We start from the raw sequence: 57,671 nt of genomic DNA on the forward strand, positions 1-57,671 counted from the left end.
GACCGAAACGTGCGCCATAATCTGCCCCTTTTTGAAGTAACGTTTTAAAGTCTTTCACGCCACCTATACGTTGACCAATATTCGCGTAATCTAAATGACCAGAGTCGTGGCCTTCACTGTTATAACCTTTTAATAAAATGGATTGCCCTAAACCATCTGTATTGAGATAGAATTTTTTCACACCATCTAACGTCTTTAAAAATGGGTTTTGCGCTTGAGAACCAAAGTTCATCGCGATACGGTACCCAACAAGGTCAGGTACTTCTTCGGCACCATATGGATTGTTCATAATGCTACGATAAGCAATTGCACCGTCTTGCCAGTTAATTTCACCATCTTGATTTTCATCTTCCGCAATTGCAACTTTGACATGTGGGAGTAGTCCTTGATTTTTCGCATCTGGATGTGCAGTGTCTTTTTGGATAAACCATGGCATTGAGCCTAAACCGACAGCGACCCCGTTATCTGTTTGTGTAGACTGTGCGTAGACACGTAAGAAGTCTTGTTCACCAATACCGACGCCAATTTGTGCGTTACTCCACAATCCTGCACTGTAATCATCATTTGACACGAAACCGTACATCATAAAGTCGTTGAAGTCGTTTTTGAAATTTTCATCGATATGATATGATTTATCGCCGCTTTTCATTGTATTTGTAGACAGTTTCGATGTTTGCAGTTTGGCATTTTTCTGTTGATTGTTTACAGATACGAGCGATTGACTTACAAAGCTAAAGTTGCGAATGACGTTTTGTGGCTCTGTGTTGTTGTTCGTGTAATCTGTCATTTGTAAATCAACGGTCTTACCTTCAACTGATAAACGGAATTTAAAATTGGCATCAATCGAACGTGAATCATTTTGTGCTGTTAAGTCATATTCAGCCGTATGATCATCAATTTTGTTGTATTTGACTGTTGGTGTAATGACTTCACCATTGACGATGATTTGACGTGCATCCGTCAGTTGTGCATCGACTTTTTTACCATTTTTCAATGTGTAATATTTAACGGCTGGAAAACTTTTATCGATCGTTGCTGTCATTTCTTTTGACTTCAATGTATCGACGGCATCATCTTGTTGTGTCGTTGCTGCACGTGTCATTTTTTTGTTCGGATCAGCAGTCTTAGCATTGTCACGTGGTGGTGTCGCAACGGTTGCTTTGTCAGCTGTGTTCGTATTTTTAGGTTGATCTTCTGCAGGGGCTAACGGCTGTACGTTGCTGTCGACACTGGTTGTTGTGACATCTGTCATTGCTTCGTCTGCTTGTTGTGTGTAAGGTGTCGGTGCCGTTGCTGGCGTTGTTTGTTGTTGTTTTGTTGAAGCGGTATCTACATTTTTAGGGTGTGCTTCAGTTGATGCGTTTTGTTGTGGCGTTGTATCTTCAACTGTTGATTGTTGTTGCGTTTCTTGAGGTGCTTTTGACTGAGGCGGTTGTTGCGCTTGTGGTGTAGGGTCTGCAGTCGATGGTGTCTGAGCATCTTCTTTTTTGGCTACAGTCGCAGCTTCTGGCTGTGTTGTGTCGTCATTAGCTTTTGGCGCGTCTGTCACAGGAGGAGCGGTTGTGGAATCTGCTGTTTGCGTTTTATTTGTATCTACTGTGTCTTTCGATGCTGTTTGGCCCGTTTGAGGTTGCGCTGCTGCTTGCGGTAATGCTGTTGAATCTGATTGTGGTGTTGTCTCTTTAGTCGCCGTTGTAGCATTCGTGTCTGCATTAGGTTGAACGACGTCGGTTGGCGAAGTGCGAGAAGAAATTGTTGCTGCTTGATTTGTCTCTGTCTTTGCAGGTGTATTGTTTTCAGCTGCAGATGCAGTTGCGTCATGTGTGATAAATAATGTCATGCCTAATAATACTGATGAAGTCCCGATTGCATATTTCCGGATACCATAGTGTTGTTTTTGTTGATTAAACATTTGTCTATGCACTCCTCATAAGATTAATTGAATAGAATATATAATTTTTATACTTCTTTGTAAACCCTTACAAATCCGGTGTTATCGTACTTTTGGCAGATTGTAGAGTCGAAAATAATACCACTTTTTTATCGCTATGCAGCGCTTTTGGAATTGCAAGAAATGTACACAGCGACATTGTTTGTTACGATTGTTCAATAGTACGCAAACTAAAAAAAAATTAGAGTGGTTATAACCAGAAAAACGATAGAAAAAATTTTTTTGAGCAATGATTTTGAAAGGGTTTTCTAAAAGTGCAACAATAGTGTTGTAAGTTGCCATGGACAATGTTGTAAACGTTTTATTTAAAAGGCGAAAATTAAAATTAAAGTCTTTACAAAAATAGTAAGAGTCTTTATAATTCAAGGTGGTTATAACCAGTAGGGGTGAATCATATCATGTCTGAAAAATTACCATTGTACTATCAAGTGTACAAGGGCATTCATAGTCGTATTAAGGCTGGTGAGTATAAAGAAGGCGATAAAATACCATCAGAACGCAAGCTGTGTGAGCAGTTTGGCGTGAGTCGAATTACTGTGCGTGAAGCTTTAGATCGCTTAGAAAAAGATCATGTCATTAAACGCGAACACGGCAAAGGATCCTTTGTACTCGGTAGTCAATATACACAGTTTTTGAACGAGCTTTATAGTTTTAAAGATGAGATAGAAAAAAATGGTGATGAGGCGAGTACAAAAATGTTAAGCATTAAACTCATCCCATCTACCACGTTTTTGCAAGAAAAAATGAATTTGAAACCCTATCAATATGTTTATGAATTAAAGCGCTTACGACTTTCGAATGATGTCCCACTCATATACGAGGTGAGTTATTTGCCGATGCGTTTTTGTGAAGGGCTCGAGCAATTTGATTTTAATCGTGTCTCTCTTTATGAAACGCTCAATTATCATTACGGTTTGCAGATAACGAATGCTTGTGAGAATTTGACGGCAAGTAAGTTGAGTAAAGAACATGCGAAATTGTTGAATGGTGTAGTCGATGATAGTTGCATGTTTATTGAACGCTTTAGTTATGTAGATGAAGATTTGATTGAGTTTACACAAAGCATTGCAAGTGGACATAAATATAAATACACCGTGCAATTGATGTAACCATAAAAATGATATGGGAGGTAGTATTGTGTTACATGAAACAGATACTTATCGCGAAATAAAGCAACAGCCACAAACTTTGAAAAAAACGTTTGATATTGTTCAAGGGCAACAAGAGGCATTCAAGCAATTTGTGAATCAAATCGAACAAACACATTCAGGGAAAAAATTAAAAGTACTTTTCACAGGCGCAGGATCAAGCGCTTATGTCGGAGATGTCGCACGTATGGCACGCAACACCTCTGTAATGCCAAACTTTGAATTTGAGTCTGTACCGACAACACATTTTGTGACCGATCCACAACTTTATATTGATAACCAAACAGTGTATCTTGTTGTATCGTTTGCGCGTTCCGGTAACAGTCCAGAAACGAAAGCGACAGTCGAATTTGTGAATGAACTTTCTCAACATGTGTATCACTTATTCATTACAAATAATAAAGATGGCTTCTTAGGGGCATACGAAGCGGAGAAAGACAATGTGTTCAAAGTGATTTTGCCTGAAGAAACAAACGACAAGTCACTCGCAATGACATCCAGCTTTTCATCTATGTTATTTGCAAGTTATTTACTCTTCGGTGGTGAAGTGAGTCCACAATTTTTCGAGATTGCAGAATCAAACTTTGAGTGGCTCGAACAACAAGCTCAAGCTGTGAACGCAATGACATTTTCAAAAGTGTTCTATGTAGCGACAGGTTTGATTGGTGAGTTAACAAAAGAAGTGAGCTTAAAACTGAACGAATTAACGGCAGGACAAACAGAAATCGCACGTGAAACAACGTTAGGTTTCAGACACGGTCCTAAAGCAGGTTTAAGCAAAGACGCTATTTTCATTATGATGCGTAGTAATGGTACATATCATCGTCAATACGAAGACGACTTGATTAAAGAAGTGGGCCAAGTGAAAGATCGTTACAAAATGTATATTTTAGACGGTCAAAGTGATGCAAGTGAGCATACTGTTCAATTACCACAATCTGAATCATTATCAGATATGGAGCTCGCATTGCAATATTTAATGTTTGGCCAGTTACTCGCTGCGCAACGTTCTAATGCATTAGGTTTAAATCCGGATAACCCAAGTCCAGACGGCTTCATTAACCGTGTCGTTAAAGGGGTAACGGTTTATCCAGTTAAAGGGTGAGGAATTATGATTGCAACACATACATTTAATCCATCTGTAGACATTACGTACGAGATTGATCCACTTGTGGTTGGTGAAGTCCATCGTGTCAAACAGAAAATCGAAAATCCAGGCGGTAAAGGAATTAACGTGACGAAAGTACTACATCAATTAGGTGCGGCACACTGTGCGTTTGGCTATCTCGGCGGCGCCAATGGTCAGTGGATGGCCGATACGTTGAAAGAGATGGGAATTACAAGTGCGTTTACGTTAATCCAAGGACAGACAAGGCAAAGTTTAGCGTTGAATGATGGCCAAGCCCAAACGGAAGTCCTTGAGCAAGGGCCAACGATTTCAGAAAGCGAACAACAAGCTTATTTTGAAAATGTCACACAACATGCTGCGGATGCGAAAGTGATGACGATCAGCGGCAGTTCACCGCAGTTCGAAACGCATTCGAAGTTTGACCATATGGCACGCATTTTAAAAGCATTCCCACATACGTACAATATTGTCGATACGCATGCGGGCGAGTTAAAAGCACTGTTAGAAGCGAAGTTACCGATTCACTGTATTAAACCGAATCAATCTGAATTTGAAATGCTAGTCGGTGAAACACAGTTAACGATTGATGATTGTGCACGTTTGTTACAGACACATGCGTATTTTAGCAATTGCGACGTCTTTTTAACACTAGGTGGAGACGGTGCGCTTGTGAAGTGGAAGCAAGATGTTTATCGTGCGACATTGCCACATAAGGATATTGTTAATCCAGTCGGTTCAGGTGATTCGACTGTTGCAGGTATTGCTTACAGTGTGGATCAAGGTTTAGCGCCAGAAGCGTTAATTCGTCAAGCCTTAGCATGTGGGACGTCGAATGCTTTACAAGAAAAAACAGGCTTTATTGATGTCAACCAAGTCGCTGAAATTAAAAATGAAATAGAAGTGGAGAGGTTTGAATGGTAAAAGATTTAAGTCGTTTAGTAGATGAAAATGGAATCTATGCAGCAGTGGCAGTAGACCAACGTGGCGCATTAAGAAAATTGTTAGGTGACACAGGAACACCTGAAAACTTGTCATTATTTAAAAAATTGGTAGCAGAAGTGTTAACGTCACATGGTTCTAGCTTTTTAGTAGACCCTGAATATGGTTTAGATGCTGCAAAAGCGAAAGATGCAAAAGCAGGCTTAATCTTATCTTATGAACAAACAGGTTATGATAAGTCTCGGCCTGGACGTTTACCACGTCTAATTGAAGATCAAAGCGTACGTCGTCTTGTTGCAGCAGGTGCAGACGCAGTGAAGTTCTTACTTTACTATGATGTAGATGAATCAGACGAAATCAATCAAAAGAAACAAGCGATGATCGAACGTGTAGGAACAGAGTGTCAAGCTGAAAACGTCCCATTCTTACTTGAAATCTTAACATACGATGACAGCATTGGTGACGAAAAAGGTGAAGCATTTGCGAAAGTTCGTCCACACAAAGTGAACGAAGCGATGCGTGTATTCAGTGAACCACGTTTCCAAGTAGACACATTGAAAGTGGAAATTCCTGTAAACATGAACTTTGTTGAGGGATTTGGAGACAAAACAGTGATGACGCAAGCAGAAGCGGCAGAAGCGTTTAAAGCGCAAGATGCAGCAACAAACATCCCTTATATTTACTTAAGTGGTGGCGTATCTGCGCAATTATTTATGGATTCACTCCAATTTGCAGCTGATAATGGTGCACATTTCAACGGTATTTTATGTGGTCGTGCAACATGGAAAGGTGCAACAGCGGCACTTGTAGACGCAGGTGAACAAGAAGCGAAAGCATGGTTGGAAAGCGAAGGTCTTGATAACTTGAAAGCGCTTAACGAAGTAAATGTAAAAACAGCAACACCAATTCTATCTTAATGAGGTGATGATGTGAGTCGTTTCAAAATAAGCGATACATTTTTATTAGATGACAAACCAATCAAAATATTGTCCGGTGCCATCCATTACTTTAGAATACCAAAGGATGACTGGGAAGATTCATTATACAATTTAAAAGCACTCGGATTTAATACAGTGGAAACTTATGTCCCTTGGAACTTTCATGAAACGATTGAAAATGAGTACGACTTCAAAGGACATAAAGATTTAAAACATTTTATCGAACTTGCAGCAAAGCTTGGACTTTACGTCATCGTACGACCTTCTCCTTACATCTGTGCGGAGTGGGAGTTCGGTGGATTTCCAGCATGGTTATTGAATGACCGTACAATGCGCATCCGTTCGAGAGATGAGAAATATTTAGAAAAAGTGAAAAAATATTATCATGAACTGTTTAAAATCTTAACGCCATTGCAAATTGATCAAGGCGGCCCGATTATCATGATGCAAGTCGAAAATGAATACGGTTCATTCGGTCAAGATCACGACTATTTACGTTCACTTGCTCACATGATGCGTGAAGAAGGAGTGACAGTACCATTTTTCACATCAGACGGTGCTTGGGATCAATGTTTAAGAGCGGGGAGTCTCATTGAAGACGATATTTTACCGACTGGCAATTTTGGTTCACGTACAGTTCAAAATTTCGAAAACTTAAAGACGTTCCAACAAGAATTTAGTAAAAAGTGGCCGTTAATGTGTATGGAATTTTGGGATGGCTGGTTTAATCGCTGGGGCGAACCTGTGATTAAACGAGACAGTGATGATTTGGCTGAAGAAGTGCGCGATGCAGTGAAATTAGGCTCACTTAATTTATATATGTTCCATGGGGGGACAAACTTTGGTTTTTGGAACGGTTGCTCGGCACGTGGTACGAAAGATTTACCACAAGTGACATCTTATGACTATCATGCGCCGTTAGATGAGGCGGGTAATCCAACAGAAAAATACTTTGCTTTACAAGAGATGCTCAAAGAAGAAATGCCTGACATTGAGCAACATGAGCCAAGAACGAAAACATTTATGTCAATGAAAGCTATTCCATTGGCAGCCAAAGTGAATTTATTCGAAGTACTTGAAGACATTTCAACAAAAACGACAAGCTTCTACCCACAAACGATGGAAGAAGCGGGTTCTGGCTATGGTTATATGGTATATCGTACGCGTATCCATAAAGCGACAGAACAAGAAAAATTACGAATTGTAGATGCAAGAGACCGTGTCCACTGTTTTGTAGACCAACAACATGTCTACACAGCGTATCAAGAAGAAATTGGAGATCAGTTTGAAGTCACATTAACGTCTGACCAACCACAAATCGATGTGCTCGTTGAAAATATGGGTCGTGTCAACTACGGCTACAAATTATTAGCATCGACACAACGTAAAGGTTTAGGTCAAGGACTCATGCAAGATCTTCATTTTGTACAAGGTTGGGAACAATTCGATATCGACTTCGACCGTTTAACAGCGAATCATTTCAAACGTGAATGGTCTGAACAACAACCTGCTTTTTACAAATACACATTTGACTTAGCAGAGTCGAACAATACGCATATTGATGTAAGCGGTTTCGGAAAAGGTGTTGTACTCGTCAACGGATTCAACATCGGTCGTTATTGGGAAATTGGACCGTCACAATCGCTCTACATTCCTAAAGCATTTTTGAAACAAGGACAAAATGAAATTATCGTGTTTGACTCAGAAGGAAAATATCCAGAAAGTATCCAACTGATCGAAACACCAAAATTTTCTGAAGTATAAGGAGAGGATTTATTATGGCAATTATCGGAAGCAGAATCGATGGGAGATTAATTCACGGACAAGTGGCAAACTTATGGGCAACAAAATTAAACATTGGACGATTCATCGTTATTGATAATGAAGTCGCTCAAAGTGATATCGACAAACAAGCATTAAAACTTGCGACACCAGCAGGAATTAAATTAAGTGTATTACCAGTTGAAAAAGCAGCTAACAACATCAACAACGGTAAATATGATTCACAACGTGTGATGGTTATCGCAAAACGCCCTGACCGATTTGTTGAACTTGTGAACAATGGTGTGAAAATTGAAGAATTGAATGTAGGTAACATGTCACAAACAAATGAAACACGTTCAGTGACGAACTCAATCAACATTACTGACGAAGATGTAAACAATTTCAAATTATTACAAGAAAAAGGCGTCAACATTATCTCACAAATGGTACCAAACGATAAATCAGTTGACTTTATGTCATTAATCAAAGAATAGAACTATCAGGAGGCGTTTCTATTGGATATTTTATGGTGGCAAGTATTGCTCTTAACGCTGTACGCAGGTTATCAAATTTTAGATGATTTGCAATTTAATATTTTCGGACATCCTGTATTTGCAGGGATTATATCAGGTTTAATCATGGGCGATGTTACTACTGGTTTAATTATCGGCGGAGGGATGCAGTTAACAATTCTAGGGGTAGGTACATTTGGTGGTGCATCAAGAATCGATGCAAACTCTGGTACGGTATTAGCGGTTGCATTCTCAGTAGCACTCGGAATGAATCCACAACAAGCGCTTGCGACACTTGCTGTACCTGTAGCGAGCTTAATGATTCAAACAGATATTTTAGCACGTTTCACAAACACATTCTTTGCACATCGTATTGATAAAAAAATTGAACAAATGGATTACAAAGGTATTGAACGTAACTACTTATACGGTGCGATTCCATGGGCATTATCTCGTGCGATTCCAGTATTTTTAGCACTTGTATTCGGTGGTAGCGTGGTAGGTAAAATCGTTGACTACTTGAACGGTGATTTAAAATGGTTAGGTGACGGTTTAACAGTGGCAGGTGCGGTATTACCAGCAGTCGGTTTCGCTATTTTGTTACGTTACTTACCTTTGAAAAAACATTATCCTTACTTTATTTTAGGTTTTATCATTACAGCATTAATGGTGACAGTCTTTAACGGTTTATCAGGTATAGGGACATCAGTTGCAGGTTTAGACAAAAACTTTACAATGTCGTTCTCATCATTACCAATGTTAGCGATTGCAGCGATTGGTTTTGCTTTAGCGGCAATGGAATACAGTCGAAGCTCACAATCTAAAACAATAGCTGCAAATCATGGAGAAAACCAAGCAACAGATGCGGATGATGAAGGAGAGATTGACGATGACGAATTATAATCAAACGGAAACACAAATTTCTCAAAACGCTGATGCAAATTCAAAGTTAACAGGTGCAATGCCGCAAACACCTTATAAACTGACTGATAAAGACTTTAGACAAATGAACATACGTAGCTTATTGTTCTTCCAATGGGGTTGGAACTACGAGCGTATGCAAGGGTCTGGTTATTTATTCACGATCCTTCCACAATTACGTAAAATTTATGGTGACGATTCACCTGAATTACAAGAAATGATGCGAACACATGCGCAATTCTTCAATACAAGTAACTTCTTTAACACGATTATTATGGGTATTGATATTGCGATGGAAGAAAAAGAACGCTATGCATCAAAAGAATCTGTCAAAGGGATTAAAGTCGGTTTAATGGGACCATTTGCGGCTGTAGGGGATGCGATTTTCGGTTCATTAGTTCCTACAATTTTCGGTGCCATTGCAGCAAACATGGCGCAAGACGGTAATCCATTCGGTGCATTGCTTTGGTTTGTCGCAATGCTAGCTATCATCGTATTCAGATGGAAACAGTTGAAATTCGCTTACAAAGAAGGGATTTCACTTGTGACAACGATGCAACACCGCTTAGAATCATTAACGAATGCAGCAACATTGCTCGGGGTATTCATGGTCGGTGCACTCGTCGCTACGATGATTCGTGTGCAATTTGCTTGGAAACCACAAATTGGTGATTTAACAGTCAACATCCAAAACAATGCCGACATGATTTTACCAAGATTACTACCTTTGATTATTGTATTTGCCATTTACTGGTTATTAGGACGTAAAAAAATGAACTCAACACGTGCAATCTTTATTGTGATTATCGTTTCAATTATTTTGTCAGCGTTGGGTGTTATTTCAAAAATTTAATTCGATGGGAGCATTTGGACTATGGAAAAGTTAATCCTTGTGAGTCACGGCGCTTTTTGTGAAGGGCTTAAAGACAGTGTAGAAATGATTCTTGGGCCTCAAGATTACATTCATACTGCGGCATTGACACCAGAAATGGGGCCTGAAGATTTTGAAAAAGCATTAGACGCACTCATTGATGAAGGCGATCAAGTGACAGTTTTTGCAGATTTATTAGGCGGTACACCAGCGAATACCGTTTCTAAAAAAATCATGAATGGGTCAGACTTAAATCTTTATGTAGGGATGAGTTTACCAATGGTGATAAGCTATATTAATGGTAAAATGATTGGTGAACAGCCTGACTATGTGCAAAAAGCGCAAGAAGGTATCATTCACATCAACGCGCTGTTAAATCAAGACGATGACGATGATGATGAATAAAACAATCAAATTACAGTAAAGAAGGTATACTATGACATATGTAATTATAAATGGCGTCATTTATACAGAAGACGGTGTGATTTCAGACGGTTACCTTATAGTGGAAGAAGGTAAAATTAAAGCAATTGAAACGGGTGTGTATACTGGGGACTTAGAAGTTGTAGATGCAAAAGGACGTCACATCTTACCCGGTTTCATTGACGTGCACATCCACGGTGGTTATGGTGAAGATGCGATGGACGGCTCATACGATGGCTTGAAATATTTAGCGGAACATCTATTAATAGAAGGCACAACGACCTTTTTAGCGACGACAATGACACAGTCTCAAGAAGCGATTGAAAAGGCATTACACAATATTAGTGTTTATCATCAGAAACAGGATGTGACCAATGCTGCCGAAGTAGGTGGTGTGCATTTAGAGGGACCATTCATTTCTGAGCACAAAATCGGAGCACAAAATCCAGCATTTATCCAAAGACCCACAGTGGAATTGTTGAGACATTTTCAAGAGAAAGCTAAAGGACTCATTAAAATTGTGACAATTGCACCCGAAGTTGAAGGTGCAAGTGAAGTCATTCAAACGTTAAAAGATGAGTTTATCTTTTCAATGGGTCATACTGAAGTCGATTTTGATCAAGCGAACACAGCAGCAGCAGAGGGTGTCAAACACGTCACACACCTATACAATGCGGGTGTCGGTTTCCATCATAGAAATCCAGGTATGTTTGGTGCAGCTTGGACAAACGACCGATTAAGTACAGAAGTCATTGTCGATGGTGTCCATGCACATCCTCAATCAGTCGCAATTGCGTATCAACATAAAGGACCAGAAAAAATGTACCTGATTACGGATGCGATGCGTGCAAAAGGAATGCCTGAGGGTGACTATGAATTAGGAGGCCAAAAAGTGATTGTGAAAGATCACGAGGCGCACTTGGAATCGGGTTCGTTAGCTGGTAGTGTCTTGAAAATGAATGAGGGTTTACGCAATTTGATTCAATTTACGGGAGAAAGTTTAGAAACATTATGGCCAGTAACTAGCTTGAATCAAGCGAAAGCATTGCGGATTGATGACCATAAGGGCAGTATCGCTGTAGGCAAGGATGCGGATCTTGTGATTGTAGATGATGACATACACGTGTATCAAACGATAAAAATGGGGCGTGTGCATAACATCATATAGTAGTACATGGATACGACGATAGCAAGTGGGCGAAACACCATAAGCTATCGTCTTTATTATGTTGAAGTATTTTTGTACTTCAATAAAATCATCAAAAAATCCGAGATAGTACATCATTATGAATGACGAACATCTCGGATATTTGTTTAACTAAGATGGTATTGTCTTAGCGAAATCTGAGTTTTATTAATCTTCAATAGAAAACTCACCGTGGAATTCGAATTTAACGTCTTTACCAAGCATAACGCCACCTGTTTCTAAAGCTTGGTTGAAGTTCATACCGTATTTTTCACGGTCAATTGTACCTGATGCTGTGAAACCAGTAACTTTTCCGCCTGTAAGTGGGTTGTTGCTCACACCAAGGTTTTCAAAATCGAATGTTTCTTCGTTTGTTTGACCGGCAATTGTCAAATCACCAGTAACTTTGTTTTCTGTTACTTTTTTAGATTTGAAAACGATTTGTTGGTGAGATTCCGCATTAAAGAAATCCGCTGTTTTTAAATGGTTATCACGATCAGCATTTTTTGTGTCGATTGAGTTGACATTAATTGTTACAACAGATTGTAATGAGCTTAAGTCATTAATATCTCCTGTCACGTCAACTGTGTAATCGTGAAATGTTCCTTTAACTTTTGAAACCATTAAGTGGCGGATTGAAAACTCCAAATTACTGTGTACTGGATCGAATTTAAGGTTAGTCATAGAAAGACCCTCCGTGTAAAATATTTTTAATTAGTTATATGATATAAAAAATATACCAAAAGGTTCGTATTTTGTAAAGCAAAAAGATTTTTAACATTAAAATATGTCTTGCGATAGTTACACTACTATTTTGAAGAAGTGAGTACGATTCGTCAAAGAAAGTGATTTTGCAAGGAGGTTGCAAGGATTTTATTGCATATAGAAGTGAGCTTTAAAGCTATGTTTATAAATATTAAAAAAAACATTGTATTGCAAACTTCAATGTAATACAATAAAGTTAATTCGATATAAAGCGTGTTACTGATAATCAGGCATGAGCAAAAAGAAACTGTTTTATAACGGTTTTATTTGCTCATGCCTTTTTATATGACTCAATGATTTTAAAGGGGTGTTTTAATGATTTTTAAACTTTTTTTTGGACAGTTACAAAGAGTAGGGAAGGCGTTAATGCTTCCGGTTGCCATTTTGCCGGCTGCCGGAATTTTACTTGCACTAGGTAATGCCATGCACAATGAGCAACTCGTATCCTTGGCACCATGGTTGAAGCATGAAGTATTTGTCATTCTTTCTACAATTATGGAATCAGCAGGTCAAGTGGTATTCGATAATTTACCTTTACTTTTTGCAGTGGGGACAGCATTAGGTTTAGCAGGCGGTGATGGTGTCGCAGCATTAGCAGCATTGGTCGGTTACTTAATTATGAATGCAACGATAGGTAAAGTAATGCATATTAGTATCGATCAAATCTTTTCTTTTGCTGATGGCGCAAAAACATTAAGTCAAGCGAATAAGTTACCACAGCATGCCTTGATACTAGGTATCCCAACATTACAAACAGGTGTATTCGGCGGTATCATTATGGGGGCGTTAGCAGCATGGTGTTACAACAAATTTTATAACATTACATTACCACAGTTTTTAGGTTTTTTTGCTGGTAAACGTTTTGTACCGATTGTGACATCATTGGTTGCGATTGTTACGGGGGTTGTGTTGGCATTTGTTTGGCCACCGATTCAAGAAGGCCTTAATGATTTATCAAACTTCTTATTAAACAAAAACCTTGTATTAACGACATTTATTTTTGGAATTATTGAACGTTCGTTGATTCCATTTGGTTTACATCACATTTTCTATGCGCCATTTTGGTTTGAATTTGGCTCATACGTGAATCAAGCTGGTGAAGTGGTTCGAGGAGATCAACGTATTTGGATGGCACAAATGAAAGATGGCGTCGAATTTACAGCCGGTGCTTTCACAACAGGTAAATATCCATTCATGATGTTTGGTTTACCAGCGGCAGCATATGCGATTTATCGACAAGCGCGACCAGAGCGTAAAAAGATTGTTGGTGGTTTGATGTTATCCGCGGCATTAACATCATTTTTAACAGGTATTACAGAACCATTAGAGTTCTCATTCTTATTTGTTGCACCGATTTTATACGTATTACACGTATTGTTAGCAGGGACATCTTTCTTAGTCATGCATTTATTAGATGTTAAGATTGGAATGACATTCTCAGGTGGTTTTATTGATTATATTTTATATGGTTTACTGAATTGGGATCGCACCCATGCCTTATACGTGATTCCAGTAGGTATTGTTTACGCTATCATTTACTACTTCTTATTTACTTTTGTCATCAAGCATATGAATTTAAAAACGCCTGGTCGTGAAGATGAAGTTGCAGAGACGAGAGATACGTCAGTTGAGCGCTTACCATTTGATGTGCTTGATGCGATGGGTGGTAAAGACAACGTGAAACATTTAGATGCATGTATTACGCGTCTCCGTGTCGAAGTTTTGGACAAAGCAAAAGTTGATGTGAACGCATTGAAAGAATTAGGTGCCGCAGGTGTGCTTGAAGTCGGCAACAACATGCAAGCCATTTTTGGACCGAAATCTGATCAAATTAAGCATGACATGGCACTCATTATGAAAGGTGAAATTACGAGTCCAAGTCAAACGACGGTCTCTGAGGAAGATGAAGCTGTGCATATTGATGGTTCGAGAAGTGTGACGATTGTTGCGCCATGTGACGGAGAAGTGATACCGTTATCAGAAGTGCCTGATCAAGTCTTTTCAGGCGGTATGATGGGTGACGGTGTGGGCTTTATCCCACGTCAGTCTGAAATTGTCGCGCCATTCCATGGTAAAGTGAAAGCCTTATTCCCAACAAAACATGCGATTGGTATTGAATCAACAGACGGGGTAGAATTGCTGATCCATATCGGTATTGATACAGTGAAATTAAATGGAGAAGGCTTTGAAAGTTTCGTTAAAGTCGGCGATGAAGTGGCGGAAGGTCAATTGTTGATGAAAGTGGATTTAGAATATCTGCAACAACATGCGCCAAGTATTGTGACGCCGATGATTGTGACAAACTTAGGAGAGCGTCAAATTGAAGTAGAAGACGTTAAGGAAGTTGAGAAAGGTCAAAGAGTATTCACTGTTTTATAACAGTTAGTGTGAATGATAGTAGGTGCTGTATCAGTGTTTGTGTAAATGCTGATAGGGCACCTTTTTTGTGTATTTTGAACACAAATGTTTTGGATTGATGATAAATAGATTGCTTTGACGCTTTTTCTCTTTCTCAAGGACTGATGTCTCAACTCAATTTGTCTTGATGCACAGTTATCACTTTCCTATATCATCATTTAAACGGATATGTTCATTTTTGGATATACAGTATCCACACCTCTTTCATTTACAGCGAAATTCAACTACTTTTGTCTCCCCAAAAGTCTCATGAATACGTAACTTAGGCGATCGCACCGGCTTATTTTTTAAGTTGTGACATATTTGTGATTTATTTCACAAAATTATTGTTTCGTCATGAAGTTTGGGGTATGCTTAAATCGAAAAATGAAACACGTTCCATTTTGAAAGGGTGAAATGATATGAGCAAAGTGAGTATTATTGGTGCGGGTGCAGTAGGTTCGACTGCTGCGTATTTGTTATCTGAAACGCCATGGGTAAAGGAGGTTGTGTTGGTCGATGTGGATCGGGACCGGGCTCAAGGGCAAGCGTTAGATATGATGCATGGTGTCGGTGTATCACAAGCGAAACGTGTCATTGCAGGAGAATATGAAGCGACACAAGGTTCGGATGTCATTATTATTACGATTGGCGTACCGGAAAAAGTAGGGGAGTCTCGCCTGATTCCACTGCAGAAAAATGCAGATATTTTAAAAGAAATTGTGCCGAAAATGACAGCGTATAGTCCGAATGCCAAAATCGTAACAGTGAGCAATCCGGTCGATATTTTAGCGTATACGACTTATCAAATCAGTGGCAAGGCACCTTCAGATGTCATTGGTTTAGGCACATTGCTCGATACGTCACGTCTGAAATATTTGTTGAGTGACTACTTTAACGTGAGTCCAAAAAGTATTGAAGCGACTGTTGTCGGGGAACATGGTGATTCGCAAGTCGTCTTATGGCGTCATGTCCGTATCGGTGGTCTGCCGTTAGAGGCATTTGCCGCATCTCAAAATATGATGTTACCAGATGACTTCAAAGAAACGATGGCACAACGTGTGAAAGATACAGCTTTTGATGTATGGAAAATGAAAGGACCGAATTGTTATTGTGTAGCGAATGCAATTCAATGTTTGGTAGAAGCACTGCTAAGCCCAGAACGACGTATATTACCAGTGTCGAATTTATATACAACATCAACGGGTTTGACAGTTTATATTAGTCTACCAAGTATTGTGAGTGAACAAGGGGTTGAACAAATGCTTCCTGAATTACTGAATGCAGAAGAGGAAGCACAATTGAACGCTTCGTGCGCAGTGATGCATGACTATATTCAACAATTGACTTTGTAATGAAGTAAAGACCAATGACAAGGAAGTTTTGATGATGAAAAATAATTTACAACAACCGACAACTGACAAAGTAGATATGAAAAACTTGATTAAATTTATTGTTGCGACACTTTTAGGGATTATCATTGTACTCATTCCATTTTCTTTTGCGAGTGGTGTCGATACAATTTTATTTCACGTCATAAAGACCTTTGTTTCAACGTTTCAAGGACCGATCACTTGGTTGATTGCGCTTGTTTTTTGTATTAGTGCAGTAATGGCCGTGATTGACCAAATTTGGCAGCCGGATTGGATTCGTAACAACACGACGCTGAAACCTCTTTTTTCGACAACACCATTTTATACGGTAAACCGGATACTCGGTACGTTGATTACTTTAATGTGTTTATTTCAAGTTGGACCATTGTTTTTAACTTCGGAAGAGACAGGGATGACGATGGTAAATTTAGCCGTTCAACTATCTGTCATTGTTCCGATTATGTTGCTTTTCCAAACACTCATTTTAGAATTTGGTGCGATGGAATTTATCGGTGAACTCATAGGATTTTTAATTAAGCCGGTCTTTAAAATCTCTGAAATCTGTGCAGTCAGTGCAATTAGTGCTTGGGTCGGACCGGGGAATGCGGCGATACTGGCTTCTAAGGAATTGTTTGAAAAAGGGTATTATACAGTGAAAGAGACAGCGATTCTCGGTAGTCAATTTTCGACATCAAGTATTGGTTGGGTCGTTCTCGTGTGTAGTGTGCTCGGTGTTGTCGATGATTTCGGCATGATTTTCTTAGGGATTACAGTGATTGGCATGATTGTTGCATTTATCTGTGTACGTATTCCGCCTATTTCTCGTTATCCAGATGTTTATGTTGACGGGACACCATTAAAAGAAGTCCAAACAGCAACGCAACTATCTAAACTTAAAATAGCGACGACACAAGCGACTGAACGTGCAGCGAAAGTGACAGCACACAATTTTATTAGTAAAAAAGACAATATGATGTTCTATGTTGTTTGGTTAATGCCCATCATTGTTTGTTGGGGAACATTAGCACTTGCGATTTCCGTTTATACGCCTTTACTTGCTTGGGTGTCTTACCCAGTTCAATGGATTTTACAATTCGCAGGCATACCGGAAGCGGCTGTCACAGCGAGTGCAATTATGTCAGGCTTTGCGGATAACTATTTACCTGTCATTTTAGGTGCGAATTTAACAGAGTCAACAAGTAAAGTCGTGATTGCGATGATGAGTATTTTGCAGTTGATCTTTTTATCCGAAATTGCAACGTTGCTCACATCAGCGAATGCGCTTCAAAAGTTTTCGCACATTGTTATTATTTTCTTACAACGCACTTTCATTGCATTACCGTTTGTTATCGTATTTGTGAAACTGTTCTTCTAAATGAAATCACAGAAAAGGTGGGGAATCGATGTGGCCGAATATACGCCTATTAAAACTGTCATTCAAACATTTGAAATTTTAGATATATTGTCTCAACATCAAAAAATGGGAGTCAGTGAGATGGCGCGATTGACGATGTTACCGAAAAGTACCATTTATCGTCATTTAAGAACTTTAGTGGATTTGAATGTCGTTGCGCAAGATAAAGATGAAAATTATTACCTCGGTTATAAAATGTTAAAATATCAAAATCATATGAAGCAAACGGACTCATTGATTCACCATCTCAAGCCGTTTATGCGTCGGCTGGTGGAAAAAACCGGAGAAGCGATTAATTTGGGCATATTGGTCAATCAAGAAGTGTGTATTTTGCACACGGAATATGGGGAACAGTATACATTACAAGCACAACTCGGTCCTACATCAATGTTGCATTGTTCAGGGATGGGAAAATGGTTTTTAAATACATTTTCAGATGAGGCGTTGGAAACTTATTTTAAGACGGCGACATCACGTACGATTCATACGGTGACAACGGCTAAAGCTTTTAAATATGATATGGCGACGCGGCCTCACCAAGATATCGTGGTCGATCGTGAAGAATATGAATACGGTTTGATGTGTATAGCGACATCGATTAGAGATGAATCAGGCGTTATTCAGGCTTCGATGAGTATTTCAGGGCCAGTCAGTCGCTTAGAACATAAAGGATTGGATGTGATGCAAGAAACGCTCCTTGAAGAAGCAACAAAAGCGAGTAATTACTTGCAAGATATCGGTTATTGGATATCGAGATGAGCGATTGCATCCATTTGTAATAAAGAAAACAGTTCATCGTGTAGTATGTTTGACGTCATTTTAATAGTGATAAGAGACTGGGACATTAAGTTTTCCCAGTTTCTTTCATTATTATGGACTTATATCGATTAATGATGATTAAACTCTCGAAAAATAAGGAGAATTGGACGTAAAAATAGATGCTATTGTTTCTTCTTTGACTAACATACTTGTCAAAATGACTAATAGCATATATATTGAATGAAGTAAGGAGTTGAAGGCATGAAAAATAGGTTGAAGGAGCTGCGGGCACGTGACGGCTACAACCAGACACAACTCGCGAAAAAGGCAGGCATTTCACGTCAAACGGTCTCATTAATCGAACGCAATGGATTTACACCTTCGATACTCACGTCGATTAAAATTGCGCGTATATTTGGAGAACCGGTAGAGAATGTCTTTATCATAGAGGAGGAAGATCTATGAAAGTATGGCGTTATTTATCGTTTGTACTTCTTGGCGGTATCGTCGGTGTTTTCGTTTCATTATTGATAAGTGGGATAGACTTTCAACATCTCATTGAGCACATCGATTTTATGGATCAACAATTTATGGTGATATCATGTGTCATCGTCACGCTATGTATCATTGGGCTGACATTATGGCAATATCAAACACAAAAAGCAGCATTAAAACTGAAGTCTCGCGTAGATCATCAGACAGAAATTGAGGAAACTGATACACTAGAAAACCAAGCGAATATGAAATTTTTAAAAGTCAGTATCATCGTTTACGTACAATATTTCATTAGTTTTGTTTACTTTTTCATCCTAGCGTTAGGGAATCAAGGGGATAAGGCATTAATAACAGTATTGATCCCATTTCTTTTTACGATTATCCCAGCAATCATGGTCGGTTTTTTCCAAAGAAAGTTTGATCGTCGCTTTCCAAAAATGGGGGAGGCAAAATATACGGAAAAAACTTTTGAAATGATGGATGAAGGGGAGCGTCATATTACTGTAGTGTCACTCTACAAGGTGTATCATATGAATTTATCACTCATTATCATCGGTGTTGTATTGCTCTCATTCTTTTCTTTAGTGACAGGTATCAATCAGTTTTTAGGTATTTTGTTCATGATTGTATTGTTTGCTTACAATACATTCGGTTATTTATGGAAAGTGAGCCGATTTTATCGAGAGGGGTAAAGGCAGTGTGCGGGATGTCTACCCGAACACTACCGGCACAGTTGAAGTGGTTGAAAATGAAAAGAGTAAAGACGACACATGAAGTGCATGTCCTTACTCTTTTTATTTTGAATGTAAAAGAATGTCAGTCTATTTGTCGTTAGAAATAATCACTTTTAATGTACCTTCTTGAGCGGCATTGCCAAACACTTCATAGGCTTCTAACATGTCATCCATTTCGAAGTGGTGCGTAATAAGCTTTTCAGGTTGCACTTTACCCGACTCTACAGTTTTTAGTAAGAGTGGTGTAGAGTATCCACTTACAAGACCTGTTGTTATAGAGATATTTTTAATCCATAATTCTTCAAGGTGTAAATCAACCTTTGTACCGTGAACACCAATGTTAGCAATACGGGCACCAGGGCTAATAATTTTTTGACATAATTCGAATGTTGCTGGAATTCCCACTGCTTCCATTGCGACATCGACACCACGTCCACCAGTTAATTCATGAATGCGTTCGAGGACATTTTCGCTACTACTGTTGATAGAAGCTGTTGCACCTAAATCTTTAGCAGCTTGTAAACGATTGTCATCAAGGTCAATCATAATAATCTCAGCAGGTGAGTAGAATTGTGCAGTGAGAACAGCAGCCAAACCGATTGGACCTGCACCTACAATCGCAACAGTGTCACCAGGGTTAACGTTCGCGCTTAATGTACCAATTTCAAAACTTGTTGGTAAGATATCACTCAGCATAACAAGCGCTTCATCATTCGCACCATCTGGCACACGGTGTAAACTGTTGTCTGCATGTGGAATACGCACATATTCAGCTTGCGTACCATCAATCAAGTGACCTAAAATCCAGCCACCATCTTCACAGTGCGCATAAAGTTGCTTTTTACAGTAGTAACATGATCCACAAGCTGTCACCGCTGAAATAATCACTTTGTCTCCTTTTTTAAATTGTGTTACTGAATCGCCCACTTCTTCAACAATCCCTACACCTTCGTGCCCTAAAATACGACCATCAGTTACAGCAGGGACGTCACCTTTTAAAATGTGTAAGTCAGTTCCGCAAATTGTTGTCTTCACTACTTTAACAATAACGTCTGTTGGCTTTTGCAATTGTGGCTTTTCAACTTCGATCCATTCTTTTTTTCCAGGACCACGATAAACAAGTGCTTTCATTTTAACATTCCTCCCCAGGATATCTATCTTTATTTTCGCACTATTCTATAAATTAAGTCAATAATAGTGCGAAAAATTTATATTAAATTTACATGATTTATAACTATATTATATGCTTTCAAAATGATTATTCAACGCATTTTCAGTTATATTGTGAATAAATTCACATAAAAGACACAGAACGTTCATCAGTTTGAAACAGTTCGTTTTCGTGGGGGAAGTTATGATTATATATTACAAATCTAGTTAGTTTTAATGAGCAACAATAATGATATTCTTTCACCAAACTTTAAAGTTGTCATTGTTTTAATTACTTTACTTTAAATATTTTATTGATTTTACAAAAAACCTCGATTATGATTAAGTTAGTTATCGATTAGGCGTTGATTTTATGTCACAATTTAATCATCAATTGAAGCTATCTATTGTAAAAGGAATTGTCGCAGGCTATAAGGAATATGTAGAAGTAAGAAATGAAGCGCATAAAAAATTAAAAGTAAGTAATGGTTATGCATTTACTAAAGCGAATTATATTGATCACCACGTTGCGCTTCATACCGAGAATTTTGTGGAAAATACAAGACGTAGTGCAGGACCTTCATGGAGGTTTTTATTATTTAGCCCGACCGACAAACATCACGAAAAGATTTTTCATTTTGTAGTAGTAAGTGGTAGAACTTTTAATAAGGATAAAGTCAATAAGGGTAGAAGATTGATTCATAATGGTGGTGAACCTCCAGAAAAGAAATATTTGACTGAATTAATAGAGTTGAACCGCGGTGTTGATTTTGAAAAGCTAAACCAATCATTACATGTTAACCATCAACTTAATGCAGATAAAATGCTTTTCGATATGATAAACAATGACTCAAGCGACAAAATCAAATTTATTATGATTACTTATGATGTTGATCACCAATCAAAAATGTTAAAAGAAGTAAAGGTTTGGATACCAAATCCAATGACTTATAGTGCTATCGAATTTTTAAATTTAACAGAAGAAATGAATGATGTTATAAAAAATGATGAACACTATCAAATCAATGAAGAGGAAATTGAAGTTTTAAAACAAGACCGAGAAGATGTAGAATGGATAGATACAGAAGTGTTTGGGTTTGAAATTGAAGAAATCAAAGAAAGTGATTTATAATTAAAGGAAGCGTGAAATATTATGTTTAAAGGTGAGAACCTTAAAGCGTTAAGAATGATTGAAGGATACAGTCGTAAATCATTAGCAGACGTATTACAAGTTTCAGAACAAGCAGTTTGGCAGTATGAAGAACAAAGCATGATGCCTGAAATCAACAAAATATATACTTTGGCGCAAAAATTCAATGTAAAAACAAAGTTCTTCTTCTCACCAAAACAAGAATTATTTAGTATAACGGCAGTTGATACGCACTCGATTGCTTTTCGGTCTAAAAATCAAAGGACAAGCACGAAAATTTTAAGTCAGAACCATGCACAAGCAAACTTTTATGCGCAATTGACTAGTCATTTATCGGCATATGTGAAGCAACCTCATCTTCCGATATTAACTTTAGTAAGTAAGATTGACCGTTATTTTTCACAGAATATCGATGCAAGAGTGCGTATTCAATTGATAGCAAATGACGCGCGGAAAATGATACTCGGTGACCAATCGAACCATCAGCTGTTATTAGCATTAGAAAAGTTTGGGGTTTACATTTATGAAAAAGATTTAACTGATGATGCCGACGCGTATAGTTTTTGGTCAAAATATCAAGTACCATTTATTATTTTGTCTAATAACAAGGGTGTTGCTGTACGAAGACATTTTGATTTAGCGCATGAGTTAGGTCATTTGTTACTTCATCGTCAAATTGAATTTGATATGTTGTCACACGAAGATTTTCAACGTATCGAAAAAGAAGCAGATATTTTTGCGGCTGAATTTTTATTACCCGAAAAGCAATTTATCGCGTCTTTTAATCAAGTTAAAAAAAAATCAAATCCTGATCATTTCGTGATGTTAAAAGAACGATGGTATGTTTCTATTCAAGCGATGGCGATGCGTGCTTATTATTTAGGTCTCATTTCAGATACGCAATATCGTTACTTTTGGTCATTAATTAATAAAAAGGGTTATAAAAAAAGAGAACCGTTAGATGCAGAAATCAAATTACCTAAGCCAGTAAAAATCAATAGCTTATTGAATATGCTTTTTACCAAAAAAGTACTGACACCTGAAAGCCTACTTAATAACTTGCAAGTTGAGCCTGAATTTTTATATAAAAAAGCAAATATCAGTCAAAAGCTATTCGAAAAATTTATGCAACAAGAAAAGCAAACAGCTGAAGCAGATGTTTTAAAGGGTTACATTATCCCTTTCACATAATTACTTTATGGCGTAAAGCGTTATCTCTCCTTAAACCAAATAATAAAAAAAGAGTGCCGAAGACTTTCATAGCCTGAGCACTCTTTTTTGATATGTTATAAGAAAAATGTTGCGAATACAAATGCACTGATACCGACAAGTGCACAGTATAATAATGCAGGTCCGAGCGTTTTACGAATGACACTACCTTCTTTGCCTGCCATATTTACAACGGCACACACTGCTACGACGTTATGCACACAAATCATGTTTCCTGCTGCACCCCCAATAACTTGGGCGGCTAAGACAGTATACAGGTCAGCACCAATCGCATCTGCAATGTTCGCTTGGACAGGTGCGAATGTTAATGTTGAAACGGTCGCACTTCCTGTAATGAATGAGCCAAGTGCGCCTAAAAACGGTGCGACGAATAGCCACATATCACCAAATGTATGCGCCATCCCATTCGCGATAAATTCAGGCATGCTGAGTAAATCTTTACTGTTGAGGCCTGAGTTACTGAAAACGTGTACCATCGCTAACGTGGCAATGAGGGTGAAACCTGTCACGCTAATTGTTTTGGCCGAATCTTTACATGCTTTTGAAAAGTGACGGAATGATTTACGTTGGATGAGAATCGCAAAAATGGCTGCGATAAATAAAATCGTTCCTGGTGAATAAAGTAATTGCCAACTAGATGAGATGGTTGGGTAACCTAAAATATGAGTCCAAGATAAGTCGAGTACAGTTGTTGTCAATGTTTTGACCGGTGCTACAATACGCGTTAATAATAAGAGTACGACTACGATTATGTAAGGAGACCATGCAGCCAGTAAACTCATTTCATGTGGCTGTGATAAGTCTGACACTTTGTAGTCATCTGTTAAAGCTTCTGTCCATTCATTTTTAGGGACGAGCCAGCCTTTACGCGCAGTTACAACAGCAACGATTAATGTTGTCAATGAACTTAAAATGGAGACGAACTCAGGACCAGTAAGTGAAGCATAGATCCAAGCAACAATTGCGTACACGGCACCGATGAGTAATGTCCATGGCAAGATTTCTAATACGGCTTTTAATTTATTAGATTTCCCGAAGAAAATAATCATTGTTGTCACGATAATCAGTGGGATGAACACACCGCTGAATAAGTCAATTAATGTAATGTGAATCGCAGTTTCGGAAAATAGTTGCTCATTGGCCCTTTTTAATGTACTTAACCCGACGATGACGGGTGTTCCGACTGCTCCGAATGAAACGGAAATACTGTCGGCAATTAACGCAGTAGTCACACTTACAAGCGGTCTAAAGCCGAGTGCAACCATCAAAGGTGCAGTCACCATGGCAGGTGTTCCAAAACCAGATGCCCCCTCGATTAAAGAACCAAATAAAAATGCAACGATAATGACTTGGATACGCATGTCACTGGATACACCTTGGAAACTTGCATTGATACGTGCGACGGCATTCGTTTCACGTAATGTATTTAAGAGCGTTAATGCGCCAAATAAAATTAAAATGATCGTTAATGTTTTATGTGCACCTTGTAATAAAGATGCCCCGATTACACCTGCTTCAATGCCCCACACTGAAAAGCCTAGCAATGTTACGACGATCGCACTAATTGTCATCCCAACGAGCGCGGACATCCTTAACAAAACAAGACAAATAAATGGTGTGATGACTGCACTTAATGCAACAAGCATCAATAAAGTATTCATTTCTTGACCCCCTAAAGAACTTTCCCTTAATAGACATCTTATGACTAGATGACTGTATCGATTGAATTGTAAGCGTTTTTACTACAGATTGCAATCAAATTTTTTCGAGTATCTTTTTGTTTGTCACATTTCTGACAATTTTTACTATTACACATAAATTTTTAATTCATTTTTTCACAAAAAGAAACTAAAGCTAATCGTCTCATTAAAGGTTTAAACACTGTCTGTGTCATGAGTTGATATGTGAAAACTCATGTAAGCGTTGTATATATGAAAATCATTTATTTTGAGAGACTAATAATAATAGAATGTAACTTTTTTTGAGAATAAATGCGACACATCATAGTATCTGTAGTAAATATGGCCACAAATTCAAAATGTAAACTTAAATATAAAATATGTTTACAATGAGGATTGAAAGCAGTAACATATGAACAGTATACAACGACAAGAATAAGGTGATAGCGATGAAATTGTTTATAACAAGTACGAATACGGATGTCGGAAAAACATACGTGACAACCCATCTGTATCATTACCTGACACGCAAAGGGTTAAAGGTGCATATTATTAAGCCATTTCAAACGGAAGTGTTACCTGATGGCAAGTACCCTGATTTAGAAAGTTATCAAAAAATGTGTGGTCTGTCGTATGCTGATACGTCTTTTTATATGTTTGCAGCACCAGTATCACCGCATTTGGCATTCAAGTTAGAACCACATCAACAACTAGATCGTATGGCAATTAAGGCATGGGTTCAGACTTGGCATGCGCAATGTGATGTGTTGCTCATAGAGGGCGCAGGAGGCATTGGGGTACCATTATATGAAGATGAAACGACATTTTATATGACAGCAGATTTCATTCGTGACGTCGCGGATGGTGTCATCAGCGTTTTGCCTTCACAGTTAGGGGCGATTAGTGATGCGCTCGTTCATCATCATTATTTGACGACGATGCAACTCCCTAAAGGATTATATGTAATGAATCGATACACCGATACACCCATTGAGCAGGATAACCATCAAACGATTGAAAAAATAACGGGACGTCATGTCGAAGTATTTCCAGAAGCAGGTACGGATAGAGATTTTTCTGAAACGTTGTTCGATCAAATTAAAGGAGTGATAACATATGAAACATGAAACTTTAGTACAGAAGGACCGTGATTATGTATGGCATCCTTTTACACAAATGGGCATGTATAATCAACAAGATCCTATCATCATTGAAAAAGGGAAAGGAAGCTATTTGTATGATACGAGAGGTCGCAAGTATCTAGATGGTTACGCGTCGTTATGGGTAAATGTCCATGGTCACCAAAATCGACAGCTCAACCGTGCGATACAGCGTCAACTGAATCAGATTGCGCATTCAACGTTACTCGGTTCATCTAACGTGCCGTCCATTTTACTTGCTGAACAATTGGTGACGATGACGCCTGAACGCTTACAAAAAGTGTTTTATTCTGATACAGGAAGTGCAGCAGTGGAAATTGCGATTAAGATGGCCTATCAATATTGGAAAAATTTGGACGCGGAAAGATATGCCAAGAAAAATAAGTTTTTGACGCTGCATCAAGCGTATCATGGCGACACAATTGGCTCGGTCAGTGTTGGTGGGATTGATACGTTTCACCGCATTTTCAAAGACTTGATTTTCGAGAACATTCAAGTACCATGCCCGTCTTTTTACCATAGTGACTATGCATCTGAAGTAACAATGGTGGACGACATATTAAAACAAATTGAGGCTATTTTACAAGCGCGTGCAGACGAAATTGTAGGCTTTGTGATCGAGCCGCTGATTCAAGGCGCAACAGGACTTTATGTACATCCAGAGGGATTTTTGAAAGCAGTCGAACAACTGTGTAGAAAGTACAATATTTTACTCATAGTGGATGAAGTTGCGGTCGGATTTGGTCGAACTGGCAAAATGTTCGCCTGTGAGCATGAAGACGTCCAACCTGACTTGATGTGTTTAGGCAAAGCCATGACAGGTGGTTATGTCCCATTAGCCGCAACATTAACGTCCCAAGCGGTTTACGATGCCTTTTTAAGTGATGCACATGCGAAACAGACCTTTTTCCACGGCCATACATATACGGGCAATCAAGTCGTTTGTGCTGTTGCGCTTGAAAATATTCGCCTGTTTCAAACACGTCATCTCATCCATCATATTGAAAAGACGTCGACTACTTTACGTAAATCTTTAGAGACATTGAGTGCGCATCCGCATGTAGGTAATATACGTGGGAGAGGGTTAATGTACGCTGTGGAGCTTGTAGAAAATTGTTCAGACAAGACACCTCTTGATATTGCACAAGTGGAGGCGATGATTGCGAAATGTAAGCAAGAAGGACTGATGATTAGAAATTTAGAAAATATTATCACCTTTGTGCCTGTCCTAAGTATGTCCAATCGTGAAATTAAAAAGATGGTTCGCATATTTAAAAAGGCATTACATCATGTTTTAAAGGAGCGTTAGTGATGGATCTTCAGCGCAAATTAGATGCAATCCAAGCTAAGGGTCAATTACGTCAATTGCGTGAAGTGGAAGCGGTCGATGGTAAGTGGTTAACGGTGCAAGGGCGTCGTTTTTTGAATTTTACCTCGAATGACTATTTAGGTTTAGGACAAATGACACACGTTGATGGGATGTCAGAAAAGGGACAAAAGCATCTCGCAAGTTCACGATTAGTGAGTGGTAACTCAGCACTATATACGAAGATTGAACGGTTGCTAAGCACACACTTTCATTTTGAAGATGCATTGGTCACGACGAGTGGTTATGATGCTAACTTAGCGGTAATGCAAGCTTTTCAAGATGAAACGGTGGTGGTGTTTTCTGATGAGGCCAATCATGCGAGTATCATTGATGGGATACGATTGAGTAGGCTTAAGAAAGTTATTTATCCGCACAATGATGTCGTAGCGTTGGAAAAAGCATTACTTCAATATCCTGAAACGTTGACCAAAGTTATCGTGACAGACAGCGTCTTTTCTACTGATGGTGCTTTCGCGAAACTCGACGCACTTGTTCAGTTAAAAGCAAATATACCGAATATATGGCTCGTTGTAGATGATGCACACGCTTTTGGTCTTCGCTTGCATACACATTATTCAAATATTGATATTTTAACGACCAGTTTATCCAAAGGTGTAGGTGCGCATGGTGGCGCGATTTTATGTTCAGCACTTTTTAAACAAGTGCTCATTAATGTCGCACGACCAGTCATTTATTCTAATGCATTACCACAACTTCAGTTAGCTCAGATATACGAAAATTTGAAAATAATGTTGGCGCAACCTGAAAAGGCACAAGTATTGCATCAATTAAGTGATACATTCAATCAGTTATATGAACGTGACTTTGGCGTGCCATACGAAGGCCACTCAAGGACGCCGATTAAGTGGATTTCTTTTGATGATGATGAGATCGAATGTGTCTATCAAGCGTTGTTGGCACAAGGAATATGGGTGAGCTATTTTAGATATCCGACTGTTACACGGCCAATATTGCGCGTGTCACTTTCATTATTTCACGATGCCCATGATTTGGAATATTTGTTTGAGCAATTATTGCTTGCACGTTGCAAGGGGGTGTAATGATGTACAGTGTTAAAATGAGAGCGAATCAGGGGGGCGTTCATATCAGTGGCGCTGAAACAATTTGTGAAGCACAAAAGATTCCGGCAGTCTTGCAAACATTTTTTGACAAAGGATTTCAACATGAAAATGGTGATGTCGATTTTTTGAATTTAAAAATTGAAAAGGTTACGGAACCATTGCACACACTTGAGGCTTTACCGATTATTGAAGATACAACGCATACATTAGAGGCGTTGTGTGAAATGCATGGGATTACGAAAGAGGCGCTTGACAAAGGAATGGGATATATTTTTGATGACACGCAATATAGGGGGGCAATCATCGTCTCTGCTCAAACGGGAGAGCGTCTAGATCAAACAGGAGAAAAAGGTGTTCGGGTGACCCATTTTTGCTTTGAAGATCATGCGCGTATACCGCTTGTTAGTTCACGTATTCAAGATGCTTTGACGATAGCGACGTGTATTACAGCATTCGCACAAGTGAAAGGGGAATTGTGTGTATCGGATGATTTACATTACACGACAGGCTATTTTGCCTCTGCACACCGCGGTTATTATCGTTTACATCATATTAAGCCTACAGGTACACGTTTTGGCGGTCGCGTTATTTTTGTTGATGATGCCTTATCTATTGATTCTTATAGTTCATTTTTACAACAGCAACCGAAACAAGTCATTCGCCATGAACAATAGCAAAAAGTGGTCACTTTTCTTTTGAAAAAGGGAGGTGACCCTTGTTTTTATATAAAAATATGCGTGGTTTGATTTCGATAAAGAGGGGAAATATAACCGGAATGGATTGCGTATTATGGGTGGATGTGTTGATTTGAAAAGTGACATATATTGTCTTTACTTCAATTGCGTAAACGTAATAAAGAGATAAAAAAGTAGACGTCGAGACACGATATTTCTGCCATCTTAACATTTCCCGGGAAAACATGCATAAAGGAGGTTGTAAAAATGAAGTGGGGGTTTTCAATAGGGTTAAGTTTAATGCTCATCTTCACAACGTTTCAAAGTGAAGCAGTCGCACCTAAATTTCAAAAAGGGGTGAATATTGATATTGCACGTAAAGATTATTCGTTGGAGACAATTAAAGAGATTGTTGATACGATAGCAAAATATGATGGGGACTATTTACAGTTGCACTTTGCTGACGATCAACACCATGCGGTTGATTTACCAGGCATGTCACCAATGAAGCGGGATACATTGTCATATGAGGAAATTAAAACGCTCATCAAATATAGCAATAAGCGTGACGTTATGGTAGTGCCCGATATTGATTTCCCGTCACATGCGGGTGCGTTGCTACAACAGTTGAAAAAACAAGATAAAGCTCGATATAAAACGGTCGTGTCCAATTTTAGTACGAACACTGTAGACTATTTTGATAATCAAGAAGCAGTCAAATGGAGCAGCGAATATTTAAAAGACGTGATGTCGTTGTTTGAACAGCCAAAATTTAAAGGAGAACAACGAATTGTTATTGGAGGAGATGAGGTGCCTGGAGCGATGGACCATCAAAAAGCATTCGTACATTTCATGAATAAATTAGCTGAAACAGCAAAAAATAAAGGCTACCAACCCCAAATTTGGAATGATAGCCTTACAAAGCAAGGTGTTCAGCAGTTAGATGCACATGTTTCTGTCTTATATTGGAATCAACACGAAGCCACACATCGTCAGCAAGCACATGTAGAGGATTTGGTAAAAGCAAATATCTCTGTGTTTAACTACAATGCATCAACTTTATATTTTTTACCATCGTCTCAACATTCTAAACAAACGATTCAACAGCAACAACAATTTATTGAACGTTATTATGCTGACAATCGATTTAATTATTTTAATGATGCACATCATGTCGTCGCCCAACCGAATATTCAAGGTTCTGCATTGTCATTTTGGGGTGAGCATGCGGAGACGTTGTCACAACAAGAAATACTCCAACAACTTCAACCACTCATCAAAACGTATTTAACCCAAAATTAAGACAGTTGAATATTTAAATTATAGGGCTGTTTGCCAATTGCGAATCGAAAAATGCGAAACTCTCGTAAAAATAACCCGATACCTATACAAATACCAAGTGTATAGAGAAGTGAAATCGCGATAAAAACAAATGTTAAATCTGCAAAGTTCAAAAAGTATTCATACAGTGTGCTCAAAATGATGGGATGGAACAAGTAAATGAAAAATGAAAATGCACTAATCAAGTTGATTGTACCTAACATCATTTGTTTGAAATGAAGACAGAGGCTTAGCAACAACAAGAACATCAGTGTATGGTATAACATCAAATTTTCATTAAAGCTTGTCACCCATCCATAATCATGCTGTTGAAATATAACAAACACGCCAAATGATAAAATCGCTAAAGTGATAATAATAAAGACGTATTGACGTAAAAAATTGATAACTGCATTATACCTCCTACCAATATAAGCCCCGAAAAAGAAAAAGAAAATCCAGCCGAGCATACATGTGTTTTCGCTTAATGGATAAATCGACATAAATTTTTCGGCAAATGCAGGATTCGTATCAAATTGATGTAAAAAACTAAACTGAATGATAAAGGAAAGAGCGAGCAAAATTTTACTATCAAATATTTTTGGGGATACTTTAAAAATGACATAGCTTAGTAAGACGAACTGCATAATGACGATAATAAAGTAACCGTGCCAACGTCCAAGCAATAAATTTTCGAACAGTTGATGTGTAAATGATGTTGCGGTAATTCTGCTCTCACTAAAACAATAAAATGTACCCACGATAAAGTAAGGCAGCAAAATGTATTTCACACGTGACCATATATAATTTACATTGACAGTTTCGTAATTTAATGTTGTCAACAGTTGAGACAAGATAATAAAACTTGGTGTACCGAAAATGACAATATGTTGCAAATAATAAATCAGTTTCAGTTCAGCAAGATTACTCGTATCAAGATGACGCATAAATTCAGTGAAAATGTGCGTCAGAATGATAAGCATGCAGGTGAATGCTCGAAAATAGACGAGTTCTAGCTTTGTTTTACGACGCGTCATGATTGAAAGCACCCCATTTTTTCACTAATTCATTAAAAGCGTCCTGGCTCACTAAAATACGTGGAATATAGTAGTTTTTATCATCGACAGACATTGCTTTTTCTTCCAACGTATAACCATATGAGATACCACTATCTTTAATTATTTCTACCGCTTCATCGTTCACTTGCCCATAAGGATAGGCAATGGCTGTTTCTTTACGATTGAAATGTTGATCGAGATAATCATTGCTTGTTTGCAAATCATATTTCAGTACTTTAGAACTCACTGTTAACATTTTAGATTTCGTTTTTTCTAATGAATGCAAATCATGTGTATGTGATTGAAAGGTCCATAAGCCTGAGCGTTCCATTTCTTCGAGTTCGTCTATAGTAGATAAATTCAAATTATGAAAGTTTTGAGCCCCAACTTCGCCAGTAATCACAAATCCTGTCGCAGGAACTTGATATTTCTTTAAGATGGGAAATGCATTTTTGTATATAGACTCGTCCATGTCGTCAAAATTAATCCAGACGCTTCGTTTCGGAAAGTGGCCTTCTCGTTTATAGCGAATCAACTCTTCATGCGTTAAAAAGTGTGCATCATGTGCTTTGAGCCATTTGATTTGTCGTTCAAACTCGGCTTTACTCACACTATAAGTTGAAATTTCTTTACTGTTAGAAAAAATGAATAAAAATAAATCTAAAAAATCATCATTTCTGATTCTATGGTAATTTAAGGCCAGTGCGGTTTTATCGCCGTCATCTTTAAGTTTGTGCGTTTCTGCTTCTGCCTGATTCGTTGGGAAAAGTGCCATAGCCATTGTATAGACGACACACCCTATGGCTATGAAAAGTTTAAAGAAATTTACCATCGTTAATGCCTTCTTTCTTATTGCGATATAGATGAACGCATATACTTGTAGTAAAAATCATTGTGACAATCACTATAAAACTCGCCATTTTTACAAAAATCTGATTCATTGAGTCTGGTTCAATATTGAGCACCGTTCGTATTAATAACACCGAATGTGCGCTAATACGTAATAATGAACCGATAATTAAAATAAATGCAATCAAGCAATAAAGCCACAATGAAATAGAGAAGCAAAAGATAATGACTTCTCGAATTAAATTTAATATGCTATGTTTCAATCTTTTTTTCCTCTGTCTGGACTTGACCATGTTGCAAATTCACCTTTCTTTCTGAGCAATGCTTTCGGAAATGCTAACATCGCTACAAGTGCATTGAGAACCCAATAGATAGTGGGGTACCAGCTTAAATAAAATAGTGTAAACATATTTTGTTTTTCATAACGTGAATCGATGATTAAAGACACCGTAAACTGCACAATATTGATAAACGTTAAAATAAGTGCCGATAAAATAATGATTGAAAAGTGATATTGAAGATAATAAATATCTAGAAAATTAGAATTCAAAAATGCCAACAATAAAGAAATGACAATCCAATACACCCAAATGAGCGAGAAAAATTGCTCGAATACAAGCATATATAAAGCGGGGTTCATCGATTTCAGTCCTTTTAAACCATCGCGAATGAGCACCTCTTGCCCACCTTGTGCCCACCGTATTCGTTGTTTCCATAAACCTGAAACTGTTTCGGGGACAAGCATCCAACAAAGAGCACGTGGCTCGTATTTAATGTGGTAGCCGTGCAAATGGAACTTCCACGAAATTGCGATATCTTCAGTAATCATATCAATATCCCAACGCCCTACAGCCTCAATTGCGCTTTTACGAAATAATGTAAACACACCAGAAATAGTGTTGATTTTCCCCATAATAGACTGGGCCCTTTTAATACTTCCGACCATACTGGCATATTCAATAGCCTGTATTTTTCCTAACAATGCGCGTTTATTGCGAATACGCGGATTACCTGTAACTGCAGCGAGTTTTGGATTCTTTTTGAAATGTTCCAGCATAAAATACGGTCCGTCATTATCAATCATCGTATCGGCATCAATCCCCATTACATAATCATATGTTGCATATTTTAGTCCTTGATTTAATGCATTTGCTTTTCCATTATTTTCTGGCAAATCAACAAAAATAAAATCTAATGTATTTTGAAGTCGATAAAGTATTTCTGCCGAGTTGTCAGAACTCCCATCATTAATCACGATGATTTCTTTATTTGGAAATTCTAACGCTCCAATACTTTTAATCGTATCAGCTATCGTATCAGCTTCGTTAAAACATGGAATTAAAAATGAAATACCGTCCTTCCCAATATTTTTATTCGGCGCCTTTTTTAGTCTTATTTCATAAAAAAGAGCATAAAACAGTGTGCCGACTATCCAATAAATAGACATAAATAAAGGATATAACAGCAGAATCAGTAAAATATCCATAACAATTAACCTCCTAAATCATAAGAGTGAAGGGAGGAGCGTTGTTATATATTGTTTAGGTAGATAATATGAATCAAACTAAACTATTGTATTTCTTGAAATAAATAAACTTGGCAAAGTTGATTTATATAAGTAACAAATTTTTTGTATAAGCGAGGTGGACCAATAATTCTAATATGAGGACTGTGTAGGAGACATAATTCGAATGCTTCGATAAATGCAATATTAAAGATGACTGTATAAAGATTGTCTTTTTTAGAAATAATTTTATTCACTTTATATAAATCTTTAATATGTGACCATACAGTTACATCCATTTCAAGCGTTACTTCCATTTTATTGGATAAGGTTTGTGGTGCTTGATCATCGATTTCTACTTGGTGAATTCGTTTGATTTGTAAGTATTGTTCTTGTAAATCCATTCCCCGATATACGAGATACCAGTCTTCTTTAAAATGAATGACCTTAATAGGAAGTAAGCGTATCATGAATCCTTCTTCTGTTGTAATATTAAGCAATTGTCGCTCCTCAACCGCATGATATAACACGAGTAAAACTTTATGTGACATAAACTGGTTCGTACTTTTAATGGCTTTAAGATAAGTTTCATATTTTTGCTTATCATTCGGAAACAATACATTAATCATATATTTTAATGCTTCTTTCATACTATTAGGTATGACTGTTTTATTCGCCACTAAATAAATGAGTAAAATTTCAAGCCCTTCCAAATCTTTCATTTGATGGTTAGATTGAATAAGATAATTGTTATCTTTGTAGTTAAAAATAATATCCTTTTTCATCACCCATTCTTCATTGTCATAAAAATAATTTCTAATGGCTTGAATATCTCTTTTGATTGTCCTTTCATTCACATTGAATTCATCAGCTAAAAGTGTCTTGTCAATTTTTTGTTGATGAATTAACCGTGTATATATACTTAATAACCTATGAGCTCGTTTCAATGCCTCACCTTCTCTCTTTTACTGTATTATAAGTAATGCTTGGGACATTTATGTGTACAACTTAGTTTCAATTCAATGTCACTTTTTAAAGAATAGGTAACAAACACTTTACACGAATATCTTAAAGGACAAATTATGTCATCGTGATGTATATATTTAATAAAGATTGAGGATTAATTATAAAATAAAGTGACATAAATACAGTGCTAATAGTAATTTAATCCGATATAAGTAACATACTATTACTAAATTTTGATGGACATATTGAATGGAAGAATCAGTGCGAGGTGTAGAGAAGCCGTTGAATTCTTAGTGAGTGATGTTTCAAAAAATGGGACTCTTTTTAAGTAAGATAAATCTGTTGTGTTAAAGTGTTTGATGAAAACCCACGATATAATAGGCACGAATTAAGCGATAAATAGAGAGTTTAATAAATTTTTGAATCATTGCTGAAATTTGAAAGTGATGTATGGTAATGCAATATGAAAACATAAAAAACCAGGGCGTACTTGTGATATCATGCAGTTGAACTGCCACACAAGTGCGCCCTGGTTGATAGTCAAAATAAAAGTTTAAACGCTTGTATCTTTAGTTTCTGGATGATAGTTAAAGATGCTGAAAAACTTTTTGCTTAAAAGTGATTTTAAGAAACGATCCACGCCGAAGTGTCCACTATTGTAACCAGCGACAAAGATGAAAAATCCGATTAAAATATAGAGTGGATTGATTGAAACGGTTCCAGCGAATAAGAATAAAAAGTTTAATACTAAACCGATGAATGCCCCGATTGGAGTGAATAGGCCAAAAATTAATAGTAGGCCAACAACAATCTCTGAAATTGGTATTAATATATTAATAAATGGTGTCATCGGTAGCACAATATGTTCTAAAAACGAAGTGAATAGTGGGTATTGTGTACTACCATCCACACCTATAACAGGGTGAAGCACAGCGTTTTGTAGAAAACCACCAGCGTCGAACCCCTTGCCATTCGTAATTTTTCCTAGACCTGCCATAAACCAACCGTATCCAAGGTAAATACGGAAAATAAGCAATAAAATACTTGCTATTGTACTTTGTTGTAACCATCTAATCATTAGACATACGCCTCCTCATTATATTTGTAAATGCATTGAATTGTTCGTAAGTATACTTTTTATACTTCTGAATTTATTATATACAATCCTATCTCATTGCACAATATCAATGTGACAATGTTCACAAATTAGATGAATTTAATATCATTTATTTTTTATGTAACGGACAATAGAGGTATAGCTTAAAAGTGGGAAGTGAAGTTGACGGTGCAAATTTGAAATGTGATAGCTTCTTTCTAAATGGTTTGAGGGCAGAGGGGAATTACATTAATCATGTGACTAAAGAAATGCACCAGACAATAAAACATAAGCATATATTACACTACAAAAAAGACGCTTCCATAAAGGATATGGTAAGCGCCTTTTTAAGGTTAAAGTCAATATTAGAAGTTGTGTCCAAGTTCTTCAGCTTGACGAAGTGAATGTGCTTTAATTTCTTCACTACGTTCTGGAGCAGCATGATGTCCTTCAACAATAATTGTTTCATAAGAAGGTACACCAAAGAATGCCATCATTGTTTTAATGTAACGGTCACCGTGTTCTAGGTCAACACCAGGGCCTTCAGAGTAGAAACCGCCACGTGCTTGAATGTGTAAAGCTTTTTTGTCAGTTAATAAACCAACAGGACCTTCTGGAGTATATTTGAAAGTTTTACCTGCTACTGCAACTGCATCGATATATGCTTTAAGTACAGGTGGGAATGATAAGTTCCACATTGGTGAAACGAATACATATTTATCTGCATTGATGAATTCATCAACGATTTCACCTAAACGATTTACTTTTTTCTCTTCAGCTTCTGTTAAAGTTTCTCCGTTTTGTAATTTACCCCAACCAGTAAAGACATCTGCATCAATTTGTGGGATATCTTCTTTGAATAAGTCGATGTGTACAACTTCATCTTCTGGGTGCGCTTTTTCGTAAGTTTCTTTAAAAGTTTTACCGGCAGCCATTGAAGCTGAAAGTAATTCGTCAAGAGGGTGTGCTGTAATATAAAGTAATTTAGCCATAATTATGATTTCCTTCCTTTTTTCAAGAATTGATAATGTTATTATAACAGGTATAAAAAATATATCAACAAAAAAACCTCGAATTCGTAATTTTTTTTGGAATGCTTCGTGAAAGTTTCTATTTATGGAAAAAAAGCATCATAAGGACAGGGTAGGTTTAGTGGGGAAAGTAAATGGATCGGTGCATTATTGTAAAGGTGTACTGTTATTGGTATAGTGAATTGACGTGATTAAAGTGACACATATAAAGGAGTATTCACATGACAACTTTACCAACTGCGGGGAAACCTATTTATTATCGTGATTTTATCATTGTCCCTGTCTTTATTTTATTGCAATACACTTTTCCGTTATTAGCAGAAGAAGTTTTCCCGAATCTATTAGAGAGGCTTTTTGATTATACGTTACAACCATCAGGCTACAACATTCTTTTTAATGTGATGATGTGCTTGGCCCAAGTGATTGTTATCGCCATTTTTATGTTGTTACATCGCCAACATGTTGTTGCTAGGATCAAAACGCAACTCATTGGTATGCGTCAACATTTGTGGCGTATCATCATCGTTTATTTATTGCTAGTTAGCTTTATTTTTATTTATCAGCGTGTCATTCCTCCAATGACGATACAGGATGATTTAATTACAATACCACTAAGTTTTGTGACGATTGGCATTTTAACTCCAATAGTTGAAGAATTGTTATTTCGACATCTCATTATTGGTGAACTCGGAAAAAAATGGGGATTTCGATGGATGGCAGTCGTTTCTATAATTGCTTTTGGTGCAGCGCATTTCCTTCATTTTACATCGATATGGACATTTGTCCCCTATATGGTTGGAGGGATTGCGATGACATACATCTATATCGCTTCAGGACGCAATATTTTAGTTGCAGTAGCGCTTCACATTATGATTAATTCAGTATCTCAAATTTTAAGTATGTTGGGCATTTGATACGTGTCTAAGTTTTTCATTTTTCTCATTTACGTGGGGGATCGTGTAAATAGGTCATTTCTACCTGTTGTGTAAAGAGATGAATGTGTATCAGTATGACAATTTAGTATAGAAAAGGCGATAAGGGGTATCATGTTAAAATTGAATGTGACAAGTTTCTATTTATATAATGAAAACAATAAGAGTAAGTACTGCAATGTTCACTTTGAAGCGAAGTTTTCGAGGTCATAGTCAATATTAATAGAGAAAGTAGGTCATTTGATGGATGATATTGATCTAAAAATATTAAAACTGCTAAAAACAAACGCACGTATGAAAGTGAAAACCATATCTTCTATAGTGATGTTATCAGAACCCAGTGTTAAAAATCGAATTTCTAAAATGATAGAGTCGAAGGTGATTCACGGATTTAATGTAGATGTGAACAATGAAAAGTTAGGTTACATGATTGGTTTTTTCATGAAAGTGACCGAAATTAAAATTGCAATTTCAGAATTTGAAAAACGCCTTCAACAATTTTCGGATTTTCGAGAATACTATGCTGTGACTGGAACTGAAAAATATATCATACATGGATATACAAAAGATATTGCGAGTTTAAATGCGTTGATTTTGAAAATGGAACGTATTGCAGAATTCAACACATCTATCGTATTACATCAAGTGAAGAAGGATTGACATGAAACGTTAGAATCAAACATAAAGCATGGGGTGGGACAACTGATATCCCAGCCCCGTATATCACTTTTGTATTCTAGACCTTTAAGTTTGTGGCTGGCTTGATGCTTCTTGGACATAGTTATTTAGACGCTGTAATGTACCATCAATGTCAGCGCGTGTCGTTTCTGGATGAATTGTACAAAAACGAATAACACGGCGATGGCTTAATTCTGTAGTATACGTAGCGGCATAACCTGATTGTATGATACGTGAAGCAGCAAATTGCATCACTTGATCATTTTCTTCCGGTGTCTTTGTTGGATCTTCGTAGCGGATATTTATAATAGAAAGTTGTGAGGTTGTGACGATTTTCCAATTTTTCATCTGTTGAACTTGTTGTTCGACATAGCGCGCCATTTCTTGCCCATGTTCAATACGTCGTTTAATTTCATTTTCGCCGAGTACTTGTAACGTTACCCACAGCTTTAATCCGCGAGGCGGGCGTGTTAATTCTATACCTAGTTTTTCTGGGTCGATATGTTCATTTGTTGAAGTGATATCATCCAAATATTCTGCTGCAACCCCATAAGTAGACAGGAGATGATTTTTATTTTTAACGATAACCATAGCACAGCTGTATGTTTGAAATAACAACTTGTGTGCATCCCATGTGACACTGTCTACTTTGTCGATGTCTTTTAGTAATTTTTGACCTTCTTCAGTGAAAATGTGTGATAAACCAAAAGCCCCGTCAGCATGAACCCACATTTGATGTTGACGTGCAATACGTGTAATATGCGTTAAATTATCAATGGCGCCTGTATTGGTAGTTCCTGCCGTTGCGACAATCATAATAGGACGATAGCCATTAGTGATGTCTAATTCAATTTGTTGCTCTAAAGCATTAACGTCCATGGTATAAAAATCGTCAGTCGGAATATAGCGGAGTTGTGTTTGCGCAAAACCAGCAATGTGGAATGCTTTTGCGACAGAAAAGTGTGCTTGAGCTGTTAAATATACCGTTACTTCAGACATTTGTGAGAGTGGAATCATCGCATCTCTACCCGCAGTAATCGCAGTCAACGTCGCCATCGAACCACCTGACACAAAGACACCGCCAGACAATGCGGAATCGAAACCTATTTCTTCACTTAAATAGCGAATTAAGCGATGTTCAATTGCAATAGGAAGTGGTGCATTCGCAAAATTTGAAGCGTGAATGTTGTGCGCACTCGTTAAAAAATCAGTAAGCCAAGATAATTGTGAAGCTGGTCCGGGAACAAACGAAAATGTGCGGGGATGATTCGAACGATAGTTATAATTTAAAACCTCGGTATGTAATAAATCCATCACTGCCTCAATACCTTTTCCTTCTTTTGGAATCTTCATATGTTGATATTTTGCTATCATGCTATCTGTTGGTTTGAGTGCGACAGGTAAATCTTTCATCTCTTTGTTTAATAAATTTTTAACTTCATTATAAATAATATGACGCCATTCAGAGCGCGTACTTTTGATGTCTCTGTCCATACGACTGCCTCCTCAATATGCTTGTTAGTTCATATGAATATGATAACGAAGCCATAAGGTATGATTCTAAAGAAAAGATGGACTGAATATTAAAAAGTTAGAGAGTAACATTGACAAAGGGAATCACCTTATTTTATGAAGTGAGGTGGGCGACCCACATTAAAAAATAAAGTGGCTGGTCATAAAAAAGCCATCACCTACAAATAGCGATAAGGTGATGGCATAATAGATTAAGCGTTAGAAAGTGTATAAGCGTTATATGTTAAATTAAATGATTGTATTTTGATGTGTCGAGACCGTCTTGTTTTGCTTTTTGAACGATGTCACTTACAGAGTTTAAACCTTGTTTAGCAAAATAATCTTGAAGTTGTGCTTTTGTTTGTGGGTCCGTATTTGGATTAATCAATACATCCACATACTCTAATTCATGAGCAAGTAATTTGGAATCATCATGTAAAACGATACCATTTTGTGCCGTCACTTGAGCGTGTGCCTCGTGTCCCGTGGCTGTGGCAAAAATTCCTGTCGATAAAGCGGCTACTGTTATACCAGCAATTAATGTTTTATTCATATTATACAACTCCTTTGTTTTGTTAGAACAACTATAACATAAAAATAGATAAATATTGCATTATTAAGTGTATTTAATAATAGTTAATATTTGTTTAATGTTTGAGCATATAAGTTGAACGATGTGATGAATATGATAGCGTCAAAGTTTGTTTAATCTAACAAATAGGGTGTAGCCAAACTGTACAACGCTTTTCGTGTCATGGAATTTCAATGTAGTTTTATGAGTTAAGACGTACCGTAGATAATTCCTGGGGATATGAATGAACAGTAAGAAGATAAAAGCGTTGATGATATGTAAAAAGCGCATCATGTGAGGGGACAAGATGCGCTCAACATAGAAAGATTATGACATTCATATAGCAGTGTGATGTTTTAATCAATAGGAATGTCAGAGTTTGAAGAACGTCCTGGGGTGCGTTTGTTTAATGTCACATTTAACATGCCATTTTGATAAGAAGCTTTAATATTGCTTTCATCTACGTTATTAAAAGTAAATTGACGTTGCATACGACTGAAGTGGCGTTCTTGTCGAATGACGTGTCCTTCTTCATCTTCTTTATGATTTTTTACAGTGTTTTGTGCAGCAATAGTTAACACGTTGTTTTCAAATTTTAATTGAATATTTTCTTTATCCATACCGGGCAATTCTGCTTCTATCACGTAAGCATCATCTAGTTCTTTAATATCTGTTCTAATATGAGGTGTTGCAAATGCTTCGTCTAACATGTGACGACCGAAATCTTTGAAGAAATCACTAGGTTCCATATTGAAAAATGAATGGTTAAAAGGTCTCATATCAAAAGCCATAATACATCTCTCCTTCATTACGTTAGTGTTTGAATAGCTCTAACGCGACTTTAAATTTTCGGAAATGGGACACAAAAATTTTGATGTTGTTGATATGGTATTTCGTTTTCCGACAGTTATCAAATCATTAATAAGTCGTAAATCTATAAATCGTAAGAATGAGGCTAGCAAAACTTGATATCCCAATCCTTCCTTGTAATTAAAGTATATATCAATAGTCAAAGTTAGTCAAGGTCAAAGGTTGGGGGACAACTTTTGTTACTATTGCACTATATAAAGAGTGAAATAAAAGCATAGTATGCAATCGTAAAGGGTAAAAATAATAATAGGATTTAGAAAAAGAACAATGGGATATGCTTTTTGATTAGTCGTATCGAATTACATATGTAGTGTGAAATGATATGATTAAAGTGTCTTATACTATGAATGGAGGGGTCATTATGGATGTAAGATATCCGATTGGAAGGTTAGAAGTGCCAGCAACTGTGACGCGTAGACACATCGATTCTTGGCTAGAAGAAATTGCGCAATATATACAAAATTTAAGAAAAACAGTAGCAAATTTGAGCCAAGAAGATTTGCAGGCGACCTATCGAGAGGGAAGCTTTACGGTACAACAACTTGTCCATCATATTGCAGACTCACAGATGAATATGTTTCAGCGGTTAAAATTGGCCTTGACTGATACACATCCTAAAGTGTCCAATTTTGCCCAAGATGAATGGGTCAAGTTGGCTGATTCAGATTTACCAATAGAAGTATCTATCCAAATGCTTGATGCGATTAATCAACGTGTCGTTGCAATAGGTCAACATTTAACAGAAAAAGAACTGGCAAGAGATTTTGTGTTAGAGGGCAGTGGTGCAACAACGGTGGGGGAAACAGTTGCAAAGTTATCATGGCATGCACGTCATCATCTTGCGCATATTCAAATTGCTTTAGGAGAACTAGAAGTGAATGATGCACTTTGACTTTTTAACTGATGATAGATGTATCTAGTTGAAAATGGAGTAAGAAGAGAAGAAGTGATATTTTTAAGTTCTTTCACCTTGACATAAATCAGCTATAGTTATTTCGATGTTGATAGGACGGCGTTTAATGAATGTTTTAAGTTGGTAAATAACAAAATTTTTTAGTTTTTTAGAGGAATCACTTTGTAATTAGTTTAAACTAATGATATACTAAATTAAAATAATTCTAATCTAGAGGTGTGAATATATGAACAGAGATGAATCAAAATTAACGGGCTTATTTGGCCATCCTGTCAGTGACCGTGAAAACTCGATGACTGCGGGTCCACGTGGTCCTTTATTGATGCAAGACTGGTACTTTTTAGAACAAATGGCACACTTTGATCGTGAGGTCATTCCTGAGCGTCGTATGCATGCGAAAGGTTCAGGTGCGTTCGGTACTTTTACTGTAACAAATGACATTACAAAATATACAAACGCGAAAATCTTTTCAGAAGTAGGTAAAAAAACTGAAATGTTCGCACGTTTTTCTACAGTAGCTGGTGAACGTGGAGCAGCAGATGCAGAACGTGACATCCGTGGTTTCGCATTGAAATTCTACACTGAAGATGGGAACTGGGATCTTGTAGGTAATAACACACCAGTATTCTTCTTCCGTGATCCAAAATTATTCGCAAGCTTAAACCATGCTGTGAAACGTGACCCACGTACTAACATGAGAAGTGCCCAAAATAACTGGGATTTCTGGACATCATTACCTGAAGCCTTACATCAAGTCACTATCTTAATGACAGACCGTGGTATTCCAAAAGGTTACAGACATATGCACGGCTTCGGTTCACATACTTATGGCATGATTAATGCTAATAATGAACGTGTTTGGGTCAAATTCCACTTCAGAACACAACAAGGTATCGAAAACTTACAACCTGATGAAGCGGCAGCAATAATCGCAAATGACCGTGAATCTTCACAACGTGACTTGTACAATGCCATTGAGGAAGGTGACTTCCCTAAATGGAAAATGTACATTCAAGTCATGACTGAAGAACAAGCGAAAAACCATAAAGACAACCCATTTGACCTAACAAAAGTATGGTACAAAGGAGAGTATCCTTTAATTGAAGTAGGAGAATTCGAATTAAATCGTAACCCTGAAAACTACTTCATGGATGTTGAGCAAGCAGCATTCGCACCGACAAACATTATTCCTGGTTTAGATTTCTCACCAGATAAAATGTTACAAGGTCGTTTATTCTCTTATGGCGATGCACAACGATATCGTCTAGGTGTAAACCACTGGCAAATTCCAGTTAACCAACCAAAAGGCGTTGGTGTAGAAAATATTTGCCCATTCAGCCGTGACGGTGCAATGCGTTTCTTAGATGGTAACCAAGGTGGCCAAACACACTACTATCCAAATAGTTATGGTGCACACCAAAGCCAACCAGAATACAAACGTCCACCACTAGAAATAGAGGGCGGGGCGTATGAGTATGATTTCAGAGAAGACGATGACAACTACTTCGAACAACCAGGTAAATTGTTCCGACTACAATCACCTGAACAACAACAACGTATCTTCCAAAATACTGCAAATGAAATGCAAGGAACAACTGATGAAGTAAAACGCCGTCATATCAAAAACTGTTACCAAGCTGACGTAAACTACGGTACAGGTGTGGCCAAAGCATTAGGTATGGAAGATCAATTAGCAAGTATTATCGCTGAAATCTAATGTCGACCCATTAATCAATAATTAAATAATCAAGCTGTGATCACCCTTACAGCTCCCGTTTAACACACGGTATCATTAAAGGCGATTGATTTGATAGCGCGCACATACTGCATCTTGAAGACGATCGCCTTTGATGCGCCGTATATGATCCACTGTCTCACACACGGTAAATCATATGCGCGATTGTTAAATTTAAAATTCGAGAGGTTTTTGAAATGATATTAGATAGAATCAACCCAGACGACTTATTTCCAACAGAACATATTGAAACGTCTGTATTAGGGATCATGCCTTACCAAATGAAAGACATGACAAAACGTTTTGAAGCAGCATATGTTGCGACAAATGAACGTCTGATTTTAAATGTGGATATGGATGGTCAATTTTATTACCGAAATATCCAATTTAGTGAAATCAAAGGAATTAAAACGATAGATAACGCGTTGGAAATCACATTTGACTACGGCGTATTCACGTTAGAAGAGAGTGACGCTGACAAAGTGAAAGCGATGTCGGAGTATTTACACTCTAAAATCTAAATGTGAAGAACACATGAACATTTCGCTGTTCGTGTTTGAGTACAACCTATATCGGTTAAAATATACATGTATAATTCAATAAAAATATAAATGAATGGAAGCTAGAAAGGTGAGATTATAAATGGCTCAAGGCAGAGAACAAGTCGTTGAAGACTTAAACTTACAACTATCAAACTTCACAGTATTATGGACTAAAATTCACAACTATCATTGGTACGTTAAAGGTCACAATTTCTTTGCATTACATGAAAAATTTGAAGAACTTTATAACAAAGTGGCTGTCTATGTAGATGAAATTGCTGAGCGTGCACTTGCATTAGAAGGTAATCCAGTAGGTACAATGAAAGAAGTTTTAGAAGTTTCAAGTATTGAAGAAGCTGAGAAAAATATTTCAGCTGAGCAAATGGTTGCACAATTAGCTACAGACTTCGAAACAGTGGTTAAAGAATTAAAACAAGCGCAAGGTAACGCAGAAGACGCTGGTGATGATCGTTCAGCAGACATGTTTATCGAAATTGCGACAGAATTAGAACATAACATTTGGATGTTGAAAGCTTATATTGGTTAATTCATTTGGTGATTTGAGACTCGAGTCGTCTTGAGATAGTGTAACTATTTCAATGATGATTCGAGTCTTTTTTGTTTTATCACCAAATTTTTATTTTGAAGTTGGAGATAAAAGCTTGAAAAATTGAAGAGATGGGACATCAGAAAGCTGAGAACTTAGGCTAGATACTTCTATTAAATGAAAAATGAAATAAAATTTAAGTTAAATATAATTATACGTAAAATTTAAATTGGACTATAAAATGAGGGAGTGAGAAAGTTAGATGGATAGTGGCTAACTTAGTATAAAGTGAGGTGATGCCTATGCACGCATCAACGAAATCTTTAAAAAGGAGAGGCCGTGAATAATCAATGTGATAGACGTGCGCATGCTGATCTTTGCTTTCGGTAATTTTATCGTAGCGCGCATCTGTTTAGTCGTTTTTATTGCTATTAATGTCAAAAAAATAACCATTTCTAACTTTGGACGAGTTAAATAGTTATTTTTTATATTTAACAAAGCCATCGTCTATTTAACGGTCTCATTGAGGTAATGCATATGGTGTGCGTTGCCTTTTATCTATATAAATTACTATATGTCTCCTTGCTTGTCTATTTTATAGTATAAGAATTTCTTTTGTCGAAAACGATTAATACTTTACATTTGATGTATAAAGTTTATAATTTTTAGAAAATAAAGAAATATGACAAAGGGGTAGATTTTAATGTATCAAAGTAAAGGGACATTGCCGTTATTACGGTGCTTAGATTCTCAGGCTAGCTATGAGAATACTTGACGTGGATACATGGGAAAAGAAAGGGGGTTGTAGGGCGAGAGTAGGGTGTTTAACGATCGCCCGAAAATGTATGATTCACAAACTTAAGATGACACTCGCGCGAAGGATTATTCTGAAAATGATGGGGGTTTCGGTAATGCATCACCATGTACAAAAAGGATAAACAACAAAACACAAAGCGAGTTGATTAAAATGAAAACAATAGATTTTATAGTATTTATCATTTACTTTGCAGCACTCATTTCAGTGGGTATCATTGGTGTATTAAAAGCAAAATCATCTGAAAAATATATGGTGGCTGACCGTAATTTAGGGCTATGGATGTTGTTTGGATGCCTAACAGCTGTATTTTTAGGTGGTTCTTCTACTATCGGAACTTCACAATTAGGCTATGAAATTGGTCTTTCAGGCTTTTGGTTTGTATTTTCACTGGGTGTCGGTATTACGATATTTGGCTTGTTTTTACTTGATCGCATTATGGATTTACAAGTGATTACGATTAGTGAACTGTTATATCGATTATTTGGCCATCGTGTAAGAGTGATGGGCGCAGTCGTTACAGCAATGTATACGCTTATGATTTGTGTGACACAAGTCATTGCGATGGGTGCCGTCGTGTCCCAAATTTTTCATTGGCCTATGATGACAGCGATTCTTGTTGGTGGGAGTATTGTCTTTGTGTATACGATTCTAGGAGGCATGTGGACACTCTCGATTACTGACGTCATTCAATTTTTAGTGATGACTATAGGTATTTTTTGTATTATGTTGCCGATGAGTTTACATAGTGTTGGAGGATTGACGACATTAATTGAACAACTGCCAGCGTCACATTTAAGTTTTTTCAATATCGGTGTTGGGGAAATTGTGAATTACTTTGTGACATATACACTAGGTGTCATGGTTGGACAAGACATTTGGCAACGTTTCTTTACAGGGAAGACGAAGCGTATCTCAAAGACCTCAGGAGTGTTGGTGGGTCTGTATAGCGCACTTTATTCTATTGTGATGGTCATTGTCGGCATGTGTGCGTATGTATTATTTCCAAACATCCAAAATACGCAAAACGTATTCGCACATATGGCTTTTGAAATATTACCGAATGGCTTATTAGGGATCGTCTTTGCTGCTTTAATTGCGGCAATTATGTCTACAGCATCAGGGACATTACTTGCATCAGCTACGATTATTTCGAATGACTTGTTGAAACCTTATGTTTTTAAAAATATGGAAGATCATCAATTTTTAGGGCTGACACGTTTGACCACATGCATTCTCGCAGTCATTGCAATAGTCATTTCGATTTGGGTGAAAGAAGTTCTCGTTGCGATAGATATTGCCTATGCGATTTTGACAGGAGGTATCTTTATGCCAGTCGTTTTAGGCTTATTCATGAAACGCATTACACCACAAGCGGCATTTTACGCCATTATCGCAAGTGTGATCGTCATTTTTATCGGTATCGCCATCACAGGACCACAATCTACTGCGACAATATTTTATGCAATACTTGTTAATGCTATAATATTAATCATCATGTCTCAATTTCAGCGTAAAAAAGAAGCATAAAATGTGGTGTTGAAGTTATCTATATTGCACCATACACATATTATTAAGGGGGCATCTATGAAATGGAGTTACTAAACAATCATATTAAAGACATTGAGGTACCTGGAACACGTCAGTTTGCGAATAAGGTTGATCAATACCCAAACTGTTTAGATTTAACGCTCGGGCAGTCTGACTTCCCTGTTGCTTCATATGTGCAAGACGCAATGATTCAAGCAATTCAAGAGGGGCGATTGAAATATACACACAATAAAGGGTTGTTGGAATTACGTACCGCGATTTCAGAATATACAGCTGAAAGATTTGGTGTAACATATGATCCTGAAACAGAAATTGTCGTGACTAACGGGGCATCAGAAGGGATTGATGACATCTTACGAACGATTTTAAATCCAGGAGAAGAGGTCATCTTACCGGGGCCAACGTATTTAGGGTATGAGCCGATTGTCAAACTACAAGGTGCTGAGGTGAAATGGATTGATACCTCACATACCGGTTTTGTGCCGACTGCTGATGCGATTAAGGCGGCCATCACACCTCAAACGAAAGCAATTATGTTTAACTATCCGACGAATCCAACTGGGACGACATTATCATATGAAAATATTGCGGAAATTGTAGCAGTATTGAAAGAGACGAATATTTTCATTATTACGGACGAAATTTATAGTGAAAATGTATTTGAAGGACGACATCGTTCATTTATGGAGTTTCCTGAGATTCGCAAGCAACTGTTTGTCGTGAATGGTTTATCGAAATCACATGCGATGACGGGTGCGCGTGTCGGCTATGTGCTCTCGACCCCTGAATTGATTGAAGAAGTGACGACCGTCCATTTATATAATTCAATTTGTGTGGCGACACCTAGTCAATACGGTGCGATTCGTGCATTGAAAGAAGGGGCTGCCGATATTGAAAAGATGAATGCTGCGTATCGTGAACGTCGTGATTATATTTACCAACGTTTGACAGATATGGGCCTATCAGTCACTTTACCACAAGGGACATTTTATATTTTCCCGAATGTGTCGGCGTACGATCAAGATTCATTCCGTTTTTGTAATCAATTGTTAGAACGTGAACAGTTGGCCATCGTACCGGGCAAGTCATTTTCAGATTTTGCAGAAGGTTATGTACGTTTATCCTTTGCATGTGACATGCCAACAATCGAGGAAGCATGTAATCGATTGGAACGTTTCTTATCATATTATCAAGCATAACAATTATTAAAGCGCGTATGGGATGATGGTTTATCTCATGCGCGCTTTAACTATGACAAAATAGAGATGCGAGCGTGAAAGGTCTCAACTCGACTGTGCAATACAAAGAACACCCAGTATCATTTGATAGACGTATATGGGGTATTTTCGTGAGCAACATGTCTTGGTTTCATTTAACAATCTTTATACAATAAAAGGTAAGAAGACGAACGAGGTGATAGGATGGACAAGCAAACGATACGTCAACAAATCGAAGCGGGGAACATTTCAGTAGGTATCGAATTAGGTTCGACGCGCATCAAAACTGTCGCTATTGATTCGACGACACGCACGATTGCGACTGGGCATTATGAATGGGAACAACAACTGACTGACGGATATTGGTCCTATGATTTAGATGAAGTTTGGCAAGGGATTCGAGAGAGTTTTCGTTTGATGACCCGGGAAATAAAAGCGACATATGAGGTGAAACTCACGCACATGGCAAGTTTAGGGATTAGCGGGATGATGCATGGTTATTTAGTGTTTGATGCACAAGGTCAACTGCTTGTCCCTTTTCGGACGTGGCGTAATAATACCGCACATGAAGCAGGTAAACAGTTAAGAGAAGCATTTCAGTTCAATATTCCTGAACGTTGGAGTATTGCACATTATTATCAAAGTGCGTTGAAAGAAGAATCACATGTGAAGGATGTCGCGTACATGACGACGTTATCGGGTTACGTTCATTGGCAATTAACGGGAGAAAAAGTGCTCGGAATTGGTGATGCTTCGGGGATGTTTCCTATCGACCCCAAGACTGCCACATATCGAAAAGACTTATGTGAACAGTTCGATACATTAATGGCAACAAATGGATATGATCAAGACATACAGCGCATTTTACCGACAGTCCACGTGGCTGGTGAGCAAGTGGGGACTTTGACGGCAGACGGCGCACGCTTATTAGATCCAACTGGCACGTTAACGTCGGGATGTCCGATGTGTGCACCAGAAGGCGACGCGGGTACAGGTATGGTGGCGACCAACAGTATTGCACCAAAAACCGGAAATGTATCGGCAGGAACGAGTATTTTCGCTATGATTGTCCTCGAACAGCCACTGCAAGCCGTATATCCGGAGGTCGATATTGTGACGACGCCAGCTGGAGATGAAGTGGCGATGATTCATGCGAATAATGGGTCGTCAGATTTGAATCATTGGGTACATTTATTTGAAGAGGTTTTTCAACTTATGGATATGTCATACGATAAGACGACGTTATGGACACGTTTATTCGAAAGTGCATTAGATGGAGACGATGACTTAGGAAAACTGTTATCATATGGCTATATTTCAGGTGAATACATGACTGATGTTCCTAGAGGATTTCCATTATTTATACGGCAACAAGACAGTCGTTTTAATATCCAAAACTTCATGAAAAACCATATTTTTACGATGCTCAGTACACTCAAAATAGGTGTTGATCGATTGAAAACACGGGAGCAACTGCAAATAGATCGCATGACAGGTCACGGCGGAGTTTTTGCGACGAAACAAGTGGTACAACGTTATTTAGCAGCGGCGTTAGAAAGTCCAGTCACAGTGATGGAGAATGCGAATGAGGGCGGCGCATGGGGCATGGCAATGTTAGCAAGATATATGTTAGAGAACAATGTCACGTTAGCGGCGTTTTTAGAGCATGTCGGCTTTCGTGACGTTGAGACTGAAACGATGGCACCACAAGCGCGTGATATCGAAAGTTTTAACACCTATGTGCAACGATTTGAAGCGGGCTTGGCGATTGAGCGTTTGTTGAATGACACGTTGGATTGATAGGTGTTTGCATTGGAGTGGCACAAGTCGTGTATCGTGCTGAACATTGCCAAATAGGCTGTCACGCTTCATATCATGGCGAGGTTAGGATATCAAAATTTTATATCCATCCTCGTTTTCTTTTATGTCTTATGGATCATAATGACAAGCGTATCGTCAAGTTGTTCATATTGCAATCACTCAGTAGATGGTCTACAATTAATAAATCGTAATTATTTCGATTTAGAAAGAGGGATTGTAATGAAACAACATCACCGAGTCATTATTATTGGTGCAGGTGCTGCAGGTGTTGGCATGGCGATAACGATGAAGACGCTTCATGTTGAAGATGTTTGTGTCATAGAGGCTGGCGCAATCGGGCAATCTTTTAAAAATTGGCCGAAATCCACACGCACAATTACCCCGTCCTTTACTTCAAACGGTTTTGGTATGCCAGACATGAATGCCATTGCTAAAGATACATCACCTGCTTTTACATTTAATGAAGAACATTTATCGGGTGATACCTTTGCAGAATATTTAACGGTTGTTGCCGAACATTATGACATCGATATACGGACAGAAACGAAAGTAGAAGATGTTCAATTTGTCGATGGCGTTTATGAATTAAATACATCTCAAGGCACTTATACCGCAGATTATATTTACGTTGCGACAGGTGACTTTGCCTTTCCAAATCAACCATTCGATCATGGGATTCATTATAGTGAGGTAGATGATTTTAAAGCATTACCTGGTCATACGTTTACAGTCATAGGTGGAAATGAAAGTGCATTCGATGCCGCTATCCATCTCGCTAAACGAGGTGCACAAGTCTCCATTTATACGAGTTCAACAGGCTTTGATGCAGATGAAGCTGATCCAAGTATTCGTTTGTCTCCATATACACACCAACGTCTAAGAGAAGCGGTACAACAAGGTGCAGAAATTGAAATGAACGTTCACTATCGTGCGGAGTCTATTATATTTCGCAATGGCCAGTATGAAATCCATTTTGATAATGGTGCCATCGTATACAGTACGACGGAGCCGATTATCGCGACAGGCTTTGATGTAACGAAAAACCCACTTATTCAACAACTCTTTACAGTAAGAAATGGAGAAGTTCAATTAACAGATTTAGATGAATCGACACGTTATCCCAATGTTTTTCTAATAGGCGCGACCGTAAGACATGCTGATGCGATACTTTGTTATATCTATAAGTTTAGAGCGCGATTTGCAGTATTGGCACGTACGATGATGCAGCGTGAAGGCCTCTCTGTAGATCAAGCAGTGATTGATAGTTACCGTGATAATCACATGTATTTAGATGATTATAGTTGTTGTGAAGTGAACTGTTCATGCTAACAGTCACATATCATTTGGTCAGCGGTCGTGTATCTGATATTCCTAACGAACCACATCAGTTTCGAGTATGTGGATGGAAACAACTGACCCCGTATGAACAGCAAGCGTTTAAGCGTTTCGTGATTCAACAACGGTTAGCGGTGTCGCTCAATCAAGCTGTCCATTGTACGACGGAAGAAACACGAAAACATGTTGCACAATTGCAATCATTTTGGCGTGTTCATCATCAGCAACGCCCACGCCCTTTACATACGTTATTAGGGTGGTTGTGCGTCTTTTTAATGTTCGCTGTCCCTGTTTATGTTGCCTATCATTTTTCTGATTGGTTACAAAGCGAGTTTGTTGCACCTTGGATTGATTCAGTTGCACAACATCCGCTTTTTCGTCCATCACTCATCCACGCCTTTTTATTTGGTGATTACGGTGTTTTATCATTGGGCACGTATTCACTTGTTTGGGCATTGCCGGTTGTTGTGTTACTGAGTTTGTCTACTGCATTAATTGAGCAATCGCACTTGAAACAATATATCATTTGGTCGATTGCGCCCACAATGGGGAAGGTGGGACTCGATGCAACAGATATTATTCCATTGTTAGAAGGTTTTGGATGCAATGCTGCGGCAATTGTACAAGCAGGTCATCAATGTCATTTATGTACCCGTACGCGTTGTATGAGTCTTATCAGTTTTGGGACATCATGTAGTTACCAAATTGGTGCGACACTTTCAATATTTAACGTCGCACATCAAACATGGCTCTTTATCCCGTATTTATTACTTGTGTTAGTAGGAGGATTATTGCATAACCGATTATGGTATCGCACAGAGCAACAGTTTATGCCTATACAGACGACGTTGGATGAGTCATTAACATGGCCATCTTTAGGGCGTGTGTTATCCCAAATGGGAGAAAGTGTTAAGATGTTTCTATTTCAAGCATTACCAATATTTATTACCATTTGTTTGATTGCTAGTGCCTTGGCATTGACGCCAATAATGGAAATGATTTCAAAATTGTTTATTCCACTCCTTAGCTTATTACACATTCCACATGAACTATCACCGGGTATACTCTTCTCGATGATTCGTAAAGATGGCATGTTGTTATTTAATATCGGAGATGGACAGTTTATCCATAACCTATCATCATGGCAAGTGTTACTCCTCGTCTTTTTCAGCTCAACATTTACCGCTTGCTCTGTTACAATGACGATGGTCATGCGACAATTAGGGTGGCGTGAAGGGGGTAAAATGATTGCACGTCAAATGCTGACATCACTTGCATGCGTCATTTTGTTAGGTAGTATAACGTGGATTCTATTACTTTAGACACTAATTTTATGGAAGATATATGAAGAGAGTTGAGATGTTAATATCGTCTCAGCTCTTTTTTATTGAAATGAGGCTTAAAATATATGGATTTAGGGAAGATATAACCTATATCATCTCAGGAGGTGCCTATGTTTTTAGCATGGAATGAAATCAAACGGAACAAACTTAAATTCAGTCTCATTATTGGTGTTCTCATCCTCATCAGTTATCTATTATTTTTACTGTCTGGATTGGCGAAAGGACTTATCAATATGAATACGGAAGGTATTAATCGTTGGGAGGCAGATGCGATTGTGTTAAACAAGGATGCCAACCAAACAGTTCAGCAATCAAGCTTTGACAAAACGCTTGTGAATGGAAAATTTGATAAACAAGCCACATTGAAACAAGCAGCAGTCATTGTCTCTAACGGTAAAATTGAAGAAAATGCATTGCTATATGGAACGCAAAAAGATGCGTTTATTGTCCCTCAACTGACAGAAGGACGTACGTTTACTGCAGATAATGAAGTCATAGCTGACGGTACATTGAAAGAAAAAGGATTCAAACTCGGGGACACGTTATCACTTTCTCAATCAGATGAAACACTCAAAATTGTAGGATTTACCGAATCAGCAAAATACAATGCCTCTCCTGTTCTCTTTGGGAATGATCAAACGATTGAAAAAATAAATCCTCTTTTAACTGGGGATAAAACGAATGCCGTCGTTGTAAAAGATAGTCATTGGCAACATCAAAAACTAGACTCGACACTTGAAGCAATAGATATCAATACATTTATCGAAAACCTGCCAGGTTATCAAGCGCAAAATTTAACTTTAAACTTTATGATTAGTTTTTTATTTATTATCTCGGCTACAGTCATTGGTGTTTTTTTATATGTCATTACGTTACAAAAGACGCAATTGTTTGGCGTATTGAAAGCACAAGGATTTACAAATGGAGATTTAGTGAAAGTCGTATTATCTCAAACATTTGTATTAGCGCTGATTGGGACAGTTATTGGCTTAATATTAACCCTCGTGACAGGTACATTTTTACCTTCTGCCGTACCGATTAAATTTGAGATGCTCACGCTTATAATTTTTGGTATTGTGCTCATTTTAGTGTCGCTATTGGGCAGTTTATTTTCAATAATGACGATACGCAAAATTGATCCACTGAAAGCAATCGGTTAGGAGGTAAAAGGTATGTTGAAATTTCAAAATGTCACAAAATCATTTAAAGATGGCCAACAGGTTATTGAAGCGGTAAAACCGACAACACTAGAGTTTAGTCCAGGAGAACTTATAGCGATTGTAGGGCCATCTGGTTCAGGGAAAAGTACATTTTTAACAATGGCAGGTGCATTGCAAAAGCCGACATCCGGAGATATTATCATCGGCACACAAAAAATAACAGATTTAAGCCAAAAAGCATTGGCACGTGTCCGCATGCAACAAATTGGCTTTATATTACAAACGTCAAATTTAGTACCATTTTTAACAGTCAAACAGCAATTTCAACTCTTGAAAAAGCGAAAAAAAGACGTGATGGCACAACAAGATTTTGATGCACTTATCCAACAGTTAGGTTTAGAAAGTGTCATGAATCAGTTACCAAGTGAAATATCGGGTGGACAAAAACAACGTGTCGCTATTGCCAAGGCGATCTATACGAATCCAGATATCATTTTAGCTGATGAACCCACAGCTTCTCTTGATACTGAAAATGCGATGTCGGTGATGGAGATTTTAAAAAATGAATCTAAACGACGCAACAAAATGTGTATGATTGTGACACATGACGAGCGGCTAACGGCATACTGTGACAAGGTATTTGAAATGAAAGATGGTGTGCTTACAGAAAAGTAGAAACAATATTTAAAGGATTAGGGTTTTTATTTTAGTAAAGATGTGTTTTAATGTAACTATAATAATTACATTAAAGAGGTGCAATGATGAATCTTGAATTTAATATTGCCGTGCACGTACTCACATTTTTAAATCAACATAAAGGGGAAGTGTTTAATAGCCAAGCACTCGCTGAAAATGTCTGTGTCAATCCTGTGCAATTAAGACGCGTGATGTCAAAGTTGCAACAAAAAGGTGATGTTAAAGTGGTGCGTGGTCAAAAAGGGGGATACCTTGCTACTGAAGATGGATTGGCGATTAAGTTAGAACCACTTTTTCGTTTATTCAATCGCCCTGAGAACCATGGACGCTTATTTACAGGAAACCCTTCCATGCACTGTAAAATCTCACAAAAAATCGAACAAGTCATGTATGGCCACTATTTAATTGAACAAGAAATCATTGCAAATTATTACCAAGGTCAAACGATAGGTGATATTTTGAACCAAATTAGAGAGGTGGAAGCATAAATGAATCAATATGATTTAATTGTTGTCGGATTTGGTAAGGCAGGGAAGACATTGGCAAAATTTGCAGCACAACAAGGTAAGAGCGTCGCAGTCATTGAAAAGTCTGCTGAAATGTATGGAGGGACATGCATTAACATCGGCTGTATTCCATCAAAAGTATTAGTTCATGACGGAATCGAAGCGGCATCATTTAACGACGCGATGCAACGTAAACGCGATGTAGTCAATGCATTAAACAGTAAAAACTATCACAATCTTGCAGATGAAGAGACAGTAGATGTGATAAATATGACAGCATCATTCAAGTCCGCACATGCAATCGACTTATTGAATGCACAAGGTGAAGCGGTACAAACGATTGAAGGGAAAAATATTGTCATTAACACAGGAGCGAAGTCAGTCATTCCAAATATTAAAGGTATCGATACATCGCAACGTGTGTATGACTCAAAAGCAATTATGGACTTAACGCAGCAACCGAAACGTCTAGTGATTGTCGGTGGAGGCTATATTGCACTTGAATTTGCGTCAATTTTTGCGAATTTCGGTACAACAGTGACTGTCTTAGAGCGATCTGATCAAATCTTGAAAAGAGAAGATGCAGTGATTGCACAACAAGTGACAGAAGATTTAACACAAAAAGGCATTCAATTCATTTATAATGCTGAAACTGAAGCGATTGAAGATGAAGCTGATGTGACTAAAGTTGTGACAAACCAAGGCACATTTGAAGCGGATGCTATACTTGTGGCAACAGGGCGCAAACCGAATACAGAAGGCTTAAACTTAGAAGCAGCAGGTGTTCAACTAGGTCAACGTGGAGAAATTATTGTGAATGACAAATTACAAACATCTGTTGACCATATCTATGCAGTTGGCGATGTGCATGGTGGCTTGCAATTTACGTATATTTCATTGGATGACTTTAGAATTGTGAAATCTCAATTGTTTGGCGATGGTAAACGTACACTCGCACAACGAGGCGTGGTGCCGTATACAATGTTTATCGACCCACCGATGGCACGTGTCGGTATGACTGCGACAGAAGCACGTGAGAAAGGGTATGATATTCTTGAAAATCAAGTTGCTGTGAATACAATGCCACGTCATAAAATAAACAATGACACGAGAGGTCTGTTCAAAGCGGTGGTCGATGCGAAGTCAGGTCAAGTGTTAGGCGCTACATTGTATGGTCAGCAGTCTGAGGAGCTTATCAATATTGTGAAATTAGCGATTGATCAACAGTTGCCGTATGCAGTGTTGAGAGATAACATCTATACACATCCGACGATGGCTGAATCATTCAACGATTTGTTTAATGTATAGTGATGTGTTGTGGCACGTGTCGGCTATCGATGCGTGCTTTTTAAGGTGCAGTGTGATTGATGATGGATGCGTTGTGCCTAACGTGACATTTTTTCTTGAATCAAGTTGATATTGAGGTGGTCAAAGCATGAATGCATGTTCATCAAAAGGGAATATAAATAACAGGAACATAAGAACAAGTAGGAGGATGATGATGAATATACAAAAAGTAGATCAAAAAATAGAGATAGATGCGCAAAAGCTGTCGTTCAATCGTGTTGAAGCGTTAAATGAATATATGTATCAATTTATGCATCATGTCCCGTTTGAGAATATATCTGTTCAAAATGGTGTGGAAATTTCTACTGATTTAAATGAATTATTTGAAAAAATTGTTGAGCAAAGTCGTGGCGGCTTTTGTTATGAATTGAATACGTTTTTTGCTGCTTATATAGAGGCTAAAGGTTATGAAACGCAATACCTTTCTGCAACTGTGCATACACCAGACGGAGGTCGCAGTATTGCGGGTGCGCATCTATCGCTTGGTGTGATGTTGGATGGAGAGATGTATATTGCTGATGTCGGTTTTGGTGGGGCATCTCCAG

53 protein-coding genes (2 of these 53 cut by a window edge) are annotated in these 57,671 nt (G+C 37.8%); 39 read left to right on the top strand and 14 right to left on the bottom strand.

The window, feature by feature from the left end:
• Positions 1–1,912 carry the start of an LPXTG-anchored putative endo-alpha-N-acetylgalactosaminidase SpsG gene (gene spsG, locus P3U61_RS00480; protein WP_199569820.1) on the bottom strand. 2,789 nt of this gene lie to the left of the window's left edge, so 1,912 of the gene's 4,701 nt are visible here — the first part of the coding sequence; it begins with the start codon at positions 1,910–1,912; its stop codon lies off the left edge, out of view.
• A gap of 437 nt (positions 1,913–2,349) precedes the next feature.
• On the opposite strand from spsG, the gene P3U61_RS00485 reads away from it, so the two are divergent.
• The 10 genes from P3U61_RS00485 to nagA are packed head-to-tail and all read left to right on the top strand — an operon-like array spanning position 2,350 to position 11,764.
• Positions 2,350–3,060: a GntR family transcriptional regulator gene (locus P3U61_RS00485; protein ID WP_014612756.1), complete on the top strand. Its 711-nt coding sequence runs from the start codon at positions 2,350–2,352 to the stop codon at positions 3,058–3,060.
• Between the two features lie 28 nt (positions 3,061–3,088).
• Complete coding sequence (locus P3U61_RS00490; RefSeq protein ID WP_014612757.1) at positions 3,089–4,204, top strand: SIS domain-containing protein; 1,116 nt, start codon at positions 3,089–3,091, stop codon at positions 4,202–4,204.
• A 6-nt stretch (positions 4,205–4,210) separates the two neighbouring features.
• On the top strand, positions 4,211–5,149 hold the full coding sequence (locus P3U61_RS00495) for a 1-phosphofructokinase family hexose kinase (RefSeq protein ID WP_014612758.1): 939 nt from the start codon (positions 4,211–4,213) through the stop codon (positions 5,147–5,149).
• The gene (locus P3U61_RS00500; RefSeq protein WP_014612759.1) at positions 5,143–6,084 is read left to right on the top strand and encodes a tagatose 1,6-diphosphate aldolase; all 942 of its coding nucleotides are present in this window, start codon (positions 5,143–5,145) and stop codon (positions 6,082–6,084) included. The genes P3U61_RS00495 and P3U61_RS00500 overlap by 7 nt, the downstream gene beginning before the upstream one ends.
• Positions 6,085–6,096: 12 nt before the next feature.
• Positions 6,097–7,869 carry a glycoside hydrolase family 35 protein gene (locus P3U61_RS00505; protein WP_101431298.1) on the top strand — a complete coding sequence of 591 codons (1,773 nt, stop codon included), beginning with the start codon at positions 6,097–6,099 and terminating at the stop codon, positions 7,867–7,869.
• Positions 7,870–7,883: 14 nt separating this feature from the next.
• A complete protein-coding gene (locus P3U61_RS00510; protein ID WP_014612761.1) occupies positions 7,884–8,363 on the top strand; it encodes a PTS sugar transporter subunit IIB in 480 nt (159 codons plus the stop codon).
• 21 nt (positions 8,364–8,384) lie between these two features.
• Positions 8,385–9,284: a PTS mannose/fructose/sorbose/N-acetylgalactosamine transporter subunit IIC gene (locus P3U61_RS00515; protein WP_096636756.1), complete on the top strand. Its 900-nt coding sequence runs from the start codon at positions 8,385–8,387 to the stop codon at positions 9,282–9,284.
• The gene (locus tag P3U61_RS00520) at positions 9,271–10,155 is read left to right on the top strand and encodes a PTS system mannose/fructose/sorbose family transporter subunit IID (protein WP_014612763.1); all 885 of its coding nucleotides are present in this window, start codon (positions 9,271–9,273) and stop codon (positions 10,153–10,155) included. Before P3U61_RS00515 ends, P3U61_RS00520 begins: the two co-directional genes overlap by 14 nt.
• 21 nt (positions 10,156–10,176) lie before the next feature.
• Positions 10,177–10,578 (top strand): PTS sugar transporter subunit IIA, encoded by a 402-nt coding sequence (locus P3U61_RS00525; protein WP_014612764.1) that lies wholly within the window; start codon positions 10,177–10,179, stop codon positions 10,576–10,578.
• A gap of 31 nt (positions 10,579–10,609) precedes the next feature.
• On the top strand, positions 10,610–11,764 hold the full coding sequence (gene nagA / locus P3U61_RS00530; protein ID WP_020219970.1) for an N-acetylglucosamine-6-phosphate deacetylase: 1,155 nt from the start codon (positions 10,610–10,612) through the stop codon (positions 11,762–11,764).
• Between the two features lie 186 nt (positions 11,765–11,950).
• Here nagA and P3U61_RS00535 read toward each other — a convergent pair whose 3' ends face one another.
• Positions 11,951–12,466, bottom strand: coding sequence for a YceI family protein (locus P3U61_RS00535; protein WP_014612766.1), 516 nt, complete (start codon positions 12,464–12,466; stop codon positions 11,951–11,953).
• A gap of 399 nt (positions 12,467–12,865) precedes the next feature.
• On the opposite strand from P3U61_RS00535, the gene ptsG reads away from it, so the two are divergent.
• The 6 genes from ptsG (at position 12,866) to P3U61_RS00565 (ending at position 19,677) form a co-directional block, all read left to right on the top strand.
• Positions 12,866–14,926 carry a glucose-specific PTS transporter subunit IIBC gene (gene ptsG, locus P3U61_RS00540; RefSeq protein WP_096538175.1) on the top strand — a complete coding sequence of 687 codons (2,061 nt, stop codon included), beginning with the start codon at positions 12,866–12,868 and terminating at the stop codon, positions 14,924–14,926.
• Between the two features lie 440 nt (positions 14,927–15,366).
• Positions 15,367–16,299, top strand: a complete 933-nt coding sequence (locus P3U61_RS00545) for a lactate/malate family dehydrogenase (protein WP_014612768.1) — start codon at positions 15,367–15,369, stop codon at positions 16,297–16,299.
• Between the two features lie 34 nt (positions 16,300–16,333).
• Positions 16,334–17,692 carry a YjiH family protein gene (locus P3U61_RS00550; RefSeq protein ID WP_172635609.1) on the top strand — a complete coding sequence of 453 codons (1,359 nt, stop codon included), beginning with the start codon at positions 16,334–16,336 and terminating at the stop codon, positions 17,690–17,692.
• 30 nt (positions 17,693–17,722) lie between these two features.
• On the top strand, positions 17,723–18,490 hold the full coding sequence (locus P3U61_RS00555; RefSeq protein WP_014612770.1) for an IclR family transcriptional regulator: 768 nt from the start codon (positions 17,723–17,725) through the stop codon (positions 18,488–18,490).
• Between the two features lie 261 nt (positions 18,491–18,751).
• Positions 18,752–18,955, top strand: a complete 204-nt coding sequence (locus P3U61_RS00560; protein ID WP_015729772.1) for a helix-turn-helix transcriptional regulator — start codon at positions 18,752–18,754, stop codon at positions 18,953–18,955.
• Complete coding sequence (locus tag P3U61_RS00565; RefSeq protein ID WP_015729771.1) at positions 18,952–19,677, top strand: DUF3169 family protein; 726 nt, start codon at positions 18,952–18,954, stop codon at positions 19,675–19,677. Before P3U61_RS00560 ends, P3U61_RS00565 begins: the two co-directional genes overlap by 4 nt.
• A gap of 129 nt (positions 19,678–19,806) precedes the next feature.
• Here P3U61_RS00565 and P3U61_RS00570 read toward each other — a convergent pair whose 3' ends face one another.
• Positions 19,807–20,850, bottom strand: coding sequence for a zinc-dependent alcohol dehydrogenase family protein (locus P3U61_RS00570; RefSeq protein ID WP_014612773.1), 1,044 nt, complete (start codon positions 20,848–20,850; stop codon positions 19,807–19,809).
• A 391-nt stretch (positions 20,851–21,241) separates the two neighbouring features.
• Here P3U61_RS00570 and P3U61_RS00575 point away from each other — a divergent pair, with 391 nt between their 5' ends.
• On the top strand, positions 21,242–22,000 hold the full coding sequence (locus P3U61_RS00575) for a spr1630 family ClpXP-sensitive toxin (RefSeq protein WP_110161757.1): 759 nt from the start codon (positions 21,242–21,244) through the stop codon (positions 21,998–22,000).
• 21 nt (positions 22,001–22,021) lie between these two features.
• The gene (locus P3U61_RS00580) at positions 22,022–23,209 is read left to right on the top strand and encodes a spr1629 family repressor/antitoxin (RefSeq protein WP_101457730.1); all 1,188 of its coding nucleotides are present in this window, start codon (positions 22,022–22,024) and stop codon (positions 23,207–23,209) included.
• 95 nt (positions 23,210–23,304) lie between these two features.
• On the opposite strand, the gene P3U61_RS00585 is transcribed toward P3U61_RS00580, so the two are convergent.
• Positions 23,305–24,909, bottom strand: a complete 1,605-nt coding sequence (locus P3U61_RS00585; RefSeq protein ID WP_014612776.1) for an L-lactate permease — start codon at positions 24,907–24,909, stop codon at positions 23,305–23,307.
• Positions 24,910–25,376: 467 nt separating this feature from the next.
• On the opposite strand from P3U61_RS00585, the gene bioD reads away from it, so the two are divergent.
• From bioD to P3U61_RS00610, 5 genes are all read left to right on the top strand, one after another.
• Positions 25,377–26,054, top strand: coding sequence for a dethiobiotin synthase (bioD, locus tag P3U61_RS00590; RefSeq protein ID WP_065353946.1), 678 nt, complete (start codon positions 25,377–25,379; stop codon positions 26,052–26,054).
• Positions 26,044–27,396, top strand: a complete 1,353-nt coding sequence (bioA, locus tag P3U61_RS00595) for an adenosylmethionine--8-amino-7-oxononanoate transaminase (protein WP_214542965.1) — start codon at positions 26,044–26,046, stop codon at positions 27,394–27,396. Before bioD ends, bioA begins: the two co-directional genes overlap by 11 nt.
• Positions 27,397–27,398: 2 nt before the next feature.
• Entirely contained in the window at positions 27,399–28,517 is a 1,119-nt protein-coding gene (locus P3U61_RS00600) for an aminotransferase class I/II-fold pyridoxal phosphate-dependent enzyme (RefSeq protein WP_203163304.1), read from the top strand.
• A 2-nt stretch (positions 28,518–28,519) separates the two neighbouring features.
• Positions 28,520–29,212: a 6-carboxyhexanoate--CoA ligase gene (locus P3U61_RS00605; protein WP_214542963.1), complete on the top strand. Its 693-nt coding sequence runs from the start codon at positions 28,520–28,522 to the stop codon at positions 29,210–29,212.
• 267 nt (positions 29,213–29,479) lie between these two features.
• The gene (locus P3U61_RS00610) at positions 29,480–30,514 is read left to right on the top strand and encodes a family 20 glycosylhydrolase (RefSeq protein WP_140240826.1); all 1,035 of its coding nucleotides are present in this window, start codon (positions 29,480–29,482) and stop codon (positions 30,512–30,514) included.
• Here the strand turns inward: P3U61_RS00610 and icaC are convergent.
• From icaC to P3U61_RS00645, 7 genes are all read right to left on the bottom strand, one after another.
• On the bottom strand, positions 30,511–31,569 hold the full coding sequence (icaC, locus tag P3U61_RS00615; protein WP_014612782.1) for a polysaccharide intercellular adhesin biosynthesis/export protein IcaC: 1,059 nt from the start codon (positions 31,567–31,569) through the stop codon (positions 30,511–30,513). The genes P3U61_RS00610 and icaC overlap by 4 nt on opposite strands.
• Complete coding sequence (gene icaB / locus P3U61_RS00620; protein WP_014612783.1) at positions 31,556–32,422, bottom strand: intercellular adhesin biosynthesis polysaccharide N-deacetylase; 867 nt, start codon at positions 32,420–32,422, stop codon at positions 31,556–31,558. Before icaB ends, icaC begins: the two co-directional genes overlap by 14 nt.
• A complete protein-coding gene (icaD, locus tag P3U61_RS00625; protein WP_233509097.1) occupies positions 32,406–32,702 on the bottom strand; it encodes an intracellular adhesion protein IcaD in 297 nt (98 codons plus the stop codon). Before icaD ends, icaB begins: the two co-directional genes overlap by 17 nt.
• Positions 32,699–33,925, bottom strand: coding sequence for a poly-beta-1,6 N-acetyl-D-glucosamine synthase IcaA (gene icaA, locus P3U61_RS00630; protein WP_311744488.1), 1,227 nt, complete (start codon positions 33,923–33,925; stop codon positions 32,699–32,701). Before icaA ends, icaD begins: the two co-directional genes overlap by 4 nt.
• Before the next feature lie 83 nt (positions 33,926–34,008).
• On the bottom strand, positions 34,009–34,890 hold the full coding sequence (locus tag P3U61_RS00635) for a helix-turn-helix transcriptional regulator (RefSeq protein WP_063278666.1): 882 nt from the start codon (positions 34,888–34,890) through the stop codon (positions 34,009–34,011).
• A gap of 572 nt (positions 34,891–35,462) precedes the next feature.
• Positions 35,463–35,987 (bottom strand): DoxX family protein, encoded by a 525-nt coding sequence (locus P3U61_RS00640; protein WP_014612788.1) that lies wholly within the window; start codon positions 35,985–35,987, stop codon positions 35,463–35,465.
• A 383-nt stretch (positions 35,988–36,370) separates the two neighbouring features.
• Positions 36,371–36,997 carry an FMN-dependent NADH-azoreductase gene (locus P3U61_RS00645; protein WP_014612789.1) on the bottom strand — a complete coding sequence of 209 codons (627 nt, stop codon included), beginning with the start codon at positions 36,995–36,997 and terminating at the stop codon, positions 36,371–36,373.
• A gap of 260 nt (positions 36,998–37,257) precedes the next feature.
• Between P3U61_RS00645 and P3U61_RS00650 the strand changes: the two genes are divergently transcribed.
• Together P3U61_RS00650 and P3U61_RS00655 are read left to right on the top strand one after the other, a co-directional pair.
• Positions 37,258–37,950: a CPBP family intramembrane glutamic endopeptidase gene (locus P3U61_RS00650; RefSeq protein ID WP_099997501.1), complete on the top strand. Its 693-nt coding sequence runs from the start codon at positions 37,258–37,260 to the stop codon at positions 37,948–37,950.
• 261 nt (positions 37,951–38,211) lie between these two features.
• Complete coding sequence (locus P3U61_RS00655) at positions 38,212–38,628, top strand: Lrp/AsnC family transcriptional regulator (RefSeq protein WP_099997500.1); 417 nt, start codon at positions 38,212–38,214, stop codon at positions 38,626–38,628.
• An 84-nt stretch (positions 38,629–38,712) separates the two neighbouring features.
• On the opposite strand, the gene P3U61_RS00660 is transcribed toward P3U61_RS00655, so the two are convergent.
• The 3 genes from P3U61_RS00660 to P3U61_RS00670 form a co-directional block, all read right to left on the bottom strand.
• On the bottom strand, positions 38,713–40,140 hold the full coding sequence (locus P3U61_RS00660; protein ID WP_099997499.1) for a pyridoxal phosphate-dependent decarboxylase family protein: 1,428 nt from the start codon (positions 40,138–40,140) through the stop codon (positions 38,713–38,715).
• A 262-nt stretch (positions 40,141–40,402) separates the two neighbouring features.
• Positions 40,403–40,711, bottom strand: a complete 309-nt coding sequence (spn, locus tag P3U61_RS00665) for an SPIN family peroxidase inhibitor (protein WP_015729758.1) — start codon at positions 40,709–40,711, stop codon at positions 40,403–40,405.
• 374 nt (positions 40,712–41,085) lie between these two features.
• A complete protein-coding gene (locus P3U61_RS00670; RefSeq protein WP_014612794.1) occupies positions 41,086–41,520 on the bottom strand; it encodes an Hsp20/alpha crystallin family protein in 435 nt (144 codons plus the stop codon).
• Between the two features lie 440 nt (positions 41,521–41,960).
• On the opposite strand from P3U61_RS00670, the gene P3U61_RS00675 reads away from it, so the two are divergent.
• The 14 genes from P3U61_RS00675 to P3U61_RS00740 all read left to right on the top strand — a co-directional run.
• On the top strand, positions 41,961–42,491 hold the full coding sequence (locus P3U61_RS00675) for a YfiT family bacillithiol transferase (RefSeq protein WP_014612795.1): 531 nt from the start codon (positions 41,961–41,963) through the stop codon (positions 42,489–42,491).
• A gap of 247 nt (positions 42,492–42,738) precedes the next feature.
• Entirely contained in the window at positions 42,739–44,229 is a 1,491-nt protein-coding gene (locus tag P3U61_RS00680) for a catalase (protein WP_014612796.1), read from the top strand.
• Positions 44,230–44,444: 215 nt separating this feature from the next.
• Complete coding sequence (locus P3U61_RS00685) at positions 44,445–44,768, top strand: hypothetical protein (protein ID WP_014612797.1); 324 nt, start codon at positions 44,445–44,447, stop codon at positions 44,766–44,768.
• Between the two features lie 121 nt (positions 44,769–44,889).
• On the top strand, positions 44,890–45,336 hold the full coding sequence (locus P3U61_RS00690; RefSeq protein ID WP_014612798.1) for a Dps family protein: 447 nt from the start codon (positions 44,890–44,892) through the stop codon (positions 45,334–45,336).
• Positions 45,337–46,303: 967 nt separating this feature from the next.
• A complete protein-coding gene (locus P3U61_RS00695) occupies positions 46,304–47,680 on the top strand; it encodes a sodium:solute symporter family protein (RefSeq protein WP_099997498.1) in 1,377 nt (458 codons plus the stop codon).
• A 62-nt stretch (positions 47,681–47,742) separates the two neighbouring features.
• Complete coding sequence (locus tag P3U61_RS00700) at positions 47,743–48,900, top strand: aminotransferase class I/II-fold pyridoxal phosphate-dependent enzyme (RefSeq protein ID WP_014612802.1); 1,158 nt, start codon at positions 47,743–47,745, stop codon at positions 48,898–48,900.
• 222 nt (positions 48,901–49,122) lie between these two features.
• Entirely contained in the window at positions 49,123–50,718 is a 1,596-nt protein-coding gene (locus P3U61_RS00705) for a xylulokinase (RefSeq protein ID WP_099997497.1), read from the top strand.
• Between the two features lie 240 nt (positions 50,719–50,958).
• Positions 50,959–52,068, top strand: coding sequence for an NAD(P)/FAD-dependent oxidoreductase (locus P3U61_RS00710; RefSeq protein WP_070407350.1), 1,110 nt, complete (start codon positions 50,959–50,961; stop codon positions 52,066–52,068).
• Positions 52,062–53,396: a nucleoside recognition domain-containing protein gene (locus P3U61_RS00715; protein ID WP_063278660.1), complete on the top strand. Its 1,335-nt coding sequence runs from the start codon at positions 52,062–52,064 to the stop codon at positions 53,394–53,396. The genes P3U61_RS00710 and P3U61_RS00715 overlap by 7 nt, the downstream gene beginning before the upstream one ends.
• Positions 53,397–53,527: 131 nt before the next feature.
• A complete protein-coding gene (locus tag P3U61_RS00720) occupies positions 53,528–54,577 on the top strand; it encodes an ABC transporter permease (protein WP_015729754.1) in 1,050 nt (349 codons plus the stop codon).
• Between the two features lie 12 nt (positions 54,578–54,589).
• Positions 54,590–55,252 carry an ABC transporter ATP-binding protein gene (locus P3U61_RS00725; RefSeq protein ID WP_037542118.1) on the top strand — a complete coding sequence of 221 codons (663 nt, stop codon included), beginning with the start codon at positions 54,590–54,592 and terminating at the stop codon, positions 55,250–55,252.
• Positions 55,253–55,338: 86 nt separating this feature from the next.
• Positions 55,339–55,761, top strand: a complete 423-nt coding sequence (gene hypR / locus P3U61_RS00730; RefSeq protein WP_014612808.1) for a redox-sensitive transcriptional regulator HypR — start codon at positions 55,339–55,341, stop codon at positions 55,759–55,761.
• Positions 55,762–57,087, top strand: a complete 1,326-nt coding sequence (gene merA, locus P3U61_RS00735; protein ID WP_099997496.1) for a hypothiocyanous acid reductase MerA — start codon at positions 55,762–55,764, stop codon at positions 57,085–57,087.
• A gap of 193 nt (positions 57,088–57,280) precedes the next feature.
• A protein-coding gene (locus P3U61_RS00740) for an arylamine N-acetyltransferase family protein (RefSeq protein ID WP_099997495.1) crosses the window boundary here: on the top strand, positions 57,281–57,671 show its 5' end (the start). It continues 416 nt past the right edge of the window; the window shows 391 of its 807 coding nt (coding positions 1–391); its start codon is at positions 57,281–57,283; its stop codon lies off the right edge, out of view.

The organism is Staphylococcus pseudintermedius (genome assembly GCF_034042775.1).
In the GTDB taxonomy this organism is placed as follows: domain Bacteria; phylum Bacillota; class Bacilli; order Staphylococcales; family Staphylococcaceae; genus Staphylococcus; species Staphylococcus pseudintermedius.

Bases quoted from the DNA above. Each gene is read 5' to 3' on its own strand.
- P3U61_RS00485 (WP_014612756.1), top strand. From the start codon at position 2,350: ATGTCTGAAAAATTACCATTGTACTATCAAGTGTACAAGGGCATTCAT.
- P3U61_RS00495 (WP_014612758.1), top strand. From the start codon at position 4,211: ATGATTGCAACACATACATTTAATCCATCTGTAGACATTACGTACGAG.
- P3U61_RS00500 (WP_014612759.1), top strand. From the start codon at position 5,143: ATGGTAAAAGATTTAAGTCGTTTAGTAGATGAAAATGGAATCTATGCA.
- P3U61_RS00510 (WP_014612761.1), top strand. From the start codon at position 7,884: ATGGCAATTATCGGAAGCAGAATCGATGGGAGATTAATTCACGGACAA.
- P3U61_RS00520 (WP_014612763.1), top strand. From the start codon at position 9,271: ATGACGAATTATAATCAAACGGAAACACAAATTTCTCAAAACGCTGAT.
- P3U61_RS00525 (WP_014612764.1), top strand. From the start codon at position 10,177: ATGGAAAAGTTAATCCTTGTGAGTCACGGCGCTTTTTGTGAAGGGCTT.
- nagA (WP_020219970.1), top strand. From the start codon at position 10,610: ATGACATATGTAATTATAAATGGCGTCATTTATACAGAAGACGGTGTG.
- P3U61_RS00535 (WP_014612766.1), bottom strand. From the start codon at position 12,466: ATGACTAACCTTAAATTCGATCCAGTACACAGTAATTTGGAGTTTTCA.
- P3U61_RS00545 (WP_014612768.1), top strand. From the start codon at position 15,367: ATGAGCAAAGTGAGTATTATTGGTGCGGGTGCAGTAGGTTCGACTGCT.
- P3U61_RS00550 (WP_172635609.1), top strand. From the start codon at position 16,334: ATGAAAAATAATTTACAACAACCGACAACTGACAAAGTAGATATGAAA.
- P3U61_RS00560 (WP_015729772.1), top strand. From the start codon at position 18,752: ATGAAAAATAGGTTGAAGGAGCTGCGGGCACGTGACGGCTACAACCAG.
- P3U61_RS00565 (WP_015729771.1), top strand. From the start codon at position 18,952: ATGAAAGTATGGCGTTATTTATCGTTTGTACTTCTTGGCGGTATCGTC.
- P3U61_RS00570 (WP_014612773.1), bottom strand. From the start codon at position 20,850: ATGAAAGCACTTGTTTATCGTGGTCCTGGAAAAAAAGAATGGATCGAA.
- P3U61_RS00575 (WP_110161757.1), top strand. From the start codon at position 21,242: ATGTCACAATTTAATCATCAATTGAAGCTATCTATTGTAAAAGGAATT.
- P3U61_RS00580 (WP_101457730.1), top strand. From the start codon at position 22,022: ATGTTTAAAGGTGAGAACCTTAAAGCGTTAAGAATGATTGAAGGATAC.
- P3U61_RS00585 (WP_014612776.1), bottom strand. From the start codon at position 24,909: ATGAATACTTTATTGATGCTTGTTGCATTAAGTGCAGTCATCACACCA.
- bioD (WP_065353946.1), top strand. From the start codon at position 25,377: ATGAAATTGTTTATAACAAGTACGAATACGGATGTCGGAAAAACATAC.
- bioA (WP_214542965.1), top strand. From the start codon at position 26,044: ATGAAACATGAAACTTTAGTACAGAAGGACCGTGATTATGTATGGCAT.
- P3U61_RS00600 (WP_203163304.1), top strand. From the start codon at position 27,399: ATGGATCTTCAGCGCAAATTAGATGCAATCCAAGCTAAGGGTCAATTA.
- P3U61_RS00605 (WP_214542963.1), top strand. From the start codon at position 28,520: ATGTACAGTGTTAAAATGAGAGCGAATCAGGGGGGCGTTCATATCAGT.
- P3U61_RS00610 (WP_140240826.1), top strand. From the start codon at position 29,480: ATGAAGTGGGGGTTTTCAATAGGGTTAAGTTTAATGCTCATCTTCACA.
- icaC (WP_014612782.1), bottom strand. From the start codon at position 31,569: ATGACGCGTCGTAAAACAAAGCTAGAACTCGTCTATTTTCGAGCATTC.
- icaB (WP_014612783.1), bottom strand. From the start codon at position 32,422: ATGGTAAATTTCTTTAAACTTTTCATAGCCATAGGGTGTGTCGTCTAT.
- icaA (WP_311744488.1), bottom strand. From the start codon at position 33,925: ATGGATATTTTACTGATTCTGCTGTTATATCCTTTATTTATGTCTATT.
- P3U61_RS00640 (WP_014612788.1), bottom strand. From the start codon at position 35,987: ATGATTAGATGGTTACAACAAAGTACAATAGCAAGTATTTTATTGCTT.
- P3U61_RS00645 (WP_014612789.1), bottom strand. From the start codon at position 36,997: ATGGCTAAATTACTTTATATTACAGCACACCCTCTTGACGAATTACTT.
- P3U61_RS00650 (WP_099997501.1), top strand. From the start codon at position 37,258: ATGACAACTTTACCAACTGCGGGGAAACCTATTTATTATCGTGATTTT.
- P3U61_RS00655 (WP_099997500.1), top strand. From the start codon at position 38,212: ATGGATGATATTGATCTAAAAATATTAAAACTGCTAAAAACAAACGCA.
- P3U61_RS00660 (WP_099997499.1), bottom strand. From the start codon at position 40,140: ATGGACAGAGACATCAAAAGTACGCGCTCTGAATGGCGTCATATTATT.
- spn (WP_015729758.1), bottom strand. From the start codon at position 40,711: ATGAATAAAACATTAATTGCTGGTATAACAGTAGCCGCTTTATCGACA.
- P3U61_RS00670 (WP_014612794.1), bottom strand. From the start codon at position 41,520: ATGGCTTTTGATATGAGACCTTTTAACCATTCATTTTTCAATATGGAA.
- P3U61_RS00675 (WP_014612795.1), top strand. From the start codon at position 41,961: ATGGATGTAAGATATCCGATTGGAAGGTTAGAAGTGCCAGCAACTGTG.
- P3U61_RS00680 (WP_014612796.1), top strand. From the start codon at position 42,739: ATGAACAGAGATGAATCAAAATTAACGGGCTTATTTGGCCATCCTGTC.
- P3U61_RS00685 (WP_014612797.1), top strand. From the start codon at position 44,445: ATGATATTAGATAGAATCAACCCAGACGACTTATTTCCAACAGAACAT.
- P3U61_RS00690 (WP_014612798.1), top strand. From the start codon at position 44,890: ATGGCTCAAGGCAGAGAACAAGTCGTTGAAGACTTAAACTTACAACTA.
- P3U61_RS00695 (WP_099997498.1), top strand. From the start codon at position 46,304: ATGAAAACAATAGATTTTATAGTATTTATCATTTACTTTGCAGCACTC.
- P3U61_RS00700 (WP_014612802.1), top strand. From the start codon at position 47,743: ATGGAGTTACTAAACAATCATATTAAAGACATTGAGGTACCTGGAACA.
- P3U61_RS00705 (WP_099997497.1), top strand. From the start codon at position 49,123: ATGGACAAGCAAACGATACGTCAACAAATCGAAGCGGGGAACATTTCA.
- P3U61_RS00710 (WP_070407350.1), top strand. From the start codon at position 50,959: ATGAAACAACATCACCGAGTCATTATTATTGGTGCAGGTGCTGCAGGT.
- P3U61_RS00715 (WP_063278660.1), top strand. From the start codon at position 52,062: ATGCTAACAGTCACATATCATTTGGTCAGCGGTCGTGTATCTGATATT.
- P3U61_RS00720 (WP_015729754.1), top strand. From the start codon at position 53,528: ATGTTTTTAGCATGGAATGAAATCAAACGGAACAAACTTAAATTCAGT.
- P3U61_RS00725 (WP_037542118.1), top strand. From the start codon at position 54,590: ATGTTGAAATTTCAAAATGTCACAAAATCATTTAAAGATGGCCAACAG.
- hypR (WP_014612808.1), top strand. From the start codon at position 55,339: ATGAATCTTGAATTTAATATTGCCGTGCACGTACTCACATTTTTAAAT.
- merA (WP_099997496.1), top strand. From the start codon at position 55,762: ATGAATCAATATGATTTAATTGTTGTCGGATTTGGTAAGGCAGGGAAG.